The 57,671-nt window shown below is 30.6% G+C and carries 41 protein-coding genes, 2 other RNA genes and 1 other annotated feature; of the genes, 15 read left to right on the forward strand and 28 right to left on the reverse strand.

All coding sequences use genetic code 11. The annotated features are described in order from the left end of the window. Window positions 1-287: 287 nt before the first annotated feature. The 11 genes from HGI79_RS08940 to HGI79_RS08990 all read right to left on the reverse strand — a co-directional run bounded on the left by HGI79_RS08940 (window position 288) and on the right by HGI79_RS08990 (window position 21,284). The gene (locus HGI79_RS08940; protein WP_185650377.1) at window positions 288-935 is read right to left on the reverse strand and encodes a hypothetical protein; all 648 of its coding nucleotides are present in this window, start codon (window positions 933-935) and stop codon (window positions 288-290) included. Between the two features lie 83 nt (window positions 936-1,018). Beyond that, the gene (locus HGI79_RS08945; RefSeq protein ID WP_185650378.1) at window positions 1,019-2,284 is read right to left on the reverse strand and encodes a VWA domain-containing protein; all 1,266 of its coding nucleotides are present in this window, start codon (window positions 2,282-2,284) and stop codon (window positions 1,019-1,021) included. A 22-nt stretch (window positions 2,285-2,306) separates the two neighbouring features. Continuing rightward, on the reverse strand, window positions 2,307-4,652 hold the full coding sequence (locus HGI79_RS08950; protein ID WP_185650379.1) for a hypothetical protein: 2,346 nt from the start codon (window positions 4,650-4,652) through the stop codon (window positions 2,307-2,309). Between the two features lie 70 nt (window positions 4,653-4,722). After that, the gene (locus tag HGI79_RS08955) at window positions 4,723-8,130 is read right to left on the reverse strand and encodes a tubulin-like doman-containing protein (protein ID WP_185650380.1); all 3,408 of its coding nucleotides are present in this window, start codon (window positions 8,128-8,130) and stop codon (window positions 4,723-4,725) included. A 45-nt stretch (window positions 8,131-8,175) separates the two neighbouring features. After that, window positions 8,176-9,933 (reverse strand): VWA domain-containing protein, encoded by a 1,758-nt coding sequence (locus HGI79_RS08960; protein ID WP_185650381.1) that lies wholly within the window; start codon window positions 9,931-9,933, stop codon window positions 8,176-8,178. Between the two features lie 96 nt (window positions 9,934-10,029). Continuing rightward, the gene (locus HGI79_RS08965; protein ID WP_241428174.1) at window positions 10,030-11,475 is read right to left on the reverse strand and encodes a TRAFAC clade GTPase domain-containing protein; all 1,446 of its coding nucleotides are present in this window, start codon (window positions 11,473-11,475) and stop codon (window positions 10,030-10,032) included. 108 nt (window positions 11,476-11,583) lie between these two features. Beyond that, entirely contained in the window at window positions 11,584-14,256 is a 2,673-nt protein-coding gene (locus HGI79_RS08970) for a hypothetical protein (RefSeq protein WP_185650382.1), read from the reverse strand. 7 nt (window positions 14,257-14,263) lie between these two features. Continuing rightward, window positions 14,264-15,442: a hypothetical protein gene (locus HGI79_RS08975; RefSeq protein WP_185650383.1), complete on the reverse strand. Its 1,179-nt coding sequence runs from the start codon at window positions 15,440-15,442 to the stop codon at window positions 14,264-14,266. Window positions 15,443-15,474: 32 nt separating this feature from the next. Further along, window positions 15,475-16,653 (reverse strand): hypothetical protein, encoded by a 1,179-nt coding sequence (locus HGI79_RS08980; protein WP_185650384.1) that lies wholly within the window; start codon window positions 16,651-16,653, stop codon window positions 15,475-15,477. Between the two features lie 460 nt (window positions 16,654-17,113). Further along, on the reverse strand, window positions 17,114-17,923 hold the full coding sequence (locus tag HGI79_RS08985; RefSeq protein WP_185650385.1) for a hypothetical protein: 810 nt from the start codon (window positions 17,921-17,923) through the stop codon (window positions 17,114-17,116). Between the two features lie 112 nt (window positions 17,924-18,035). After that, a complete protein-coding gene (locus tag HGI79_RS08990) occupies window positions 18,036-21,284 on the reverse strand; it encodes a DEAD/DEAH box helicase (protein WP_185650434.1) in 3,249 nt (1,082 codons plus the stop codon). A 949-nt stretch (window positions 21,285-22,233) separates the two neighbouring features. On the opposite strand from HGI79_RS08990, the gene queD reads away from it, so the two are divergent. After that, window positions 22,234-22,665, forward strand: coding sequence for a 6-carboxytetrahydropterin synthase QueD (gene queD / locus HGI79_RS08995; RefSeq protein WP_185650386.1), 432 nt, complete (start codon window positions 22,234-22,236; stop codon window positions 22,663-22,665). 1 nt (window position 22,666) lies between these two features. After that, window positions 22,667-23,332, forward strand: coding sequence for a putative 7-carboxy-7-deazaguanine synthase QueE (gene queE / locus HGI79_RS09000; RefSeq protein ID WP_185650387.1), 666 nt, complete (start codon window positions 22,667-22,669; stop codon window positions 23,330-23,332). Window positions 23,333-23,935: 603 nt separating this feature from the next. Here the strand turns inward: queE and HGI79_RS09005 are convergent. After that, window positions 23,936-25,021 (reverse strand): permease, encoded by a 1,086-nt coding sequence (locus HGI79_RS09005; protein WP_313885194.1) that lies wholly within the window; start codon window positions 25,019-25,021, stop codon window positions 23,936-23,938. Between the two features lie 381 nt (window positions 25,022-25,402). On the opposite strand from HGI79_RS09005, the gene ffs reads away from it, so the two are divergent. Together ffs and ssrS are read left to right on the forward strand one after the other, a co-directional pair. Next, window positions 25,403-25,668, forward strand: an RNA gene (gene ffs, locus HGI79_RS09010) — signal recognition particle sRNA large type. Window positions 25,669-25,808: 140 nt separating this feature from the next. Further along, a non-coding RNA gene (gene ssrS, locus HGI79_RS09015) (6S RNA) lies at window positions 25,809-26,000 on the forward strand. A gap of 91 nt (window positions 26,001-26,091) precedes the next feature. On the opposite strand, the gene argB is transcribed toward ssrS, so the two are convergent. After that, window positions 26,092-26,985 carry an acetylglutamate kinase gene (gene argB / locus HGI79_RS09020; protein ID WP_185650389.1) on the reverse strand — a complete coding sequence of 298 codons (894 nt, stop codon included), beginning with the start codon at window positions 26,983-26,985 and terminating at the stop codon, window positions 26,092-26,094. Between the two features lie 347 nt (window positions 26,986-27,332). Further along, window positions 27,333-27,535: a sequence feature (16S ribosomal RNA rRNA prediction is too short), on the reverse strand. Window positions 27,536-27,616: 81 nt separating this feature from the next. On the opposite strand from argB, the gene HGI79_RS23215 reads away from it, so the two are divergent. Further along, window positions 27,617-27,751 (forward strand): hypothetical protein, encoded by a 135-nt coding sequence (locus HGI79_RS23215; RefSeq protein WP_278046697.1) that lies wholly within the window; start codon window positions 27,617-27,619, stop codon window positions 27,749-27,751. A gap of 219 nt (window positions 27,752-27,970) precedes the next feature. On the opposite strand, the gene HGI79_RS09025 is transcribed toward HGI79_RS23215, so the two are convergent. Further along, window positions 27,971-28,429 (reverse strand): hypothetical protein, encoded by a 459-nt coding sequence (locus tag HGI79_RS09025; protein WP_185650390.1) that lies wholly within the window; start codon window positions 28,427-28,429, stop codon window positions 27,971-27,973. 61 nt (window positions 28,430-28,490) lie between these two features. Here HGI79_RS09025 and HGI79_RS09030 point away from each other — a divergent pair, with 61 nt between their 5' ends. After that, window positions 28,491-28,787, forward strand: a complete 297-nt coding sequence (locus HGI79_RS09030) for a hypothetical protein (RefSeq protein WP_185650391.1) — start codon at window positions 28,491-28,493, stop codon at window positions 28,785-28,787. A 68-nt stretch (window positions 28,788-28,855) separates the two neighbouring features. Here HGI79_RS09030 and HGI79_RS09035 read toward each other — a convergent pair whose 3' ends face one another. Both HGI79_RS09035 and HGI79_RS09040 read right to left on the reverse strand, forming a co-directional pair. Continuing rightward, window positions 28,856-29,434, reverse strand: a complete 579-nt coding sequence (locus HGI79_RS09035; protein WP_185650392.1) for a hypothetical protein — start codon at window positions 29,432-29,434, stop codon at window positions 28,856-28,858. A gap of 71 nt (window positions 29,435-29,505) precedes the next feature. Continuing rightward, the gene (locus HGI79_RS09040; RefSeq protein ID WP_185650393.1) at window positions 29,506-29,727 is read right to left on the reverse strand and encodes a YdbC family protein; all 222 of its coding nucleotides are present in this window, start codon (window positions 29,725-29,727) and stop codon (window positions 29,506-29,508) included. Window positions 29,728-29,851: 124 nt separating this feature from the next. On the opposite strand from HGI79_RS09040, the gene HGI79_RS09045 reads away from it, so the two are divergent. Next, entirely contained in the window at window positions 29,852-30,547 is a 696-nt protein-coding gene (locus tag HGI79_RS09045) for an SIMPL domain-containing protein (RefSeq protein WP_185650394.1), read from the forward strand. A gap of 342 nt (window positions 30,548-30,889) precedes the next feature. On the opposite strand, the gene HGI79_RS09050 is transcribed toward HGI79_RS09045, so the two are convergent. Continuing rightward, window positions 30,890-33,121 carry an alpha-galactosidase gene (locus tag HGI79_RS09050; protein WP_185650395.1) on the reverse strand — a complete coding sequence of 744 codons (2,232 nt, stop codon included), beginning with the start codon at window positions 33,119-33,121 and terminating at the stop codon, window positions 30,890-30,892. 409 nt (window positions 33,122-33,530) lie between these two features. Continuing rightward, window positions 33,531-33,698, reverse strand: coding sequence for a hypothetical protein (locus tag HGI79_RS09055; protein WP_185650396.1), 168 nt, complete (start codon window positions 33,696-33,698; stop codon window positions 33,531-33,533). A 347-nt stretch (window positions 33,699-34,045) separates the two neighbouring features. Between HGI79_RS09055 and HGI79_RS09060 the strand changes: the two genes are divergently transcribed. From HGI79_RS09060 to HGI79_RS09070, 3 genes are read left to right on the forward strand one after another with little or no spacing between them, the layout of a single operon-like run. Beyond that, window positions 34,046-35,794, forward strand: coding sequence for a hypothetical protein (locus HGI79_RS09060; RefSeq protein ID WP_185650397.1), 1,749 nt, complete (start codon window positions 34,046-34,048; stop codon window positions 35,792-35,794). A gap of 42 nt (window positions 35,795-35,836) precedes the next feature. Continuing rightward, on the forward strand, window positions 35,837-37,447 hold the full coding sequence (locus HGI79_RS09065; RefSeq protein ID WP_185650398.1) for a response regulator: 1,611 nt from the start codon (window positions 35,837-35,839) through the stop codon (window positions 37,445-37,447). Then, a complete protein-coding gene (locus tag HGI79_RS09070) occupies window positions 37,444-39,267 on the forward strand; it encodes a sensor histidine kinase (protein WP_185650399.1) in 1,824 nt (607 codons plus the stop codon). Before HGI79_RS09065 ends, HGI79_RS09070 begins: the two co-directional genes overlap by 4 nt. Window positions 39,268-39,792: 525 nt before the next feature. On the opposite strand, the gene HGI79_RS09075 is transcribed toward HGI79_RS09070, so the two are convergent. The 4 genes from HGI79_RS09075 to HGI79_RS09090 all read right to left on the reverse strand — a co-directional run bounded on the left by HGI79_RS09075 (window position 39,793) and on the right by HGI79_RS09090 (window position 45,719). Beyond that, window positions 39,793-42,015, reverse strand: coding sequence for an alpha-galactosidase (locus HGI79_RS09075; RefSeq protein WP_185650400.1), 2,223 nt, complete (start codon window positions 42,013-42,015; stop codon window positions 39,793-39,795). A gap of 551 nt (window positions 42,016-42,566) precedes the next feature. Beyond that, on the reverse strand, window positions 42,567-43,394 hold the full coding sequence (locus HGI79_RS09080) for a carbohydrate ABC transporter permease (RefSeq protein WP_185650401.1): 828 nt from the start codon (window positions 43,392-43,394) through the stop codon (window positions 42,567-42,569). 18 nt (window positions 43,395-43,412) lie between these two features. Next, window positions 43,413-44,255, reverse strand: a complete 843-nt coding sequence (locus tag HGI79_RS09085) for a carbohydrate ABC transporter permease (protein ID WP_185650435.1) — start codon at window positions 44,253-44,255, stop codon at window positions 43,413-43,415. A 183-nt stretch (window positions 44,256-44,438) separates the two neighbouring features. Further along, window positions 44,439-45,719, reverse strand: a complete 1,281-nt coding sequence (locus HGI79_RS09090) for a sugar ABC transporter substrate-binding protein (RefSeq protein WP_185650402.1) — start codon at window positions 45,717-45,719, stop codon at window positions 44,439-44,441. 302 nt (window positions 45,720-46,021) lie between these two features. Here HGI79_RS09090 and HGI79_RS09095 point away from each other — a divergent pair, with 302 nt between their 5' ends. From HGI79_RS09095 to HGI79_RS09105, 3 genes are all read left to right on the forward strand, one after another. Then, window positions 46,022-46,969, forward strand: a complete 948-nt coding sequence (locus tag HGI79_RS09095; protein WP_185650403.1) for an alpha/beta hydrolase — start codon at window positions 46,022-46,024, stop codon at window positions 46,967-46,969. A 123-nt stretch (window positions 46,970-47,092) separates the two neighbouring features. Further along, entirely contained in the window at window positions 47,093-47,473 is a 381-nt protein-coding gene (locus HGI79_RS09100) for a GtrA family protein (RefSeq protein WP_185650404.1), read from the forward strand. Window positions 47,474-47,607: 134 nt separating this feature from the next. Beyond that, window positions 47,608-48,000, forward strand: a complete 393-nt coding sequence (locus HGI79_RS09105; RefSeq protein WP_185650405.1) for a bacteriohemerythrin — start codon at window positions 47,608-47,610, stop codon at window positions 47,998-48,000. Window positions 48,001-48,120: 120 nt separating this feature from the next. Here the strand turns inward: HGI79_RS09105 and HGI79_RS09110 are convergent, their stop codons facing one another. From HGI79_RS09110 to cooS, 4 genes are all read right to left on the reverse strand, one after another. Next, a complete protein-coding gene (locus HGI79_RS09110; RefSeq protein ID WP_241428176.1) occupies window positions 48,121-48,471 on the reverse strand; it encodes an SHOCT domain-containing protein in 351 nt (116 codons plus the stop codon). Between the two features lie 309 nt (window positions 48,472-48,780). Continuing rightward, window positions 48,781-50,010 carry an NAD(P)/FAD-dependent oxidoreductase gene (locus tag HGI79_RS09115; RefSeq protein WP_185650406.1) on the reverse strand — a complete coding sequence of 410 codons (1,230 nt, stop codon included), beginning with the start codon at window positions 50,008-50,010 and terminating at the stop codon, window positions 48,781-48,783. Beyond that, a complete protein-coding gene (locus HGI79_RS09120; RefSeq protein WP_185650407.1) occupies window positions 50,010-50,459 on the reverse strand; it encodes a 4Fe-4S dicluster domain-containing protein in 450 nt (149 codons plus the stop codon). The genes HGI79_RS09115 and HGI79_RS09120 overlap by 1 nt, the downstream gene beginning before the upstream one ends. A 19-nt stretch (window positions 50,460-50,478) precedes the next feature. After that, on the reverse strand, window positions 50,479-52,365 hold the full coding sequence (gene cooS / locus HGI79_RS09125; RefSeq protein WP_185650408.1) for an anaerobic carbon-monoxide dehydrogenase catalytic subunit: 1,887 nt from the start codon (window positions 52,363-52,365) through the stop codon (window positions 50,479-50,481). Between the two features lie 671 nt (window positions 52,366-53,036). Between cooS and HGI79_RS09130 the strand changes: the two genes are divergently transcribed. Continuing rightward, window positions 53,037-53,705: a TrkA C-terminal domain-containing protein gene (locus HGI79_RS09130; RefSeq protein WP_241428177.1), complete on the forward strand. Its 669-nt coding sequence runs from the start codon at window positions 53,037-53,039 to the stop codon at window positions 53,703-53,705. A 138-nt stretch (window positions 53,706-53,843) separates the two neighbouring features. Then, the gene (locus tag HGI79_RS09135) at window positions 53,844-55,013 is read left to right on the forward strand and encodes a peptidoglycan-binding protein (protein ID WP_185650409.1); all 1,170 of its coding nucleotides are present in this window, start codon (window positions 53,844-53,846) and stop codon (window positions 55,011-55,013) included. Window positions 55,014-55,123: 110 nt separating this feature from the next. Here the strand turns inward: HGI79_RS09135 and deoD are convergent, their stop codons facing one another. Together deoD and HGI79_RS09145 are read right to left on the reverse strand one after the other, a co-directional pair. Beyond that, window positions 55,124-55,831, reverse strand: coding sequence for a purine-nucleoside phosphorylase (gene deoD, locus HGI79_RS09140; protein WP_185650410.1), 708 nt, complete (start codon window positions 55,829-55,831; stop codon window positions 55,124-55,126). A 261-nt stretch (window positions 55,832-56,092) separates the two neighbouring features. After that, window positions 56,093-57,394, reverse strand: coding sequence for a pyrimidine-nucleoside phosphorylase (locus tag HGI79_RS09145; protein ID WP_185650411.1), 1,302 nt, complete (start codon window positions 57,392-57,394; stop codon window positions 56,093-56,095). Window positions 57,395-57,671 lie beyond the last annotated feature (277 nt).

Consider the following 57,671-nt stretch of genomic DNA (forward strand, 5'->3'; position numbering starts at 1 on the left):
TTAAACTATTTAAAGGTGGCACAATCTAGCAATGCGCTATGCTACATAAATTAAATTTAAAAGTTCCAAATCTATATATAGATAGTTAACTCTATAAGTTAACTTATTATAATGTTAATTTGCCACTTCTTTATTCAACATGTATTTAGAATATTAATATTTATTGTTAAGCTGGCAAATTAGATAAGTTCAGTTTTACAATTAACTATCTATAGATAAACACGCCCGGAATTTAACTTAAAATGGTTTTATATAACTATCTCTTCCGTACCATTAAATATTTAAGATTATTCCTGTTTTAGATCATAAACATTACCATACTTATTTACATCTTTTATAAAAATTTTTATATATTCATTTTTATCTACTGTTATTTCTGGCATAACACTTCTGCCAGCTTGAATGTTACTGATAAAATCAAAGCATATGCCATCATCCTTGTTAACCGGATAAGAACCATGCTTTTTTACATAACATAAAACATCTTTGTTTAAAGCTGTTTCTGAATTTATAATAATCTGTATAGTTTTTTCTTTAGAAAAGAAGCTTTTAAAAGATCTCATTTCTTTTATTTCATAAAAAATTTCAGGTTTTCCTGTATTTATTGTTAATTGATTTTTACCATTGTTTTGTTTTAACAGTAGAATATTGCCTTTATCTTCAACAGCTGAGAAAATGTAGTATCTATATTGGTTAACTTCTTTTATAGCTTCACAGTATCCATTAAATTCCTTATATTCTTCTCTAGTATACAACTTAACACTATTTTCATTTATATTATCCAATGAAAAATCATCAAGGCTACTTATCTTTAATATATATACTATATCTATATTTTTAGGCCATCTCCATCTTATAGTAAACCTGTCTGAATCTAGTTCATAATTTAAATCATATATTTCATTATGGCTATCCGAAAGTTCAACTATCTTCATTAATAGCGCCCTCCTCTAGACTGATTAAAAGTATTTATAGTGCACTAGTGTAGCTCAAGTTTTAATCTGTGGTTATCTAATTCTTATCTAAAGGTATTATAAAAACCCTTATTTTCATCTATATTAATAGTTATATTCTTGCTGGTATAAGTATTTTTAGAATAGTCTTTTATATCCACATCTATAGGAATAAGGGTAAACACTACTGCAATAATTATATCTGCTAGTGCTCTATATACTGTACCTAACCACGGAAAATATAAAAACCCTAGTTCAACAATGAGACCTGAAATAATTCCTGAAATAATACCACCTATTAAAAAGCCTTTTAGTAAGTTTTTGTTATCAAATACAAGGCTTATGCCTATAGTTATTAAACATCCTAATAGCGTAATTAATACTACTCTAAGTATCATATAAAATATATAAGATTCAAAAATTCCGTTTCTCTTGTCCATGAGAAATCTTTGCTGTGTATCTTTATATATTTTATTGAATATACCTTTTAAATCCTTAACCTCTTTTACACTATAATAGTTTCCGCTACTTGCTCTTGATATTTTCTTAAGCATATAAAAGTTATTTTCATTAGACATTCCAACGGTATATATAGGTGTACCTGTATTTTTAAAGGGTTTAATTGTTTCCTCAAACTTCTTGTCTAAACCATAGGTATCTCCGCCATCTGATAACAAAATTACCATTGCATTTCTACCTGGCTTTTCTGCTGTCTTTATTTCATCATAAGCTTTAGATAGTGCATCTCCCATATTTGTATTCCCTCTAGGGCTTTCGTATAGTTTTAACTTATCAACCATGTCTTTTTTCATTTTATCCGTAACTTCAGTCATAGGCAGTATTTGTTCAGCAGCATGGTCAAATCTATAAAAAGAAACTCTATTTTCTTTATTCATACTATCTAATAAATCTAAAGCTGCTGAAAACCTTTCATTTTGCGGATCGGTTTTACTCATACTTGCGGAGGTATCTATAATTACTACAACATCATTAATTTTTTTAACTTTTCCTGTACTTATTTCATATAAGAACTGAAAAAGCGATCCGAATATAAAAAGCAAAACTAAAGTACAAGGAATTAAAAACTTAAATGAGGTTTTTAAATAATTATTTTTCCAGCTTAAACCGTTAAGTCTTGGATTTATCATCTCTGCTATAACACACATAAGTCCTATACATAACGCCAGAATTCCAAAGTACAAACCCATAAGAATACTGTGAGGTATTATGTATTGATACACACTTATCAATATTTCTCCAATAACAAACCCTGCTACCCCACCTACTAAACTCATAATGGTCATAGTCAAATTTATTCTTTTCTCTACCAAGTAAATACACCCCCATTTTCAATTAGCTTATTTCGGGCAGCAGTTCCACATCAATTCCATGAAGTGAATATCCATTTTCTAAACAATAATTATAGAATTCAATTGCAGTTCTTATATATATAATATCCTTTGCTCCAAATCCCCCCATTAGATTTAATTTTTCAATACCGCTGCTCCTTATCTCATGTATATATCCTATCTTATAGCTTCTAGTTTTTCTATCAAAGTCAAAAGCATATTTTATAAAGCTGCTGCTGTAATCTCCAAAGAAGTATTTTTCTTGATACCCTTTTACATCATAGTTCATTAAGTAACTCTTAAGTGCTGAGTTACTGTCAAGTATATTATAAAGTTTACGATAAAGCTCTTCTTTAGAAAGAACTTTACCATCCCAATCCGACAGATTAACATTAGCCCTTTCCTTAAGCTCTTCTTCAAAGGATTTGTTAAATTCTTCTTGTGTTAAGATATGTTTACTACAAAATAGTGTTATTCTTTCAAGTACTTTTTCTTTTCCGTTTTCTATATTCTCTGACAGGCTTCCTATATATTTATCTTGTAAATAAAAGGCCTCACCATATTCTCTTTCAAGTTTATCAACAATATCATTCACTACATTTGTGTAATAAATTTTTACATTTTGTGCTGTATACTCATTCTGATGTTTTATTATTTCATGTTCATATGTATTAATTGTTTTCTCAATGTGATTAAGCTGTTCTATTTCAAAAGAAACCTCCTCATGAATTTCTAATAAAATAAACTCATACTGCTGAATAATTTTTTTTGACAGATGTAATTTTAAAACTTGTAATTTTCTATCATATATGTCAGCAAATATTTTTTTTCTTACTTCTTGTATACTTTTGTTTTTACTAAAAAGGTTTTTAAGACTAAAGCTTTCCACAAATCTTGATTCATATATATCATGTATTTCATTATTTATATTGTCTATAAGCATAGTCATTGATTTAATTTTTTCTCTTAAGTATTTTACTGCATCCCCTTCTTCAGAAGTCCATTTAAAAGCACAGTATAAACCTAGTTTAGGATTGTTTAATATACATTCCCGCACCAAACCTCTCAGTTCCTTTTCTATATTCATATTTGGTAGATTATTTTCTGAAACCTTTATAAAGTTTTCTACAAAGAAACTCTGGCACCTATCTCCATATAAGCTTTCTTCTACTTGTCTTAAAGTAAGCTTTGAAAGTCTTTTTTCCACAGCTGAAGCGTTACACATCATAATTCCGTTCATATCCATTATGCTTATACCTTCACATAACATAGACTCTAACTTTGAAGCTACACTTTTTTCATCTATTTTTAAAACTTCAACTATAGATTGCTTTTCTTTTATTGAAAATTCATTTAGTTTTCTTATAACTCTTTCATAAAAAGACTTTAAAACGGTGACAGCAATAGCTCCATTAGGTCTTTTAACCTTGGAAAGTCCAGCTGTAATATATCTATTTATAGAGTTTTCCCTGGTTATGTTTGCCTTGAATCTGCTGTTATCATAATACTGATTTTCTGTATCAGAATAAGCTTCTCCGCTTATGTTTCTATTCTTTATGAGATTAATATAGTATATTATCTCATAGTTGTTATCCATAGATGCAGCCGGTATTATTCCTCTTTCATTTTTTTCTTCTAGAACATAGATCATATAAAATACAGGTCCAGTCCAAGTTGCAGGCAGCTCCCTGTCCTGTCCATAAACGGCTATCTTTTCATTAAACTTAAAACTATCCTTCTGTATATATTCTATTTCTCTGAAAAAACTTACTGAAACTGCCTTAGAAAAAAATTCATCTTCTACATTTTTTTCTTTTATGAGAATATAAAGATCAGCTGAACCAGTTTTAAATACCTCAAGCATCTTTTTCCTTATAAGTATAGTTATCTCTGGAATTATTATATTTAAAGGATCATCTGATGTAGTAATAACAGAAATATTTATGTTTTCAAAGGAATTAAACAAGTTTCCACTGGATAATATTTTATCTCTAGCCATTGTTATTTTCTTGTTGAAATTCTCTAGATTTTTTTTATCACTATAAAACTTTTCTTTAATATTCCTTCTCAATTTCTTGTTATCTTTAAAATCACAGCTAAATTGAAAATTAAAGCAGTTATCTTTATCATCTATGTTATCTGTTATAATATTGATAAAAGCTATGCCTCCTCCATTGTCCCATTTTTCCTTTATACTGCTGCTAATATGTTCATATGCCGCCTTAACACTATCACCTATGAACACGAAAAGTATAGGATTGTTAGCACTTCTTTGGGCATCGCCGTTATAAATTCTTCTATCTACCTTTAAATCATATTCTTCTGCAAATCTTTTTAACACCTGTTCCATAAATATTCCTCCGTAATATAATACAATAAGGAAATGGAAGGCAAGGTTTAAACCCTTACCTTCAAAGCCATTATTCTAGTTGCTTTCTTACCTCTTGCACTCTTAAAAGTATGTCACTATAAAAAGCAAAAAGTTCATCTCCATTTATCAACTGATATCTTCTAGTATCTAACTCTTCAACTAACCCCTTAACATTGTCTAAAAGAGTATTTATATTTGAAATAAGAGTTGTCACTCCATCTTCCATAGAAAGCTGCTCAAGCTTTTTATCAGAGGTTTTGTCTACAATCATTCTTTCTCTTTCATCTAGTGCAACATATTTACGGAATATTGCTTCATGATGATATTCTTTTTGTTTTAGAGCATTTACGAAGGGTTCTATATTTACTTTACTATCTTCCCCGTCATTGTAAACATAGAATACACCTTTCTTTACTATAGTATCTGTATATAATGCTCTTAAGAAATTATCTATATCCGCTTCAGCCTTACTTAAATCCTTTATTATATTTTCAAGTTCATTCTTTTTAGCTATAACTTTTTCGTATTTCTCAACTTCGTCTATTACAAGCTTTGTAAGTTCAGGAGTTCTTATGAGATTGTTTTTTGCCTTTTCCTCATTACTGCCTTCAAAAATATAATATTTCTGCATATCATGGTTTTCTATAGGAGTGAGACCTGTGTCTAAAAGCTTTTTAATGTCTGCTATTGCTCTTTTTGTTTCCCCTATATTGGGTATGCCCTCTTCTATATTAGTTTTATAGTTTTTCATAAAGTTCTCAATACAGAACTGCTCAGTAACAATGCATTTATATCTTTCATTACTGCTCTTTTCTGTATCTACTATACATCTAAGTTCTACAGCCCTATCAAATAGGTTCCTTACCTCTATATTATATTTCTTTATTCTTTCGTTAAAATAAGTTGTGCCCCAGGATTGCTCTGGAATTGGTGAAGGCAGATATACCCAGTTTCTGTCTCCATTTTGATATAAATGTCTTCCTATTCCATCACGTTCAAGCAAGGTTTTCTCATAAATTTCTTCATAATGTTTTATAGGTGCATAAGAATAAAGTGGAACTCCATTCTTAGTATTTAACCAGAATATTCTATTTGTCACCATACTTTCCTTAATATTGATAGAATCTCCCTTGTGAGAATTTTTCTTGTACTCTTTAATTCCTTCAAGAATCTTCTTTGCATTTCTAGGAACTGAAACCATACTCCATGTAGGAAAGTTTAGTGCCTCCATATTGCTTATATGAAAAATCGGAACTGCATCCTTATCAAGTTTTGGTCCAATTTCATCCTTAATTATACTTATTATAGACTTATCTTCTCCATATTCAAGTGCTAAGAAATCCTCCATGGATTGCGTTATTACATCTCCATATTCCTCAGAAACAAAATTTGAAATTGAACCCACTACATCTATACGAACCTCATCAAGCCACTTTTGGGATTCCTCTAAAAGCTTATAGGAGAATCTTCTTACAAGCTCATCCGCAGTCTCTTTGTTTACAATTCTTTCAATGTAGTCTGTTAAATCTGGCACTTTTACTACTGTCCAGGAATAAGTTCTTCCAAGGGCACCTTCTATTTCTTCACCTTTAGCAAGTATGTCTCCATCTTCTTTAAATACTTTATTTAATTCATTAAGTATCTCAGTATATACTCTATAAATCTTACTGTTTAATTCACTTAAGTCCTGAATTACCCTACTGTAGAACTCCATCATTCTCATAATTCTTTCTTCTTCAGACCTTAGCATATACTCTTCACTTTTTGCCTCTATGTAGTCATTTTTCTTACCTTCTTTAGTAAACAAAATTGCTTTTCTTGCCTCTATAAATTTATCTTCAGATAACTCCTTCTTAAATTTTATTTCTCTAGATATATTTGTTAGCCTTTCTTGTAGAGATGTAATTTGTACTTCTAGTGTCTTCACCACACAGAAGCTGTGAGAAAGCAACATTCTAGATGCATAGAAAGGCCCTTTCTTAGGATCTTTAAAAATTCCATCTACCATTTCTCTGGCAGTACTTTGAACTTGTCCTGGGTACTGAGTTTTTACTTTATTATACTCATTTGTGCAATCCCTTAAATATTCCTTCATCTCATCATCTATATCTACTGATTGCTTCTTTATGACGTTATCATAATTATATCTTTCTCTACTCTTGTAGCCTGTGAGAGGCTTTCTGTTCTGAAGCTGCTCCTCAAATCTTTCAATTACAGAGTCCTCATCTAACTTAAGCTGTCGTATAAACTGGTCTACTTCTTGTTCTGTAGGTACATTATCAAACATATACTGCATTTTTTCAAAAAGTTTATATGCAAGATACGTGGTTATTTCCTCAAGAGGTAATACGGCAGAAGAAGCACCTATTATTACATATCTGTAATTTGACATATAAGGTTTTGCCATATTGTCTGTATTTTGCTTTAAATTACTTATGTAGTCTTGTATTGCAAATACTCCACCGGACTCTCTTACTTCATTAGACATAAAGTTTACAATATTTTCTGCAGTAACATTCATACAATAGTCGTAAGCATTGCTCATAGGTCTTCCATCTACATTGGTAGCAGAAATCAAATGACAAAGATTAAATGGAGGCATTGGGGAATCAACAGTAAGTCTATTTCTATATTTTTGTGTAAATCTCTCATGTCTGTCCCCTATACCCATAAGATAATCCAATTCCTTAAGTGCTGCAAAACCATTCTTTATTATGTAGGATTGTGCAGATTGATTATCAGAGGTCCTTGATAAGTTAACATCAGGAGTGAATAAATACCCCATTATGTTTACCTTGTCGTCACCCTTTGAACCATAAATACTGTTCATTATACCCCTTACTATGTAGGGTATATCTATAAAGGTACCGCTTCCTGTTCCTCCTGAAAGTCCTGATAGTATAAATACATGAAGTGTTTCTTCTGTATCTTCTTGTAATAATCTTATCTTCTTTTCAATACAGTCAACAATCTCATTAATCTTTGTAAAGAGTAAAAGTCTTCCAACTTGTCTAATTCCACCTGCACCGTCAGTACCACTTTCTGATGATAGCTCTGGAGCTAGCCATTCCTTTATACAATCATCTAATATTTTTCTATCATTTAAAATAGACCTTAACTCTGCATTTGACAGCATAACTAGTTCGCTTTGAGGATCAAGTCCTACCCCTCCGTTCATTGGATATCTTTTGTTTTTTTCTCCCTGATTAGTTTCAAAACCTAAAAACTCTACTTTCTTAGGCTTATCCTTTCTTGTGTTTGAAATAGTATCTTCATCAAGAACAAATCTTTTATTTATCTGATATTTTAGCCTAAGCATTGCATCTATACCAGTTCCTCCAAGACCTATTACAAGTACAGGATTAGATATAGTTTCTATACGTATTTTATCACTTATAATACCTCCACCCTTGCTTACTTCAAGATCCTGAAGATGTTCTCTAACTCTACTGTTCATATTGCTCCTCCATTCCTATAAGTTTCCACTATAAAACCATATATTCTATTTAGCATGAAATTCTATTATTATACATTTTGGTACTTTATTTAAAAATACTGTTATCTTATTTCCATTATAAAGTCTTACTTTTGAATCACTTCCAAGCCTTTTTCCAGATCTTTGCAAAGCACAGTCTGATTTATTAATCAATTCTATACTATCATCATTTCCAAATATAAATCTTATAGCTTCAGTCTCTGCATACTCTTCTTTTAAACCTAATACATCAAATAGAGTAAAGCTTCCTGTATAACCATCTAAATTTCTAAATTGTGGAGGCAAAACTTCACCTGTATTTTCATCTTTAATATGCAACTCTACTCTACCAAAACCCTGAATACGCTTTTTCCTTATTAGAGCTATGATCAAATAAGCTAAAACAGCTGCTAATATAGTTCCAACTATAGCTAACACTATTGGATTTTTAAGTATAGTATTTTTAGAAGCTGTGTTTGCAGAAGGCTTTGAAGCTGCTTTACCCGCCTCGTCTCCTATAACTACAGCATTGCTTTCTCTGTAAAAGCTATTTCCATCAACTCTTACTTTAAGCTCATACTTTCCGTCTCCTAAATAAGAATATTCTCCTTTAAATACACCTTCTCCAACACTTAAAGGTATTTCTTTAACTGAATTGTCTTTTAAGCTTTTAACAAGAAGCTTTGCCTTCATGTTATTATACAGTTCTTTATCCGTAATCTTCTGGGCATTACTGCTGAAATAGGCTTCAACCTTTATTTTATCTCCCTTTTTAGGGTTTTGTGGATTAAAATTTGCCTCTATCTGGAGGTCATAATTAAATATATAACTTACTTTTATATTACTTCCGCTTACACCCTTTACTTTCACTGTCCACTGACCTTGCTGAGGCTTGACAATCTTAAGCATTGAGTATTTTTTTGATGAAGTAAAAATTGCATTTTGAGATGGTATTGCTACCGTTTTGCCTGATGGATCTAGAAGCTTTAATTCTACAGGTTTATCAGAAAGCATAGATATATTTGCTTCTAGTACATTTGAATTTGGTATATGAACCTTTAACTCTTGAAAGTCACCATTAGCTGTTATAGTTCCTCCATCTTGAACTTTTAGCTTTGAGTTATCAGCATATATATCTGTAAGAATACTAGGAAGGTCTGCTGATGTATTAGTTATGTAACTTTTCCCTTTAGTTGAATTAGATATATCATTAAGTTGTGTTTTATCAACAGTGCTATCATAATTTAAGCCTATAGTATATACTGGGTATCCTTTATCTTTACATATATCTATTGCACTATTTAAATCATTTAAGGATTCCTGTAAGCTTCTTTGTGGATCGTTTTTTCCATCAGATAACAAAATTATAACTGGCTGATGACTCTTATCATGACCACTATCTAGTAATTTTGCTGCCTCTAGAAGTGCGAATCCGGTGTCAGTTTTTTGGCCAAAAGGAATATTTGAAGCCATATTCTTTATTCTATCCTTATCTTCAGAGGAGCTTATACTATCTAAATTGTGTTCCCTCACTATACTATCTGAATAAGCCACAAGACCTACCTTGTTACCCTGAATCTGTGCCATATCAAGAAACATTTTTATAGCTTCTGTTCTTATTTCTTCTGGATCACTGTCATTCATAGAACCACTGGAGTCCAATACAAAAATTACATCCATATTTGAGGAAGCCTGACTAGCCCCAACCTTTGAAAAAGGTATAAAAACTATCTGAAGTACATATATTAAAACTACAGCTAAAGTCCATTTAATTTTACTTTTCAAAATTATAACACTCCTTATATCACTCTCATGCTCCTGCTTTTGTATTTTATCTCATGACTATCCGCTCTAATACTCCTATCTGATTCAAGTTTTACTTTATTTAAGTTCATTATTAGCTTGGCTCAAAATCCAATTTATAGGCTCCGCCACTTCTTTTGCCTTATAAGTTTCTTCGTTATCTGTATTTTCTAACACACTACATGAAAAAAACTCATAATTAGCAAAGTTATGTTCAAATTTTCTTATTACTTTATCTTCTCCCATTTCTCTGAGAAAGTCTATCACATTGCCATTATAGTTAAATAAGTCCATTTTATTTACTATAACTGCAACGGGTACATCAATAAGCTTATTAAGTTTAATTTGTTTAATTTCTCTTAACCCTAGTATAAAACGATCTATCAAATCATCTACATTGGTATCACTGGAATTACTATTTTTGTATTGGTCCTTTACTTTAATATCTTTTTCTCCACAAGCAATGGACAAAGGGTCAATAATAAAAATTAATCCATGGATATATTTGTAATAATTTTGCCTTCTAATGTTGGTTCTCAAGTCAAAATACTCTCCTGCAATATCATACATATATAAAAGTTTTTCACTTGAAAATTTGTCTGAATTTATAAAAACATTATAGACGTCCATATCTGTTTTACTTGTTTTTTCTGGAGGAATACCTTTTTTAAATAAGACTAGATGTTTTTCCATTTCCTCCTCCAATTTTTGATTTAAAAATCTTATATTCCACTTTTTTTCCTTTGAAATATCCTCAATTAGAGCATTTATAGTAGAATACATAAAGGAGGTTTTCCCTACAAATTTTCCTCCAACAATTGGTATGCATATTGGCGATGACTCTCTACTCTCAATATCCTTAGAACATACAGGACATATAGCCTTAAGCCTAAACCTTCCTGTTGAATTAGTACATGGTAGTACTTTCCCACACTTGCATTTTCTTTTAATTATACCATATGGTCCTGGAATTAGCATTTTATGAATTTCACCACAACTTGGACATATATAATAAGGTATATTAAATTTACTATGGCAATGAGAGCATACCCCTGCTATTTTACCTTTTATAAATCTTATCCTCTCAACAGATATTACTATAGAATAATATAAGTAAATAGGAATGCTTATAACAGTTATTATTAAAAAATGTATAGAAAAACACATTATATTCACTAAAGTTCCAACTATCTGTATTGCTACTTGTGCAGTTTTTACTCTGCTTAAAGTAAAGTATGAGTCTTCCGTTAACTGCTGCTTTAATACTAAAATATAGCCGATATTAATAGACTTTGCACTTCTATAGGTATTTAATAAATCCTCATATTGCTTATAGAAAAAGTATTTTTCCACTGAAGGCTCGTCTAATTCTGCTTTAGTTTTCAATGAATATTTTTTATTAAAACTATAACTGAACCCCTTAAAATAACTTAAAATACATTTAAAAAGCCCCTGAGCAATTCCTGCAATAACGCCTACTAGACCAAGAACTACTAATGACACAAGCCTAAGTATATCTTCCAAAAAATCACCTCCTACTACTGCAAACACAACTTTATTTGTTATAGATAACCATGTCCGAAATTTAAGTTGTAGGTATCTATAAAAACATACATTAATCAAACTTTCAAATTACTTTTTAAAAAAATTAAGTAAACTTTTCTTTTGCCCCTTTTGTTTTAGCTTTCTTGTAATTTCTCCCCACTGTATCATTATCTCTATCTTATCTTTTAAGTTATTACTTTTACCTCTGAGATAAGCTTCATATTCCTTTAGCTTCTTTTCAGAAACCTTTGTTAATATATTTATAATTCTTTCATCTACAATTTTTTCTGTTTCTTCACCTAAATCTTCTATATCTTTAAATACCAGTATAATAAAGTCCATAAATATTTCATAACCTTCTTTATCATAAGACTTTAATATATCCTTATATTTTTTCGTAAGTACAATATCCTCCAGGGTATCCATATATATTTTGTAAAAAATACTTGAGTATTCCATACAAAATAAAGCCTTCTTAACTTTACTATGATCCCTAGAATCTTTAAGGTATACACATATATTTGATAAAAACCACTTTAAATATTTTTCGTATTTATCTGCGCTCATATTAAAAAATTCAACTTTAAGGTCCTGCAGCAGTGCAGCTCTATTTACTATTCCAGTGCTTTGAATTCTTCTGCCCGTATGTATTAGTTCTGTAATACTACAAGGTGTTTTTATATTGTTATCAGCTTTCAACTGAAATATCTTTTCTATAATATAAACCTCTCCTGGTACACTTTCTATATTAATTTTTTCTTCAAAATTTGTAAAAAGCTTTCTAAGTACAGGTTTATCAATAATCTCTATTATGGAGCTTTTAGTTACAAAATCTATTATTCTGCTGTATTCTTCTAAAGACGTATCCTCACTGTCAGAGATTCCTAAATATAATTTAAGAGCATCCGAAAACTTCTTATCTCTGTAATCATGAAAAAACTTAAAAACTTCGTTGCAGTAATTTATAAAAAAATCTTTTTTATCACTGTTCTTCATTAATTCAAAACTATATATTGAAAATAAAAAATCACTTGTATCAGTTAGATTATTTATTTGTGAGTATGTTTTTCTTTTCCACTGATTATTTTTATTTCCTTCATCTATTATAAAATTCATTAATAACTCTTCAATTCTGCTATCTTTATATGAACAATTATTAATATAATAAGCCGTAAGAATTATTTTAGGAAAATACTCATAGTCATTTTTAAAATAGTTAAAAGTATCTAAGATATCATGTGAAGATGTTATTAATATTTTTAAACACAGGTTTAATAATATGGTTATGTTTTTATATTCCTTTGATTCTGTGCTAAATAGTACTTTTCTGTTGTCAATACCACATTTATTATTAAAGGCAATTATATCTGATACTATAGTTTCAAAATAAAACTTTGCATGCCTAACTTTGCCGCCTTCAAGGTAAGTTTGTATATCTTTTATTCTAGTTGTACCTAAAGATACTTCAACAAATCCCCTAATAGAAACCTCTTCAATGTTTCTTATTCTATTATATAAATCTATTATATCTTCTAATATAATCTCTTCAACATCTACTACAAGATAATGAATAGAATTAAAAAAGAATTCATAAGCTTTTCCTATATGTTCGCTATTTCCTACTTCTATGGCAGCTTTAAACAAAAACTTTGTTATGATTTCTGCAAGCTCTATGTCTACCTGAGTGCTGATTTTTTCAAGCTTAGAATCAAGTTGGTAAAAAATCTGCTTATAAGCATCTATAGATTTATAATTAATTGCAAAACTTAGAGCCTTTTTAACATTTTCTATATCTGATTTTTCTATTCCCTTTTTCACCATATTATATAAGCTTATACAATGATCTATATTCTCATCCAGAATATTATATTCAAACTGATCAAGGAAACTTATAAAAGGCAAAAATACTTCTTTAGAAACTGTATATCCTACTTCTGCTCTCTTTACAAAACTGCTGTTACATACTACTTCATCATTATATCCATCAATAAAATTAAAAACATTATATTTATATAGTTTCTGGTTATCCCTAAAATTAAATTTACTTCCTTTGTTATCAATTGCACAGAGGATATAATTTAAATCCTCTGGATTATAGCAATAAGTAGTAAAGCTAAATTGTTGTGCTAGTTTTTTAGGCAGCGACATTTGCACTGCAGCAATCCAAAATGGAATAACATCTTTATCATCAGAAAATATTATTCTTTTTTTATCCTTGCTATAACCTATAACTGATTTCATAAGCTGTATGAAGTCTTTTCGTTTTTTATCCATTAAGCTCTCTTTAAAAAAGTTGCTTATGGTATGAAAATTAATTACATTATCTAGAGGTATTTCTTCAAGCTCTGGAAGATAACCTATCTCTAGTATGTTTTCTTCTTCAAAATTTAATTGACTTCTAAAAACAGAAGAACCATAGAGTTCTATAGGATAGAAATTCCAAGGCTTATCTGATATAAGTACATGACAAAAATAGTTTCCATACCTGCCGGAATAGTCTTTACCTGTATATTGAGCACGACAAATACAATACTTACCGCTTTCCGTCCTAAAAGAGGAAAAAGATATTGGGAATAATTTAACTATTTCTTCAGGGGAAGGCTGAGTTGGAAGGTTATCTGGTGGTATGTATACACAATAACTTTCTATCTCTTTTCTCTCTTCATTGGTAATACCCTTTGACATAGAATATGTTTGAAATCCCATGCCTGAGGATAGTCCTTTTTTACATGAAGTATAAAAAAGCTGCTTAATTGCCATACTCTCATCACTTCCTTTTTTCCGCCTTTATCAATTTATGTTTATACAGAAGCCATAAAAAAGGATCTTCTACTCTATGAGGTCTTAGTTTTGTAATTTTATCACTTTCAGGATTACAACCTAATGCAGTTATCCCAAAATAACCATATTCTTTGAAATTTGAGCTTAACTGATTTGCGAAGTTTTCCCCTCCCCAGCTTCTAACTAAGGATTCCATAGTTCCATTCATATCTTGGAAATCTGATAAATCAAAACATGCCTTGTTTATATGGTTGCTGGAATAATGTATACAGCTAGATGAATCTACTAGTGGCTCCACTGCATCTATCTTTGAAAAGGCCACAGCTACAGGTATATCTATAAGTTTGTCCATTTTTATGCCATTTGCTTTTCTAATAAGATTTGCAGTTCTTGAAAGTAAATCTTCTATTTCTGTGTTTTGCTCTGGCAGTGAAGTTCCTGGTGGAAGCATTTCTCTTACATTTTCTAGCTGAAGAGGATCAAGGAGGAATATTATACCTGAAGAATTATATATATATCTATTTACAGTCTTCATTGTATCTTCTGAATCCAAATCTTCACCTGCTGTGTCAAAGAAAGCAATTGTAACCACATTACTTATTCTTTTACTTTTAAAAAAGCTTCCAAGTATCCCCTGATCTTTAAATGTAAGATTATAAATAAGAGGTTGTTTTACAGAGGAATCTGATTTAGCTGAACGAGTTACTCTTATCAGTTCACTTCTTTTAAAAACAGGATTATAAAAGTCATTTCTATACCTATTTATTGTTCCATCATTTACTGCAGTAAGACTACAGTTAAAGGCCGATCCTATTTGATTCATTATTTTATCAATTAAAACGGCAATATAATGACTTTTTCCAGCTTCCTTCGCTCCAATTACCGCAAATACTAAGTCGTCGTATTGTCCAATAGCAAATGGCAGTTCCGCTTGACAGGTTGGACATATTTTTATATGGGTTTTATCACCACATTCAGTACAAAATACAGAATCCGGCATTTCATTTTTATTTTCTGTATTTTTGGGCTTAAGTATAGTTGCTTCTCTCGCATTCTTGCATATTTCCGGATCATTTTTACATATGAAACCTACATCACTTAAACTATGCTTTGAAAAACAATATGGACATATGTAGTAGTCTTTCTTTTTAAAATTAAACTTCATTGTAAAACCTCCTCATTGCTGTGTGTTTATAATTACTTAAAGTATAAGCTCTCTTTTGCTGGCGATATTATTCTGTATACCTTACTGTTACTATCATCTAAAAAGAATAATTTTACATAGGTATTCTTTCCTATATTTTCAATTGGTAAATTAAAAGATATTGTTTTATCCTTTGTAAGAGTTTGATAATCAGTGCTAAACAAACTTTCTCCATCTGATTTTTGAAGAGGCATATTTCCGATCCTACCAATCAGAACAAGTTGAGGCAAGTTTATTTCTTTACTACTTGTAGATAAAGTTAGTTCTAATACTTTCAATTTACCTAAAAGGTTCCTTTTTCTTTTTACTTCATAGAATATCTCCTCAGGTACCTTGTTTACTACAAGCCTTCTTTGACCTTCAGAGAATAGTATTTTCCCCTGATACTCTACTAAGGTATAAATACAAAAATAATAATTTCCTTCTATTACCTTATTAACTGTATAATCCCCAATCTCAAGTCCATTTTCTCTTTTTATTAAAATTTGTGAAGCACATGAGTCTGTAGATCCAACGGGAAACCGATCCATTCTATAGCATAGCAGAATCTTATTTATACCAGCTGGCCATCCCCATTCCAAAGAAAGCTGACCGTACTTTAGTTCTGCCTTTACAAAAGAAACTTCTGGAATATTGTCTTTGTCAAAGGTTATAACTTCTATATTTTGTATTTGTTCTAAAGACTCATTAGACTCATGTTCTAGTTCAGCTTGTTCTAAAACTTTCTCAGTAAAATTACTGTTATGTACTTGTGAATGTTCTATTTTTGCAGCTTCCCTTATTTTGTCACTTTCTTTTTGTATATCTTGATCATAATTATTATTTTTATTATCTTTTTCTTCTTTAGATTCTTCTGTTATTAAATGATCTTCATAGTTGTCAGACTTTGGATCATCTCTAGTTTCAGAATTTATATGTTCATTTTTAAAGCTATCCTTAATTCCTATAGTTATATTACTAGTGTCTTCATTAACTTTGTTAATAAATTCTTGCGTATATACATGATCACCCGTTATTTCTTCTATTTTTTCTCTTATATCATACTCTGATAATAAAGAAAACTTATTAACAAAATTATGTATTTCCTCTTGTGAGATATTATCTTTAACAGAAAGTATTATATCTACTTCATCAGTTAATTCTTCCAGTTCACGCTGCTTTTCTTCAATCATTTAATGTATCCTCCTGAGTAAATATATTTACGAACTTAAAACACTAGCGTAACAATCTATAAAATATAACTTTTTTAAAAAAATATATTGCTATAACATAGTATAAATTTATAAAATATTCTTGCACATAAATATTTTACCATACATGCGTAACTTTTAAAGATATACATTAGAATATTTCTTTTTATAAAAGACTCAGCTTATTTAACTCATCTGTAAATTTTTCAAAGTTTATAACTCTAGAAGAATCTAATATGAGTTTTACAACTTGAAGTATTTTTTATCTTCAGTTACTAATATGTATTCTCTGTGTTTTTCACAAATGCTGATTAGTATATAATCACTTTCTGATATTTTGTTTCCATTTACAAAATATACATTATTATATGATAAAATATCATTATAAACAAAAAGACATATGACACTTTTGAAGTTTCATATGTCTTTTTTACATTCAGTTTTAGCTATTAGTACTAGCTGAATTAGTATTGGTGTCAGTTTTAGTTTTATCTTTATTTACCCCTTTTTTATATCCATTACCTGACTTAGTTACTTCAGGCATAGTTTGTTTAATAGAATTAGCCTGATCTTGTGATATAATTCCAGCATTTACAAGTTCACTTAATAAATCAGTTTTTTGTTTTGGGTTGCTAGCAAAGTAAGCTTGACGTTCTGTTTCGCTCATATTCTTTACTTTATCCATTTCAGCTTTTCTCGCATCATTTTTTTGTTTTATATAATCTAATATCTTATTTTCTTGGTCTTGAGAAATAACTGATGAACTAACTAATTTGTCAAACTTAGCTTTAATGGTTTCATTAGATCCTTTAGCACCCTTGTTTCCTGGATGAAGTGCTTTTACCACAGCATTAGCCTGATCCTGTGACACAATTCCAGCACTTACAAGTTCATTTGCTAAATTAGGCTTTTCTTTTGATTTATTAGCAAAATAAGCTTGACGTTCTGCTTCACTTAAATTCTTTATTTTTTCTCTCTCTACTTTTGCTGCTTCACCTTTTTGTTTTATAAAATCTAATATTTTATTTTCTTGATCCTGAGTAATTGTGGATGCACTAACTAATTTATCAAGTTCGGCTTTAATATTCTCTGTGGAGTTCTTAAAATTCTCTTTTAGATGTTGTGTGTGTACTGTTTGTGACTTTGCCTCTTTTGTACTGCTCTGTGCAAATACTAGAGTCCCTGTTGATAAAAGAACACTTCCAGCTACTATTGCAGGGATTACTTTACTCATTAATTTTTCCCTATTCATTTTTATTCTCCTCCATTTTTCCTTTAAATATTTTAATAACTTTATGTATATATGTTATCCTCTATCTGTGTCAACTTAATTACAACTTAATTACTAATTTATGACTATGGTGTTAACAGTTTGTAAACAGCTCCTCTATTTCATTTTCATTCATGTTAGAAAGCAATATTTCTTCTCCCTGGTTTTCGTTGACTACGTTATTAATTATTTCCCTCTTTCTTTCCTGTATCTTATAAATTTTCTCCTCTATGGTTCCTTTAGCAATAAGCCTTATAACTTCTACTGTTTTTTTCTGGCCAATTCTATGTGCTCTATCTGAAGCTTGTTCTTCTACCGCTGGATTCCACCAAGGATCAAAGTGAATAACTATATCTGCTGAAGTTAAATTAAGCCCTGTTCCACCAGCTTTAAGGGATATTAAAAATATAGGGACTTCCCCCTGATTAAATTCTTTAACCATATCACCTCTAGCTTCTGCTTTTACACTTCCATCTAAGTACATATACCTTATTCCTTGACTTTCAAACTTTTGCCCAATATTTTTTAATACGGAAGTAAACTGCGAGAAAAGAAGTATCTTATGTCCTTGATTTATGTTGTTTTCTACTATATCCATTAAAGCTTCAAGTTTTCCGTTATCTCCAGTATAATTTTCTATGAAGGTAGAAGGGTCACAGCATATTTGTCTAAGCCTTGTTAGTATAGATAATATCTTTATTTTGCTTTTATTAAAGCCCTTATCTCTAATTTCATCATTTACTTCTTCCTTAGCTTGCTGAAGATACGCTGCGTATACTTTCTTCTGCTCATCGGTCATGTCTACTATCATGTTGTGCTCAATCTTAGGAGGAAGCTCCTTAATGACATCTTTCTTCAGCCTTCTTAAAATAAAGGGCTTAATATGCTTATTTAATTCCTCAAGAGCTTTCTTATCTCCGTTTTTCACTATTGGAATTTCATATTTTTGAACAAATTTTCTATGGTTTAGAAGGTAACCTGGCATAATATAATCAAAAATTGACCATAGCTCTGTTAATGAATTTTCAATAGGTGTACCTGTTAACGCAAAATACCCCCTTGCCTTTATACTCTTTACACTTTGAGCATTTAAAGAATCTGGATTTTTAATGTTTTGAGCTTCATCTAAAAAGCAGTAATTAAATTTAATATCTTTGTATTCATCTATATCTCTCTTAATAAGTGCATAGGAAGTAATAACAATATCCGCTTCTTCTATTTTCTTCCTCTGCTCTTCTCTTTCATCCTTACTACCTGACACCACTAAACAACTAAGTTCCGGTTGAAACTTTTTTATTTCATCTTCCCAATTATATACTAAAGATGTAGGACATATTACTAAAGATGGGTATTTATCTCCTTCTCTAGATACCTCTGAAGTTATAAATGCTATAGTTTGTAGAGTTTTCCCAAGGCCCATTTCATCTGCAAGTATACCTCCAAATCCACAATTAGCGAGAGTTTTAAACCATTTAAAACCAAACTTTTGATATCCTCTCATTATGTTATCCAAGTTATTAGGTATGGTATAGTCTATATCTCCTATATCCTTTATATTATTTACAAGTTCTCTAAATTTTTTGTTTCTTTCCACAAAGGTTATATTGTTATCCTTTAAACTTGAATCCATATAGGCTGCATTATATTTAGAAAGAATAACTTTATCATTTTCCAAATCAGAAGTTTTTATATTTAGGTAATCCAACATATCTGACATATGCTGTAATTCCTTAGATTGAACAGGTATAAACCCTCCATTTTGAAGTCTATAATACTTTTTCTTCTGTTTTAAGGCATCAAATACATTTTTTAATTCCTGTCTATCTACTCCTTCAATATTAAAGGTAAATTCTAGTAAATCTTCATTATTAAGCTTAATACTAGACTTATAGCTATTTGAAGTATATATTTTTATATTCTTAAAGGAATCTGAGTAATATACTTCAGCTATTTCCTGCAGCTTATCAATACCATTAGCTACAAAATCTAAAATTTCTTCTTCTTCATCTATGATAAAGTTATCTTTACCTTTCTCAAAGTTATAAGATAATAAAGTATTTACTATAGATGCCTCGCCTTCTATATCTCTAATAATAATTTTTTCATCTTCTCTTTCTTTAGTATCTTTTAAAGCATTAATTTCCGTATCACCATATTTAAATATTACCCTAGCTATTACAGCATCGTTATCTTTATCAAAATAAATAAGAGATTTTAAAGGCTCTTCATGAAACTTATTTTTAAGAGTTTTATGTACCTCTACCTTATTACCTATCTTTTTTAGTGCTGGAATTATATATGATGCTAATTCTACACTTTCATCTTCACTAAAGGTAATTTTAGTGTTTTTATTTTTTGAAAAGGTATTAAATAAAGGTATATAGGTTCTGATCTGTTGTGGATTTGGCACATATATACTATTGTTGTAGTAAAAATATTTGCCAGTTTTAGTAAGTGGAATAGGCAATTTTGAAGTCTGCTGCAAAATTATTTGACTTCCGCTGGTATTAAGCTTAAATTCTAGTGGAAGTCTTTCTTTTACAATGTTAACACCTAAAAAGCTGTCGTTATTTATAACTAAATCTATACTTCTATGTCCAAGAGCATTAAAAAATTTTCCCATATTACCTTCTGTGACGTAAGCTTTTTTACCACTAAAAAGCCTTACTGATCTTTCTCCAAACCTTGTTAAGTTTTCTGCTGTTTTTTCAGTTTCATATATATCTCTTAAAATATCTATTATAACTTTATCTTCTTCTCTAAATGTATGAGTAAGTGGATTATATGTAAAGTTTTTACCAAACTGTAGTGTATCTTGATGTTCTACTGCTTCAATAAACTCTCTCATGTTTTTTACTACATAGAGCTTATCTTCTCCTACCTTTAATTCAAGGTATACAGAACTGTCATATCCTATTTCTACCTGAAGCTTATATTCTAAATTTAAAGCTTTTGTTTCTACTTTAGGCGCAGAGGCCAAAAGAGTTCCCTTTAACTGCTGAATTAATTTATTATTTCTTTTTACATTGATACTTTTTTGCATTTGATTTTTTTCTTTAGAGTATTTTATTAGTACCGCTGCTATATGTTTGCATGGACTATTAAAATTATAATGATCTGAGTATGCTTTGCAATTGCAATAAAAACTCATTAATGGACGCTGATCTGTAAAACCAACTCTTACCTCATATTTTTTTAAAAAGTTTGAAGATGATTTTACAATTGCTGAAATCATAGTTTTTTTAACCCCAAGGTCATCTTCTACATTTACATCCATGTAATCTATCTGTTCATTGGTATAGCACTGAAGCCCTCTCTCATAAACCCCTGCAGTACAATTCATTCTTATTATTTTATCATTTACGTCAAACAAGTTCTTTCACTCCTGTTCTTTTACTTAAACTAGTAATATATACTAAGTTCTCTTAAATTTCTAATCTTTATCAATGTACTAGCAGCTTATATGATACCATATAAAATACTTATACTATATAATTATTTTTGACATAATATTACCTCTTAAAACTGCAATATACAAGTTAATAATATATAGCAAATACTTTATTTACCAGCATAATATATGGAATTTTACGTATCCTATGTTTATAAAGGCTATATCATTGGATTCAGATCCTCTAATGATGTTTACTGTTAATAAACAGTGTAAATATTGTTATGACGTTGATACAATTGATATCTTCTTTATGCCAGGGAGATTTTACTCTCTGGTTTTTATCTTTTAGTATCACTCAACATTCTCTTTATATGCAAAGTTACATAAATAAATTGTGTTACTAAAATATGAATATAAGTTTATTTCATTGTTAATAATCATTTTCAAATGAAATAAGTACTAGCATCGCTACTAGTACTTATTTCAAAACATATATATATAATAAGGGGGACTTATTATATTTCTCATTCTTATTTTTTCTTTTCTTTAAACTTTAAATCTTAGTACAATTATTATTATACACAGTAATTGTTACTATAATGTGTCAGAACTATTACATATTTATGTACATTTTAAAAATATTTTATGAATAAAAGAATAAAAATATTAGTTTGACTTACTCCTTAACATATATTAAAATATAAAGGAATTAAAAACATGATAAAGACAGTTCGTGACCATCCTGTCTATAAACAAAACTAGGATATAACTACCCAGTTAGGTAGTTTTTTGTTTAAGGGCAGTCTCTGCCCTTTTTTAATTTTAGAAAATACTATGAATTTTTATAGTATAGGTTTCAAACTGGCACATTACACAAGTAATTTTAGGGGGACATAACATGTATATTTTAAAAGCAGAGCATAGCTTTGATAGTGCTCATTTTCTTGCTGGATATAAAGGTAAATGTGGAAACATCCATGGACATAGATGGAAAGTAGAAATTGAAGTGCAATCTGAAACGCTGATAAAAGACGGTGAGTTTCAGGGTATGGTAATAGATTTTGGTGATTTAAAAAGAGATGTTAAAGATATGGTAGATTACTATGACCACAGCTTAATTATACAAGAAGGTACTATGCGCCCTGAAACATTAAATTGTATACAACAGGATGGATTTAAAGTGATTAAGGTTAATTTTAGACCCACTGCGGAGAACTTTGCAGCCTTCTTCTTTAAAGTAATGAAGGATAAAGGATATAGCGTTAAAAGAGCTACAGTTTATGAAACCCCTTCTAACAGTGCTGTGTATGAAGAAAGTGGGGTAGTTTAAATTGAATTTTAAAGTAGTTGAAAAATTTGTTAGCATAAATGGAGAGGGGCGTCTATGTGGACAACTAGCCGTATTTATAAGATTTGCAGGTTGCAATTTAGACTGCAGCTATTGTGATACCACTTGGGCCAATAAAAAAGATGTGTTTTATGAATTAATGTCATTGAGAGATATATATGATTATATAAAATCTACAAAGGTTAAAAATATCACTTTGACTGGTGGAGAACCACTGCTTCAGGAAGGAATAATAGAACTATTAAAAAGGCTTTGTAAAGATGCAGATCTTCATGTTGAAATAGAAACAAATGGCAGTATCTCATTAAGTAAGTTTTCTAATATAGAAAATCCTCCAAGCTTTACTATGGATTATAAGCTTCCCTCAAGCAACATGGAGCATAACATGGCACTAGATAACTTTAAATATTTAACTTCTAAGGATACAGTTAAATTTGTATGCGGTTGCAATGAGGATTTACAAAAGGCCAAATACATAATAGATAAGCATAATCTTATAGATAAAACTAGTATATATATTAGTCCAGTGTTTGGAAAAATTGATTTGAATAGTATTGTAGAATTTATGAAGACCAATAACATGAATGGAGTAACCTTACAACTGCAGCTTCATAAAGTTATCTGGGATCCAAACAAAAGAGGTGTATAATATAGATACCCATGCCCGAAATTTAACTTATACTCCGGAATATGCTGCCAACTTCGGCACGTTAAAAACTTTTAATCAGTCTAAAGTTTGTGTTTTTGAAAATCTAAGAAGCTTTGATAAACTCGTACCTCAAACATATCAAAGCTCCTAAGATTTTCTAAAAACACTTCACTAAGACTGATAAAAAAGTTTTTAAAAGTGCCATCAGTTTTGGCAACATATTCCTACATATAAGTTAAATTTTAACCACGGAATTCTATAGATAGTTTACTGTAAAAGTAAACTTAGCTAATTTGCCAACTTAACAGAAAATATTAATATTCTAAGTATACGTTATATATTAAGAGTGGAAAATTGAAATCATGATAAATTAAACTTTAGAGTAAACTATCTATAGGTTTCCAAACTTAAAAATTAACTTATTCAAGTTTTTTACTGGTAAAAAGTATTTTATAAACCATTGAAAATTCAACATTGTTAAAAACATAAAGTTGATGAATAAGTTAAGATATGACCTTGTAACCTATACTATGGATAATACAATAATATTAAAAATGATAACATCTAAGCAGTAATGTAATTGGCTTAGATGTTATCATTTTTTTAGAAAATTATCAGAGCTATAAGTCCACTAACTATACCAGTTACAGCCACTGCTACTGGAAGAAACAATAATATACGTTTAGGAAATGCAGGTTTTACTATAAGTAATGACGGAAGACTCACTGCTGGTAAAACCATGAGTAATGCTGCTGCGGGACCTACTCCCATACCAAAAGACATTAAAGTTTGTATTATTGGTATTTCTGCAGCTGTAGGAATAACAAACAAAGTTCCAGTAATAGCTAATAAAATTATTGCTAGAACACTGTTAGACCAGCTTGAGCTAAGTACAGGGAACAGATAAGCTCTAAAAGCTCCTAAGAGTAAAACTACTACTAAGTATGCAGGTATTGTGTCTATAATGAGCTGTCCTAGAGCCTTCATCCATCTTGAAAATATAGTACTTCTGTCTTCAGCATATTCTTTAGGTGATATAAGTGAATCCTCTGCCTCGTCTATATTTACTAAATTATTACTTACAAAGGCTAGTCCAAAAACTAAGATAACACCTATTATTACTCTATATATAGCAAATTTCCATGAAAGAACAAACCCCATAAAAATAATAGTAGCTGGATTTAATACGGGATTACCTAAAAAGAAAGCTACTGAAGCTCCAACAGAAGCTGAACGCTTTCTTAAGCCTACAGTTACTGGTGCAGCACAACAGGAACACATCATACCAGGAAGAGCTGTTACCCCACCAAAAACTATACTACCTAAATTCTTTCTTCCTAGTACCTTCTTTATCCATTGTGTAGGTATTAAAACTTGTACCAGTGAGCCTAACAAAAGTCCTAGTATTACTGCTTTCCATACTGCATTAAAATAACTAACTACATATCCCCAAGCTGCAGACCAAGATGGAACTGGTGCAGCTGCCAACTTACCTGATACTATAGATGCTCCAATTGAATGCTTAGTAGCTGCTACAAATGCTTTATTATAGTACGGATTCCACTTTACATAAAAAAGACCTACAATAGCTATAATAAAAAATAATGCTGCAAAAACTGCATAATTGTTTGATGTGGTTTTAACTATTTCCTTTTCTGCTGAACTACTACTTCCTAAATTTTGAGACACTAACATCTCCTCCTTATAAATATAATTAATATATAAAAGCACTTCTATAACAAATACTTATAGTTATTATAAATATATGTTATATACAACATTCATTATAGTAACATACATAATGAGTGTCAACTAACCATTTCCAGAATCACTTCTTGTGTTTATAACTTTATGCCATGAATTTAATATTATATGAGTATTAAATTTGACCCAAGTACCTTATTAAAAAACTATTATGGTATTTGCTTTTTCTGTTTTCTTATAAGAAAAATAAGCATATTTTTGTATGTTTTTATATAATTTTCTATATAAATAACCCTTGTAGTGTAACTTTAAATGTGTTATCATAATAACATCGAAAGACGATAGTTATTCTTAATGAATATCTTTTCGTGCTAGATGGGGAGTTAGCGGTGCCCTGTAACCTGCAATCCGCTATAGCAGGGTTGAATTCCTCGTATAGGCTTTAGTCTGCTAGGACAGTCTGGTCAAAGTGGTGTTGAGAACTGGGTCCCATGCAGCAGAAATTCATGAAAACCGTCAGGTCTGGAAGGAAGCAGCGGTAAGTGAACACTTCTGTGTGCCGTGGATAAACCTGATTTGAGCTAACTAGACCTATAACGCTGGTAGCCTTATTGTCGACACGGGGTGCACGATATACATAAAGTGAAACTTGAATCAGATGGGGTTTTAACCACATCTGATTCCTAGCTGAACGAATCCATGGACGTAGCGCTCTTTACGACCACTTTGAAAAAGATGGGAGTATTAGAGCGGGTAGTCATCGGGTAAATTATAAGTTCTGAAATATTCGTTAAGCTCTTATTTTGAACCTACATTAAATTTTCGGGAGTTCAATATCTAGATGTGGATATGTACCTTCTTATGAGTCCTTTTACGGCATTGAGGGCGATTGATACATTTGTGAGAACACCCACCTATTGAGAGATAGGTGTCAAAATTAGAGTATCGATATTTTGGATATAAATTTCTTTGTAAATTTGAAGCCAGAGCTTAATATTTTTAGCACTGGCTTTTGAATTTGTTATAAATATAAATTGTATCTGTTTATATATATATTAAGAAATTATTTCTTTATTAATTATCATGGTACCAACACCTTCTTTTGAAAGTACCTCTAAAAGTATAGAATGAGGAAGTCTACCATCGATAATATGTGCACCACCTACGCCGCCACTTACTGCTTCTAGGCAGCAATTTACCTTTGGAATCATACCTCCTTTTATTACTCCTCTTTCCTTAAGATAGTTTATATGATCTGCATCAATTTCTTCTATTAAACTTTCAGGTCTATTAACATCTTCTAAGATCCCTGGAACATCAGTAAGAAGTATTAATTTTTCTGCATTAAGCTTCACACTTATTTTGGCTGCAGCATAATCAGCGTTTATGTTATATACTTGTCCATCGTTTTGGTTCAGCGCCACAGTTGATATTACTGGTATATATCCTCCATTCAAATTATGTTGTATTATATTTTCATTTACGGTACATATTTCTCCTACATATCCTAGGTCTTCCCCATCACATTGAAGTTTTTCTGCTATTAGCAAGTTTCCATCTATTCCTGATAAGCCTATAGCCTTTCCTCCAACTTGATTAATTAGAGCAACTATATCCTTATTTACCTTCCCTGCAAGTACCATCTGTACAATATCAATAGTTTCTCTATCAGTTACCCTAAGTCCGTTGATAAATCTTCCCTCTTTTCCAATTTTATTTAGCATATTATTTATCTCAGGACCTCCACCATGTACTACTACCACGTTTATTCCAACACAATTTAACATAACTATATCTTTAATAACGGAACATTTTAATTCCTCATTTATCATTGCATTTCCACCATATTTAACAACTATAGTTTTACCATAAAATTTTTGAATATATGGTAACGCCTGCAAAAGAGTCTCAGCTCTTTTAATACTTTTTTCTCCAATTCCACTAAACATATTTACACACCCCAGTATTAAATAAATTTTTGACATTTATAATTATACATTAAATACTTATAAAAATAAATGACTTTTTTAAAGTATCTTAATAAAATTTTTTTCGATAAAATGCTTTTATAATCTTTCAGTTTCTGTATCAACCCTGATTATCATACAAAATAAAGGATTTATGATTATATATTCGACTCCCAATTCTTTAAGTTTGTAATAGCATATGCATAATCTTCATATTTAGTTATCATAAATCCATAATGTATTTGTAAATAAATATGCAATAGTTATCTAAAAATATATCTTACTTATAACTTTCTTAAATAAAAAATCAAGAAGAGTTATAAGTATAGTATTAGTGAAACTATATTAAATTTTTACTCTAAGTGTTATCCGTGGCTACCTCCTTTGGTACCGTCATTATGGTCTCAAAAGAAAAAGCTTTACAACCCAAAGGCCTTCATCACTTACGCAACGTTGCTGCATCAGACTTTCGCTCATTGTGCAATATTCCCCACTGCTGATTCAAAAAGATATAATTCCAGATACACTCATATATTTAAATAAGGTTGAAGAAGATACTTATGATATTATTAGAGAAACAAATAAACTAATAGAAAAAAAGGTTTATGATTTAATGAGTAGCGAAGGTGAACTTATAAAAAGTATTAACAAAGCTGGTGATGCTATTGAAGATACAAATAACAAATTGATTAGTATATCTTCAGCTGTTCAAAAGTTTGACAATAATATTGTAGAAAAGAAAGCATAGACTAAAAAATTATTTTATAAGGACCGATTTATACATAATCTATACATATATATCAGGGACTGTAAATAGATTTGAATTTGCACAAATCTACTTACAGTCTTTGACAGGTCTATTTATTACATAACTTGTATTTTGCCAAGTTTTCTATACATAGTTAAAGACATTCCTGTTACAATATGTTACCATTCCCATACAATGTTTAAAATATTCTAGCCTGCCTCATAAGACCCTTAATTGTATCTTTATTAAATGTGCATCTTTTCTTATAACTACTACACTATAGGAATAGTTATTAATTATATACTTTACTACATCACTGTATTCTTCATTAATTGCATATAATAAATCTTCATTTTTATTAACTAACACATACAAACCATTAATATTTTTAATAAACAGATTGTCCCACTCTTTAATATTAAAATTATTATTAGGTATTGTAAACAATATACCTCGAGATTTTAATATTTTTATCAATGAGCTATAGGTTGCATCATATCTGTCATTTTCCTTTTTAAGTGTTTCTTTCATTTCTGAGAGTTTGTTAAACTTGATTATTTCCTCTTTTAGTTTACTTTCAATATTTATCTTCTTTTTATCTAGGGCAGCTATCTGCTTCTTTTTAAACTCATTATAAGCTTTTATATACTTGGATAAGAATTTGTCTTTATTTTTCATAGTTTTCTCCTTGTATCTATACCTAAACCTAGTATAAAATAACATTATGGAGGATGTCAAAATGAATAAGATATACTTAGCAATAATAAAATTTTTAAAAATACTAAAAAGACTAATGTTATCTATGATAAAATACTGTGATTTCTTTATTGAACGTAAAAAAACTATAGATAGCATGTATATTACAATAAAACAGGAAAAAATTAAGGAATTTCAAGTCTTAAATATAGAATTAAAAGATATTCAGAGTAAAAACTCTAACTTAGAAAAGGAAGTTATAGATTTGAAAGCTTCCATAGGTAAAAAAAGAAAGTTAATTGGAAATCTTCAAGATTTGATTACAAGAAGGTCAGACTGATAAAACTTATAGTTACCAGTCTGGATCTATTTACTATGACTATTTTAAAAATGGTTTAAAGTGTATTTTTATTTTTCTACAGAGTTTTTTGGTACATATATTTTCACCTTACTGCCTATAAAGACTGCTTTACTTTGTTCCAGATTTATATTAGCATACATATCATTAACATTTCTTGTAATTATGTTATCACTTTTTAATTCATTAATTTTATATTGAGCTACTAACATATATTCAGGATCCTTTATTGAATCTGACTCTATTATCTCTGCTGAATTACTATCAAGATATACTAAGTTATTAGACATATTAATAGTATAACTTTTCTTATTATCTGTAGAGGATTCCTTCACGTATATTTTCTTATCAGATGTGGAAATAGGATCAATATCTTTAACTTGTAATATTTTGTCTTCAACCATCAATTCCTTTGTGCCTAAAGTCCATATTAAAAAAGGTGAAACAAACACTATTATAACTATTAATATACCTGCAATTATGGCATCAAATACTATAAACTTTAACATAATCTTCAATGTGTATTTGTCACTAAGGTTTTTTTTAATTAACTTATTACTCTGCAAACTAAACAAAAAAATAACCAATGGAAATGATATTATACAAGATAGATATAAAAAGAAAGTCATATATGCATCTCCTCCCCCTATACTACACATGCATAGATTATTAAAATTATTAATAATTTCTTTCAAAAATTCTATAGTTCTATGCTATTTAAAATATCTCTTAGTTCTTTTAATTCTTCCTTAGTAAGTGTAACGCCCTTACCCATTTTGTCGTGTTCAGGAGCCCAGTCTCTTATGTCATACTTTGGCTCCTTGTCATTCCAGCTTATAAGGTTTAATTCCTTCTTCCAACCTTTTGGTGATTCTGATAAATTACCCAAGTTTTCTCTTATTTCATATCTTATATCTGCCATTTTTATACCTCCATAAGTTTTATCATAAAAATTTCCTTTATAAATCATCCTAACATACACTAAATACTATATCAACTAACAATCTGTATTTATTTTGTTAAAGCCTTCATATAAATATATTATTATGAAGGCTTTAGGAAAGGATATAAATTTTATGATGAATTACCCTTATTTTAATTCCAACACAGTTAACATTTACAATGCACAAAAAGGTATAATTAAGATAAATGGTACAGGAATCATAAAGGCAGAACCTAATATAGCTATTGTTAATATAGGAATTATAACAGAAAATAAAAGCTTGGAAACTGCTCAATCAGAAAATACTACTATATCACTAAATGTTATAAATGAGTTATATAGAATGAATGTGACTAGAAATCAAATAAGTACAGCATCCTATAGCATTGAACCTCAATATGATTATATAGAAGGTAGACAAGTATTTAGGGCATATAGAGTTACAAATACTTTGAATGTGAAAATAACAGACTTAAAAACAATAGGACAAATAATTGATAGCTCTGTAGCTAAGGGAGCAAATAACGTAGGCAATATAAGATTTACCGTAGAAAACCCTTCCTTCTATTATAACAAAGCATTAAATTCAGCAATAAAAGAAGCTGTAGTAAAAAGCAGAAATATTGGAAACACTTTAGGTGTAAATCTTTATGAAACTCCTTATAAAATTATTGAACAAAGCTTAATTCCAACCTCTGAAGACTCATCAATGATAAAAGTTTTTTCAGCTTCTACTCCTATATTACCTGGAGAAATTACTTTTGTAGCTAGAGTTGACGCCTATTTTAAATACTTTTAATTTCAAATCGTTATAGATAAGCATGCCCGAAATTTAACTTATACTCCAGGACATATTACCATGTTTCGTCACGTTAAATATTTTTAATTAGTCTAAAGCTTAAATTTGATAAAAATCTAAGAACTTTGATAAACTCGCTATGCTCAAACATATCTAAAGTTCTAAGATTTTTTATCAAATTTTCGCTAAGACTAATAAAAAATATTTAAATGTGACTTCAACATTGGTAATATGTCCCTACGTATAAGTTAAATTTAAGTTATAGGTATATATAAAAACACTATCAGTTTATTGAATTTTAATAAACTGATAGTGTTTATCTTTTACTAATTTTCAAGCTTACTATTCTACTTCTTTAAGAACAAAGATTCTCGAATAAAAGTCTCCGCTTTCCATATTAAATATGTCAACTATGCAACCTGTAAAGTTATCATTTAGAAGTACTCCTATATTCATTAACTCATCACCATAGTATAGTCCATCTTCTGAATTAATTCTATATTGCTTCTCAGAATCTAAGCCAGTAAGTTTAATTCGATCAAATCCTGGATTAGGTCTTTTTAACACATTATAGTATCCTGCTATTGCTTCTTTCCTATCTTCTGAAACCACAATCCATGAAGTTGTATTTCCATCCTTTTCAAATGGACTTACAAGTCTATAGAATATACCTTTTTGTATAAGTTCTCTATGTTTTTTAAAGAATTCAACCTGATTTTTTACTTTTAGCCTATCAATTTCTGTAAGCTTATTTAAATCCAACTCAAATCCAAAGGTACCAAAATAAGCCACATTTGCACGAGTCTCAATAGGAGTGATACGCTTAACCTGATGATTTGGAACTGCGGATACATGAGAACCTATGGAGCTTATTGGATAAACCATTGAGGTTCCATATTGTATCTTTAATCTTTCCACCGCATCCGTATCATCACTTGTCCAAGTTTGAGGTGCATAATAAAGCATTCCTGGATCAAATCTAGCTCCACCACTAGAACATGATTCAAAAAGAATATATGGGAATTCAAGGATTAATCTTTCATATAAGCTATAGACACCTAAAATATACCTGTGGAAAAATTCTCCTTGTCTCTCTGCAGTTAGTTTAGCCGAAAAAGCTTCAGTTATATATCTATTCATATCCCACTTTATATATGAGATTGGTGCTTCTCTTAATATTTTAGCCATGAGCTCATAAATATAATCTACTACTTCCGGATGTGAATAATCTAAAACATATTGGTTTCTTCCATGAGAAACTCTTCTATTTGGAGTACTTATAATCCAATCTGGATGATTCTTATACAATTCACTGATTTTATTTACCATCTCTGGCTCAAACCAAAGTCCAAATTTTAATTCCAAGGCATCTATCTTTTTTGCCAACCCTGTTATACCATTTGGCAGCTTGCTTTTATCTGGAAACCAGTCCCCTAGCGAAGATTTATCATCATCTCTCTTTCCAAACCATCCATCATCAAGTACAAATAACTCTATTCCTAATTCTTTAGCAGTCTCAGCAATATCAAGAATTTTTTCTTCGTTAAAATCAAAGTAAGTTGCTTCCCAGTTATTAATAAGTATAGGTCTCACTTTATCTCTCCATTGTCCTCTTGCAAGTCTTGTTCTATATAATTTATGATAAGTTTGGCTCATATAATTTAAGCCTTTATCTGAATATACAATAACAGCTTCAGGTGTTTGGAACTCTTCTTTACTATAAAGTACCCATTGAAACCCAAAAGGATTAATTCCAAGAGTTACTCTTGTTAGATTATGTGCATCTACTTCTGCTTGTGCAAGAAAATTACCACTGTATACTAAACTAAACCCAAGAACCTCTCCTTGATTTTCAGTAGCTTCTGGACGCTTTAAAGCTATAAATGGATTATGATTGGCACTGCTTGCCCCTCTTGCACTATATACAGATTGAAGACCCGGCTGTAGTGCTCTAGTTTTAATATGTCTTTCCCTAGCCCAGGCACCAGATAGTTGAAGCATTTCATACTGATCATCAGGAAAATCTATGCTGGCACTCATAGCATTGGTAAGTACTATTTTTTCCTCACCATGATTTATAAATCTTGCACTTCTTGCTATTGCAGCATAGTGTTCAAATACAGTGTAGCTTAATACTAACTCAGCATTAATAACAGAATCATACAGCGTTACTTCAAGGGTTGTAGCTTCATCATCACTTTCTGTATAAGTTGCTGGAAGACCCTTTAGCTGCTTCTTACCTTTAAATATTTCATGTGATTTGTATTCAAAATTTGTAATTTTGCTGCCATTGTCCTGATAAATCTGATAGGCAGGTTGTCTAAAATCAGTGCTGCCATAAGAAGGATATTCCTGCTTAATATGATCAAGAGAAAAATGATCTCCTTCAAAAACGCAAGCTGTTAAAGCACGGGGTTCAGTTTGAAATAAATGTTCAAAAGAATCCCTGTGTTTTACCTTTTTTCCAAAATACAAATTACCTAACTGGTTGTTTTTCATAACAGTAAAGATATAACTAATTTCACCATTGTATAAATGAAATTCCTTTGTTTTATCATTAAAAATTATTGGCACAGCTAATCCCCACTTTCAATATAAATATATTTTTATAATTTACTAAAGCTTATTAAATCAAGAAAACGTTTTATACTTCAATGTTAGTTTAGCAAAATTTTAGTAAATATTCAATAGTGCAACTAGTAAAATTTTAGTAAATGAAGTAAAACTTGAATCAGATGGGGTTTGTCTTACGACTCCGGGGCAGTTTCTTATAGATGATTACCATGAGCAAACTGCCCGTTAAATGCCATTTAGGCATTTAACCCCCACCTGATTCTTATAAAGATGGGAGTATTAGAGCGGGTAGTCATCGGATAAATTATAATAACAAACTTATTATAACTATTCTTACAGCTAATAAAACTATGAAATTAGCATATTAATTTATTTCAATAAACTGTATAGCCTTTTTTATATACCAATCTCATTGATTTTCTTTTGTAAAGTTTGATCTATCTGCATTTTCAACTAATTCGGAAAGAAACATGTAAAGCAGCCCCTGTAATCGAAGTTCACTGGACCATTTTAGATTACTAGACTGAATCATTTCATAGCCATCTCTTCTGCTGGTCATAAACTCGGAAGTAACCATGTTTCTCCTCCTATATTATAAACACATCAATTATTAAGCTTATTTTAACATCTAATGTTGTACCATATTTGTACCATATTTATCCAATATCTACCCACATAATTTAAATATAAGCCAATGATAGCTTTTATATTAAAGATTAAGCTATCATTGGCTTAAAATTGTTTTACAAACACTACTTGATGCATTAATAAAATTCAGTTAATATAATAAATGACAACTTACTTAATTTAGTAAACTTAAATGTAATTTTACTAAAATTAAGTTTCATTTTATATTGGTGTGATTATATACTAATTTCTTTATTCTTCTATAATAAAAACGCATAAGTGAAAGGAGCAATAAATATGTATAAGAATTCTCGTAAACGTTTAATCTTAATCTTTTCTATTGCGTTAACTGTGGTTATCCTTACTTTCTACAAAATTAATATGAAACCCTCTCATAACCTATCAAAATCAAGTCCACCAATACTAAAGTATTCAGTATATTTTGGTCTATCTACTGCACCCAAATATGCTGTAGACAATCCTAATGATTTTGTAACTAAATACATAGAAAATAAATTTAATATAAAGGTGAAGGAAATTGTTTCACCTAGTTTTGGAGCATCAACAAAAGATAGACTAAATATGTTCATAGCAGCAAACGATATTCCCGATGTTCTTGTAGCTGGAGAAGATGTGGCAGATTACGCTGTTTCTACTGGAAAATTTGCTGATCTTACAGAATACATAGGAGATATGAAAAATCTAAACAAATACTTTCCACAGGACATGTGGTATAGATATATGAATAACGGAAAAAAATATCAAATACCACAAATTAAAATCACTCCTCTCGATTCTAAATATAAGGATGATCCACTTAATTTACCTTATATGCATGCATTATGGGTTAGAGAAGATGTGCTTTCAAAGCTTGGTTATAAGTTTACTCCTTTAGATGATATTGCCAAACAGTATATGGATATAGGAAAGAAAGCACCTCTTGATGCATACAACATTGATCCAGCTATAGACACTCCAGATAAATTTCTTAATTTTCTAAGGAAAGTTAAGTCTCTCAGTATAGAAAAAGGAGATACAAATTCCATTCCTTTTTCCAGTACGGCTTGGAGTACCTTCCATTTAGGATCTATGTTTGATTATAGTCAATGGCGTATTGATCCTTCTGGTAACGTATCTGGCTTTCTTGGTACTCAGGAGGCAAAGCAATGGATGCATATGCTGTGGACAATGTACCAAGAAGGACTTATTGATAAGTCATTTCTTTTACAGAATGATGAACAACTACAACAAAAAATTGCTAGTGGACAAGTAAAGGTGGGTATATCCATTCCAGATATTAATGGTGCTGTAAATTCCATGCACAAAATAAATTCTAATTATAAAATAAGATTTATACCCTTACCAAAAAAGAATGCTAACTTAGGATTTTATGATACCTTTCAACCTGGTTTCTATAGGTGGCTTATTAGAAAGGATTTTCCTGATATTAAGAGACTTACCCAATACTTTGATTGGTTTTATTCTGATGAAGGTATAGATCTCCTTACCTGGGGACCAGAAAGTTCGGACCTCTGGGAGATACATGAAGGAAATAAAGTTTTTAAAGATCCTCAAATTGCAGATTCTCTTATAAATGGAACAAAAGCTGGAAAAAAAGGTCCTGAAACCTACGGTTTGTGGTGTCCATCGGTAAATTCTTCTGAACTTACCTTTTTTACTGCTAAGGCAGCTGTATGTGCTCCTGTAATGGCTGACTTCAATCCTTATGACAGCAGAAAGAGTTACCCTATAAAACTTGATAAATACATGGCAAACAGACAGGTAGCCATCAATGGATATGATACTAAGGGTATAGTTTCTTATGGTGACGGTAATATAAATACTTCTACTACCTCCATATATTTCTGGAACGAATTTCAAAGCAATGGAATTGCTAAAATCCTTAGCGCAAAAAATGAAGCTGAATTTGAAAACTCTTGGAACCAACAGTATGATCTATTTATTAAATATGGAAAATATAACGAAGCAAAATCAGACATGGAAAAGTGGTTTGCAAAATATGCTTCATATAGACATTTAAACTAGCATAACAAAATTTAGTCTAAACTTTTATTTAGGGGTGAAAAAATGTTTAATTTGTTAATTGTAGATGATTTTGAAGTGGATAGAAAAAATCTTAGGGATTTGCTTGATTCTTTCGAAGACATTGATATTAATATAGTTGGTGAATGTGAAAACGGTGTAGAGGCAGTGGAGTTTATTACTGAAAACAAAGTTGATATAATACTTAGTGATATTGAAATGCCTTTCATGAATGGACTTGAATTAGCTAAAAACATCAATGTAAAATTTCCTAATACAAAAATTATTTTCTGTTCATTGTATGATGAGTTTGAGTATGCCAGAAAAGCTCTCTATTTAAATACCTATGGATATATATTAAAACCCTTAGATAAAGATGAGCTGCTAAAATGTCTGAAAGAAACCATGAAAGACATTACTAATGAGACAGGGTTAAAAAAAGAGTATGATGAATTAAAGAAACTCCTTGAAAATAGCAAACCCCAACTCATAGATAACTTTATTAAAGATATACTCTATGGTTCAGTTATGGATGAAGAAAATATATGGGACAAAAAAGAATATTTAGGAGTTAAACTTCAGCAGGGCTTCTTTAAACTAGTTTATATAGAAATTGATGATTATGAAAGAATTACGAAAAACAAAACAGTAGAACAAAAACAGCTCTTTACAATTAAAGTCTACGAAAAACTTAAAGAAATTTCTACTGAGCTTGAAGGATTCCCTTTTACAAGACTGGATGATTCACATTTTGTATATACTGTTAGCGGTGATACTTATGATAAAGTATATGAAAAATCTAAAAAGTTTGCAAATATGGTGATTAATGAATTCAAACTATCAGATATCAGTATTACCATATCTATTAGTAATGAGTGCAACACTGTAACAGAAGTTAAAACTCTTTTTCAACAATGTACATATATAATGAGACACAAATTTATTCTAGGAAATGGAAAGATATTAAATGTGGAAGACATTCCAAGCGCCTTACAAAGCAAAGATATAGATCTAAATACCATGCAAAAGGATATAAAATTTTTACTTAATTCCGGAACTGATAAAGATATAAAAAAATATATTGATGATCTACTTAGAGCCAACTCCCATGTACTAGATGAAATTCACCTTAGAAATCTCTGCTTTTCTATAGTGGTATGTGTAATCTTTGTACATAGTGAAAATAATGAAAGCTTAAACATTATTTTTGAAGATGAAAATTTAGTATGGGAAAGGTTATCTAAATTTGAAACTCTAGCTGACGCACACAATTGGATAGAAAACCTACTTATATCCGTAAACAATAGTTTATTAAGTAAAGTAAACAATAAAAATACCCTAATTGCAGAAGAAATAAAAAAATTTATTGAAAAGAATTATATGAAAGGTATAAGTATAGATACCATTGCTGCTGAACTTCATTATAGCCCAAACTATTTAAGTTATGTTTTTAAACAAACCTCAAGAGAAACTATTGCCGATTATATGACTAAGCTGAAAATAGAGAAAGCCAAGGAAATGCTTTTGGATATACGTAATAAAATATATACCATATCTGAAGCTTTAGGCTTTAGTACCACTGCATACTTTTGTAATGTATTTAAAAAATTTACCTCCTTGACTCCTAAGGAATATAGAGAAAGGCATACATCATGAAGCTAAGATTACTGAAAGATATTCTAATAAAGCATTTTAATAATATAACTTTACGAAATAAGCTCATAGTATCTTTTTCTTTTCTAATAATTTTAGCTGTATTATTTGTGGGCATAATGTCCGCTTATTTTTCAAGGAAATATCTTATTGACAGTGAAGAGGCTTATATTACCCAAAGTATGGATCAATTAAATCGAGCACTTGATTCTTTCTTTGAGATATACATGGACAGAACAAACCTTGTTTTTATGAGTGATGAAATGCAAAAAATAATGGATACTGAAGTTACTACTATAGGAGAGGCTGCTGATGTAGATAAAAAAATAAAACTGTTGTGTGGGTATATTGAAAATGATAATAAATATCCTGAAATGAAAAATTCATATTATTATGGAGGCAACATTAAATACAGACTATATCTAGATAATAATATCTCTGATATGTTCGGCGGACAAACGAAGCCTCTCAGCATTGTTGAAAAAGAAAGTTGGTATAAGCAATTTTCCTCTGAAACAAGAACTTTTAAGTGGCAATCTGTAGAGACTATTGATGGCGTACCATATATTTCTTTAAGTAGACGACTTGTACATTTTCAAGATTCAAAAATAAAAGGTCTCCTTCAGGTTTATATTCCTGTTCAAAGAATTGAAGATGTAATAAATCTAAATATTCGTAACAAACTAGATACTGTTTTCTATATGGATCATAACTACAATAGCATAGTAAAAGTAGGTAGCGGCAGTACTTATCTTAATGATTTAAAAAAGCTAAAGTTATCTGATGGTACTAACAGAGTTTCTATAAACAATAAAAATTTTTTAGTTGGCCGCTTTAAATCTAGCACTACGGGCTGGGAGATACTGTACTTAGTACCAATCGAGCAAATAACTAACAAAACAAAATTGCTGACTTTCATAACTACAGCCTCTGCAGTAATAGCACTTATATTATGTGTTATTATTGCATATAAAGTAGCTTCTATCATAACTAAAAGAATTAAAATACTTGTAACGAAAGCAAATATGATTGATGAACATAACTTAAAAACTAATCTAACGCTTCAAGGAAATGATGAATTAGGACAACTAGATAGACGCTTTGATAAAATGGTAGGAAGAATTAATAAATTAATTCAAGATAAATATGAGTCTGAATTAATAATTAACAAAGTAAAGCTAGAGCTGCTTCAACAGCAGATAAACCCTCACCTACTTTATAATACGCTGGCTATGGTTAGCTACACAGCTAAAAAGGAAGGAAATTATGAGATAAGGTCAGTTTCTGATAACCTTTCAAGCTTCTACAAAGGAATTTTGAGTAAAGGAAAAACTATATGCACCTTTAAAGAAGAGGTAGACATGGCAAGAACATATGTGGATTTAATGAGATATGTGTACTCTATTGATATTGATATTATATTTGATATTGATGAAGCCATATATGATTTATATACACTTAAGCTTCTTTTGCAGCCAGTTATAGAAAACTCTATCATACACGGCATAAAACCGAAAAAAAGAGGGACTCTAGTAGTAAGTGCTTATATAGAAGATAACATAGTAGAAGTTTTAGTCTCTGACGACGGAATGGGAATGAATAAAGATATTGTTGATGAGCTAAGTAGTCTTACTTCTTATAAGGATGTTACCAAGGGTTATGGAGTAAGTAATATAATAAAAAGAATAAAACTATTTTTCGATGATGATTATGGAGTGAAGGTTAAAAGTGTACCTGGGGAAGGAACAAATTTTATTATACGATTGCCTGTTATTGAGAAGAAGGACTTAGATCCATTAATGAAGAAAAACATGCTTAATTGATTTATGGTACTTATAAGGAACAGCTTGCAGATTATAGTCACTCATGCCCGAAATTTAACTTATACTCCGGAATATGCTGCCAAACTTCGGCACGTTAAAAACTTTTAATCAGTCTAAAGTTCGTGTTTTAAGCAGAGAGCCAAAATCTGTGATTTTGTGCGAATCGCTTACTACTCTGACGAAAGGAAGAGTAGTTTCATAATAAATTTATAAGAAACTTTGATAAACTCGTACCTCAGTCCGGACCAACTTATCAATTACCATTGATAAGTCGCTCGGTGAAAGCCATTTAGGCTTTCACCCATATCAAAGCTCCTAAGATTTTCTAAAAACACTTCACTAAGACTGATAAAAAGTTTTTAAATGTGCCTTCAGTTTTGGCAGCATATCCCTACGTATAAATTAAATTTAATATATGTGTACCTATAGGTATGGAACTCTTAACTTTAGTTAACAATATATGATAGAAACCTAGCAATAATTCAATTGCTAGGTTTCTGTATACTATTTTCTAGATTTTATATATCAAACTTCCTCTGCCTTAAGACTTAAAACAACACTTTGGAAATCGCCTTTAAGAATTGGGACATTGATTCCTACGTACATCAATTCGTCTCCTGCGAAGCATTTATCATTATTTATCTTATATGTTAAGTTTGGATTAAGACCTTTTAGTTTTAAAATCTTTAATATCTCATTAGGTTCTGCAAGTACTTTAAAGTAAAATACTTGTGCTTCTTTTTTATCTTGTGAAACAAACATCCATGCTGTATCATCCCCATCAAAAGGACTTAAAAGTCTATAAAAATCACCGTATTGTATAATATCTCTAATTTCTTTATACATTTTAACTTGATCTTTTATAGTATCTTTTTCCTCCTGTGACAATTTACTTAAATCTAATTCGTAACCAAAGTTACCGGACATAGCTACATGTCCTCTGGTTTCTAGAGGAGTATAGCGGTGAACTTGATGATTAGGTACTGCTGATACATGGGATCCCATGGAACTAATTGGGTATACAAGGCTTGTTCCATACTGTATTTTTAATCTGGATACAGCGTCTGTGTTATCGCTAGTCCAAGTTTGAGGCATATAATATAACATTCCTGCATCAAACCTTCCACCTCCACCAGAGCAGCTTTCAAATAGTATATCTGGAAAGGATGATGTAATCTTTTCTAAAACACTATAAAGCCCAAGCATATATCTATGTGCAGTCTCCCTCTGACGCTCTGCAGGAAGTAATGCTGATCCTATCTCAGTCATATGTCTATTCATATCCCATTTAACATATGAAATTGGAGCACTTGATAAAATATCTGAAACCATTTTAGTAACTACATTACATACATCTTCTCTAGAAAAATCAATTACTAATTGGTTTCTGCCTTCTGATTTATTTCTATTTGGTACATGCAGACACCAATCTGGATGTTGTCTATAAAGATCACTATTCACTGAAATCATTTCCGGCTCAAACCACAATCCAAATTTCATACCAAAATTATTTACTCTGTTAGCTAAATCTTCTAGACCATTAGGAAGTTTATTTTTGTCAACAAACCAATCTCCTAGTGAACTTGTGTCATCATCCCTTTTACCAAACCAACCATCATCCAATACAAAAAGCTCTATACCCAAATCTCTACCAGTACTAGCGATTTTCTCTAGTTTTTCAGCATTAAAATCAAAATAAGTAGCTTCCCAGTTATTAATTAAAATTGGTCTGGATTCATGTTTATATTTACCACGACATAATCTTGTTCTGTATAAGTTATGGAAGGTTCTTGACATATCTCCAATGCCCTCGTTTGAATATACCAACACTACTTCTGGACTTTGGAAAGACTCCCCAGATTCTAAGAGCCAAGAAAAATTAAAAGGATTAATTCCTAAAGATACCCTTGTATTCTTAAACTGATTAACTTCAGCTTGTGCTATGAAATTACCGCTATATACTAAATTAAAAGCATACACCTCACCAAAGTCCTCATTGGCATCTTTTCTTAAAAGAGCAATAAATGGATTTTGCTGATGACTGCTGGCACCTCTTCTACTTTCTATTGATTGTGTACCAACAATTAAAGGACTTCTTTCAATGTGCCTCTCTCTTCCCCAGGCTCCATGAAGATGAAGAAAATCAAAATCTGCATCTCTAAAATCAACATTTAGGCTTAAAGCTCTAAGTATTTTTAACTTTTCAGTCCCACAATTTATAAATTTTACTGATCTAGTTATAACATTGAAATCTCTATAAACAGAATAAGATAAAATAGCCTTAAGCCCAATTACCTTATCTTCCAATTCAATTTCTAATGTTTCTGCTTCCTCGTCGCTTTCCACATAAGTTGCAGGCAATCCTTCAAGTTTAGACTTACCATTAACTATTTTATGTGACTTATATCTCAAATCAGTTATAGTTGATCCATTTTCTAATTGAATTTCATAGGCAGGAGAACGAAAATCAGTGTTACCATAAGCAGGATATTCTTGTGGTAATGTATCAAGTGAAAATGTTCTGTCTGAAGGATTAGGGTTAGGTGAAAATGCCCTATCCAAAAATCGAACTTCATTTGAAGCATTATAACTTCCTATTCTTTTTCCCCAGTAAAGATGGACTAAATAGCCACCATCCATTATTTGCATTATATAGCTTGTATCCTTAGCATTAAGATGAAATATTTGCTTATCCTTATCAAATAGGATTGAACCTTTCTTATTTAAACCTAATACTCTATTACTCATTTTACTCCTCCTCATTATATGTTATCCATACCGCTAACTATATCTTGTATAAGTTAACAGCAGGATATTTTAAAACCACTTATTATTATCAATTAATATTACTTTATTTGTTATTTTACAATAAAAACTTCATTTATAACTTTGCTATATAAATCTGGAACTTTTAAATTTAATTTATGTAACATAGCACATAACTAGATTGTGCCACCTTTAAATAGTTTATTAGAAAGTATTAGTCTCAAATTAGTAGGAAAGCTTAGTACTTTGATACTGTTTGAGCGTAAGCGAGTTTATCAAAGTCCTTTTATATTATTATGAAACTCCTCTTCCTTAGGTCAGAGGAGTGCTCAAAGAGTAAGCGACCATATCAAAATCACAGATTTTGTATGTCTGCTTAACCGATTCGCACAAAATCTCAGATTTTGGCTCTCTGCTTAATTTGAGGCTTAGACTTCTTTAAACTATTTATCAGTGGCATAATCTAGTAATGTGCTAATGTGGAATAAATTAAATTTAAAAGTTCTGTACCTATACAATGAAGTTACTTAATACTAATTTTTTGATCCAGTAGTAGCAATACCAGCAATAAATTGTTTCTGGAATATGATGAATAGTAAAAGCATTGGCCAAATAGCTATCATTGAACCCGCCATAAGTTGAGGGAAATTAGTTCCAAATTGCCCTTGCAGTGATGCTAGTCCTGAAGCTAAAGGCATTTTATCCAATGACACATTTACTATTAACGGCCACATTAAGTCCTTCCAAGCAAATAATGCAGTAAATATTCCTAGAGCAATTGATCCTGATTTAGCTAAAGGCATCATTATCTTCCAAAATATTTGCCATCTATTACATCCATCTAATATAGCAGCTTCTTCTAATTCTACAGGTAATCCCATAAAGAACTGTCTAAGTAGGAATGTACCAAAGGCACTTATAAATCCAGGTAATACTAAAGCTGGAATAGTATTTAGCCAACCCAACTTTGTAACTATAAGGTACTGAGGAATAATGAATAGTTGTCCTGGCACCATCATCTGAATAAGTACTATCATGAAGAAAAAGTTTTTCCCTGGAAATTCTATTCTAGCAAAAGCATATGCTGCCATAGCACTAAAGAAAACTGCAAAAATAATTCTAAATAATATCATTAATATTGTATTTAAGTAAAACTTTCCAAAGGGCAATAAATCCCATACCTCTTTGTAATTACTCCACTTAAAATTCTTAGGAATTATAGTAGGTGGTACCATAGTGGATTCTGTAAGACTCTTTAAAGAAGTTAGTATCATCCATATAAATGGAAGAAGCATAGCCACAGCACCTATTATAAGTATGGTATGAATAACAATATTACTTGATTTAGTGTTTTCATTCATAAATTACACCTCCTAAAACTATTGATAGTGAACCCATTTTTTCTGAAGCTTAAGTTGAATTACTGTGATTAATAAGATTATTGCTAATAAAAGCATTATTATAGCTGAACCATAGCCTTTATCATTCATAATAAATGAATACTTATAGAATAGGTACACTAATGATTGTGTTGATTCCATAGCAACATTTGTTTTATCAATCATCATGAATATAAGGTCAAATACCTGTAATGATCCTATCATTGTGGTAATAACAACGAAGAACATAGTTGGTGATACCAATGGAAGTGTTATAGAAAAAAACCTACGAACAGGGCCTGCACCATCAATTTCAGCTGCCTCATAAAAAGTTGTTGGTATTTCCTGAAGACCTGCAAGTAAAATTACCATATTATAACCTAGAGAACTCCATATTCCTACTATTATTATGGAAAGAAGAGCAAACTTAGGATCTGTAAGCCATTTTGGCCCATGTATACCTACTAGAGAAAGTAAATAGTTAAATAGTCCGTAATCTGCACTATAGAGCCATCTCCAAACCATTGCTACAGCCGCTGGAGCCGAAACCATTGGCAGAAAATAAATTGTACGATATATGGATTTACCCTTAATATTTGCATTAAGTAATACTGCAATAAACAAAGATAGAAGTACTCCTACTGGAACAGAAATTATAGTAAATTTTAATGTGTTTATAGTAGCATGTATTACTGCTGGATCCTTAAATAGATGCTTATAGTTATCTAAGCCCACCCATTGAGTATTTCCAAAAGCCCCAGCTTTATTAAAACTTAAATAGAAGGTTTGAATTATTGGCCATATATTTAATATGATAAGACCTATTATTGTAGGGGCAATCATTAAGTAAGCCCAACTATACTCTTCAAGATTCTTCTTGTTTATTTTTATTTTTTTATCTGAAACTGTAGATACATTTTTATCAATAACTGTCTTCACTTTTGACCCTCCTTTTATTAAAACTATCAACCTTTAATCAGTTATGATAGCAATTAGCTACTTTATAGCTAATTGCTATCAGTTTAATTAATATTTTTCCGTAGCTAGAAGATCATTCATTTGTTTAGCAAGTTGATTACATCCCTCTTCTACTGTTAACTGTTTAGCCCATACCTTAGTTAATATTTCCATTTCAATTTGGACCCATTTTGGCCTTGTTTCTGAGTTTGGATATATTACAGAGTATTTTAACATTTCTGGATATACCTTTACATTAAATTCCTTATTAGCGTCTACATATCCCTGTTCAGTGCCTTTATATGCAGGAATTACCCCAGCTTTTTGTGCTTGAATTTCATTAGCTTCCTTTGTACCCATAAACTCTAAGAATTTCCATGCTTCTTCTGGATGCTTAGTTTTTGCTGAAGCAGCATTTCCTAATCCATTATATATAGTTGCCTTTGTCTTTCCATGAGGAATAACAGCTACATTACAATTTTGTCTTACATAGTCATTTGCTTTAAATTCACTTACCATCCATGATCCAAATATAGCCATTGCCGCTTTTCCTGATGTGAAGAATTGAGTATAGTTTGTGTCAGCTAGCTGTTGTACAGTTGGAGATACCTTATATTTTTGGCTTAAATCCACAAACCACTGAATAGTTTCTTTTGTTGCTGGCTGATCGTATCCTGATTTCTTCTTATCAGGTGAAAGTATGTATCCACCGTTCTGATAAACATAGGGATAGAAGCCTTGTTGACCATCTTCAGGTGCTACATAACCATATACTCCCTTTGAAGAATCAGTTAATTTTTGAGCAACATCTACTAGCTTATTCCAATCCCAAGTTTCATCTGGATAAGGAATACCTTTTTCATCAAACATTTTCTTATTATACCAAAGACCTATTGTATCGTAATCCTTTGGAATTGAATAATTTTTTCCTTGAACAGAGTATAAATCTACAAGGCCTTTTGGGAAGTTGTCCATTTGTACATCTTTACTACCCTTTATTTTATCAGTTATATCCAAAAGTGCTCCATTAGTAGCATACTTTAAGAAATTCTGTGAATGCATCCAGAAAACATCTGGAAGTGTTCCACTGGAAGCAGCTGCATCTAATTTAGTCCAGTACTGATCCCAAGGTGTAACTTCAACTTTAACAGTTATATTAGGATTCTTTTCATGAAACTTATCTGCTATAGCCTGCATTCCAGGTAGTTGGTTTTTATCCCAGATTGCATAGGTAAGGTTTACATTGCCTGACGAAGAACTTGTAGAACTACTACCACAGGCTGTAAACATTGAAAGTGTAGTAACAACACTAACTGCAATAGCAACTAACTTTTTTAAATTTTCTTTCATTATTAATCCCCCTTCACATTTAGAAAACATTTTCACTTCCCTTTATAATTCCCTATCGCTTGGTTTTGTTTACGATTACATTATATCAACGTATAAATTATATTTATATAATAAATTCCTATGAAAAATTATGATTTTCTACGAAGTATACATTTTTATATTATAATTTTTTGCAATGTATACGGTTTTATAAATTCCCAATTTGAAGCTGTTGATTATATTCTGTACGTAAATTTAACTTTACCTAACTGCTAATGTTATATTAAAATAAAGAAGAGTAATCTTTAGAAGAGGGATAAACATTGTATAACGAAACTATAATAATAAGCCAAATAATACAACATTTAAACATACATCAAATAACAAGGTTAACTTTAATTTTCATACTATTTGTTGCTTTTATATTTGAAATCATTGCAATCTATATTGTCTTAAAATTTGGTCACCCAAAGAGTAGCCCATATATATCAAATCCTTTGGATTACGATATAAATAACTATGAAGAAGTAAGCTTTAAAAGTAGAAAAGATAGCTTAAGTCTGAGTGGTTATTTTATGAAGAGTCTAAGCAGTAATAAATCTATTATAATATGTCACGGTTATGGAAATAACAGATTTAAGGCTGGTGAAAATGTTGACCAACTAAAGTTATCTAAACTATTTTTAGATTATGGATATAATGTATTTATATTTGATTTTAGAGGGCATGGTGAGTATGCTGGAAAAAACGGTGTAACTATAGGTTATAATGAACAGCAGGATCTGCTTGGAGCTATAGACTTTATAAAATCTAAGAATCCCTATGGAGAAATTGGATTAGTAGGCTTTTCTATGGGTGCAGCTACTATCTTAAGTGTTTTAGATAAAACTAAAGATATAAGCTTTGCTATTGCAGATTCGCCTTTTAGCGATTTAAAAGAATATTTAAACTCAAATATGGCCTTTTGGACCGGATTGCCTAACTTTCCATTTTCACCATTAGTTTTAGCTAATTTTAAATTAATTTATGGAGTAGATTTTAACAAAGTAAGTCCTGTAATCAGTGTAGCTAAAACTAACGTACCTATATTAATAATACATAGTAAAAAAGATAAGGCTATTCCTTATAAAGAAAGTGTAAAGATAGCTAGTAATTTTAAGAATCAGGAAAGCAAGCTGGTATCATTTCCTGGTTCCCCTCATATAGGTTCTTATAAGCTCTATGAGAAGCAATATGTGAATATGCTTAAAGAATTCTTAAAGAATAAGTAATTTACATAGGGTTCCGCATATGAATAATATTCAGGGTTTGTGGAAATATAGTGAAGAAAGTTATATACACATTTTGGTTAAAATACAGTATTAATAAATAATATAAAATATTGAGGTATCATAATGAAACTAATAAAATTTTGTATTGTTGGAGGCACTAACACTCTTATAACACTATTATTTTTTTATATTCTCAATAAAGTGCTACATATCAATTACTTAACAAGCTCTTTAATTAGCTATATCTGCGGTATGATAAACAGTTACATTCTCAATAAGAAATGGACTTTTCATGATAAGGATAAAAGAGTTATTTTGCAATTTGCAAAATTTATTGTTGTGAATTGTATATCACTAGGAATAAACTTATTAGTTATATACATGTTAGTTAACAAATTTTATATAGACAGCATGCTATCTCAAGTATTTGCTACAGGGTTTTCTACAATTTCAAACTATGTTGGAAACAGACTTCTAGTGTTTCCTCATTTAGAACAACATTAGCATATAACTGCCATAAGCTTTAAAATAACAGTATGGAATATTATTTTGTTAGATATTTATTTTTTATAGCAAAATATGTCACTTATTAGTATAATATTAATTAACTATTAAAAATATTATATGGAGGTGCCTTTATGATAAAATGGAAAGAACACTATGAACTTGGAGTAGAACATATCGATGCAGAACACAGAAAACTATTTGAAATAGCTAACAGAGTTTATGCTCTTTTAGAAAATAAATTCTATACTGATAAATATGACAAAATTATTGAAATACTTGGAGAGCTAAAGGATTATACAGCATTTCATTTTAAATCTGAGGAAGAATATATGATGAGCATATTCTATAAAAAGTTTTTATCACATAAAGTTGAGCATGATGATTTCATAAATAAAATCAATGATGTAGATTTGAATAAAATTGACTTGAATCAAGATAAATATATAATGGAAATATTAGAATTTGTAGTAAATTGGATAGACAAGCATATTCTGGAGCAGGATAAGCTTATAACAATGAATTAATAATTTTACCCATGAATCTCTCCATGGGTAAAATTCGGCTATTACTACGTTTTTATCATACAGTATACCTTAAGCACTATGACCATTGCAAGTGAAGAAGCATCCACGTAACATCTTAAATTACCACTTTTCGTTTATGATTTTGTTTCTTTTATTTTGAAATTCTTCTTCAGTTATAATTCCATCTTCCCTAAGTTTTTTTATCTTTCTTAGCTTTGTATCAAAATCTTCTTCTAAGTCATTAACTTCTTTATCCGTTTCTATATTCAACTCCCAGGATGCAATTCTCCTATCATTGAAAAAATTATAAGCTTGGGACGCTGTAATTATAATGGCAATTAAAGTCCAGCAAAGACCGAATAGTCCAAAATTAGGCATAATCCCCAAAATACCTATTAACACAAAAACACAACCAGCTAACATTCCAACAAATGATGAAGATTTACTTGGTTTGACACTAAGCTTTTTCAATGTATTTCTCCCCCTTTTTCCATTAATAAATATCTTCTTAGATTTGTTCTAAGTTTTTCAGTTAACCTTTAACCCACAAGTAACTCTAAATGCGGAATATTGAATAATAAGTGCATTTTCAATGTTTTGTATAAACCCCATAATAAATTACTATTTTATAGTACTACTGTATATTTTAGCATAATTTCCATGTGTCTCAAAGTTAAATAACTCTTAACAAAAGCTTCTATATTTAACATTGAAAACTATTGATTTTATTATTTATATATTAAAAAGCTGCCTATACCTTAAAGGTATAAGCAGCTTTTTTTACACAGCTTGGTATTTATATTGACCATCTTCTTTTATGCTAAAAAAGTCAGAGTAATCTATTTTAAATATGTTCTTATTAATACTAGAAATATCTATTTTATTCTTTATAAGCTGCTGAAATACTCCACAGTAAGATATATCTCCTACAAAAATTGCTCCATACACTATACCATGTTTGTGAATTATTTTTTTATAAATATCTTTTGTTTTAATAATATCTACCACATAACTATTGTCTGGAGCTTCTATAGTTCCTAAGGATACACATTCAAGTCCTAAGAAGTTCATGGAGTTTCTTAGTGCAAAGGTATCATCTAAATATTTCTCATGTCCAGTCATGTTATAGGCAGCCACAATACCCTGTTTTACAGCAATTGGCCAAATTGGAGCAGTAAAGGTTACATCTCCTGCAGCATAAACATCTTTAGCTGAAGTACTGCATGTATCATCTACTACAATACCCTTTTCAATTTTTATGCTTTCATTTTTTATAAAGCCTACATTTGGTCTAACTCCAGCAGCTACCACTATCATGTCACATTCTATTTCAGTTCCATCTGAAAGCTTTACCTTATCTACAAATCCATCTTCTTTTAATATTACTTCTTCTAGCTTTACTGAAGTATATATTTCCACATTTTTATCCTTTAAAAGCTTTTGATATCTATTAGCTGCTTCTTTATCTAATTGAAGAGGAAGTATTCTATCCCCCATTTCTACAATGGATAGTTTTATTCCTCTTTCCATAAGACCTATAGCTGCATCTATACCTACAAGACCAGCTCCCAGTATCACTGCTTTCTTCGAGGTTTTTATTCCTTCTTCTATATTTAATACATCCTCGTAATTTCTTAAGGAATAAACCTTTTTAGCTTCTCTTAAATTTTTAACTGGTGGAATAAAGGAGGAAGCTCCTGAAGCTATCAAAAGCTTATCATATTTTTCCACAATATTATCTTCTAAAATAACTTCTTTTTTATTTACATCAAGTTCTACAATACTTTTGCCTTTTATCCATTTTATATCATATTTAAAGAATAAGTCTTTATCTACAAAAGCAATTTTCTCTAAATCTCTACTGCCGCTAATTACATGATGAAGCATACATCTTGAGTATATGTCAGTATCTTTTGATATAACTGTAATTTCACTGGAGCTATCTAATTCTCTTAAAGCTTTTGCAGCATTAACTCCTGCAGCACTAGCACCTATTATTAAATAGTTCATTATGCATTCACCTCCTGAAGATATATTGCACCAGTTGGGCAATTTTCCACACACCTCGGAGTTTCTCTACCATTACACATGTCGCATTTTACTACTACTTTTTTAGTTTTTGTATCCGGTTTTAATACTCCATAAGGGCAGGACATTACACACATAAAGCAGGATGCACACTGTTCTTTATTACAAGAAACTACACCAGTATTTCTATCTTTAGTCATAGCACCGCTCATGCAGGTATTGACACATTCAGGTTCGTCACAGTGGCGACAGAATATTGGTACTGGTTTGCCTTCACTATCTAGAGCTATATGGTTTCTTCCTTCATTTTTAATATCTTCAAGATCTACATCAAGCATGGATTTACTATTTTCATTATGCTCTGCTACACAGGCAACATAGCAATTTAAACATGAGCTGCATAAATCCTTATCTATAATAATTCTATTCATAAAAGCATCCTCCACTATATTATTCAAGACCTAATCCATTTCTTTTACTAAGTACAATTTGTTCAAGTTTGTCAGCAGCTTTTATTACATCATCCTCAAGTATAAGCTTTCCACCTGTAAGTGTTTCAAGATCTTCTGTAAGCACTTTTGTTACTACCTTACTTCCTGTTATAAAAGGAGGTATTGCAAGGTGAAGTGGAAGTCCAAGAGCTAGTCCAAAAGCTCCGTCAGCTAAAGCTTGCTCTTCTAACCACTGTGGTGCAGACAGTACAAGTGGAAGCTGTGGAATATCTATTCCTAAATACTCAGCAAGCTCTGTTGCAACTAGTTCTAATCTTCCTATAGCAAGACATGGTCCAAAATTTAATACAGGAGGAATTCCTAAACTCTTACATACTTCTTTTAAGTTATCTCCCGCAAGCTCTGCAGCAGCTGGTGACATTAAACCTACATTTTCAAGTCCCCCACTGGAACAGCCAGCAGAAAGAACAATTATGTCTCTCTTTATAAGTTCTTTAGTAAGTTCAACAGTAAACACATCATGACCTTTAGCAGTAAGATTTGAGCAACCAACTACTCCAGCTACGCCTTTAATTTTTCCTGATGCAATTAAGTCCACAAGAGGCTTCCAAGTGCCTCCAAGGAAAGCTTTAAGAGATTGTTCACTAACTCCGGTTATTACATCATCATGTCCATGATCCATTGGAACATTTAGTGTAACGTTGCCTCTTCTAGCGCTATAGCTCTTTATAGCTTCATCTATAACATAATCACTTATCTTTTCTCTATTTTCAAAGGAATACTCCACATATTCAGCATTTGCTTTCTTTGCTACGTCATCTAGACATATCATTTTAACCATGAATTCATCAACAATAGGTTCAATACCTGGAAGTGTGCAATTAAATTCTGAAACTATTATATCTACTCCACCAGTTGCTATTAATGCTTCACTAGTAAAGTTATTTCCTGCATGTCCTGAGAATACTTCTTGATAATGTTCCCCTCTTAGCTGTAAATCTTGTCCTACGCAGGTACAACCAACAAGTTTAAAGCCCTTTGCACCAACTTTTTTAGCTTTTTCAACTACCTTTTCATCTGTTAAAATATCTTGAAGATGTGCTATTGTAGAATGTTGGTGTCCTGTGATCATTATGTTTATATAGTCAGTATCTACAACCTTAAAGCCTACCTTAGCTGCTCTTATAACTGGTTCTCCAAGCATAACATCATTAAGTAGATTTGTAAGTGTAAGTCCATAAAGTCCTGTAGATATTCCAAGATTTAAGCAGTGTAATAGCATGTCTACTGGATCACTGCTTAGATTTGTAGATGTTTTAACTATAGCATCAAACACTTCTGCTTTTGCGCCACCAGGCATTATATTTAACTTTTTCCAATTTTCTACTCTAGGTTTGTAAGCCATTTTTTCTACAAGCTCCATCTTTTTATATCTAGGCTTATATATATCACTAAGAACTTTTTCAGCTACTAAAACTGCTTTTTTGTGTATATCCTCTTCTTCTATATTAAAAATTTCAGCTACTCTATTTAAAGCGTTAACGCCCTTTATGGTTCCCTTAGTTTCACCTATAGATTTTAGGTTTAATGCTGTATTCTCAATAACATGAAGATAACAAGCAGCTCCTGATGATACAGCTCTTAAAAAGTTTCTCGCAACTATAGTATCTGCATTTGCTCCACATACTCCTCTTGGTGATTTAGGAGTTATTCTACAAGGTCCATTAGCGCATAGTCTACAACATACCCCTTGTTGTCCAAATCCACATTTTATCTTTTGATTTTCCACCCTGTGATGAGATGTTTCCATATCCATAGAACCTATAAATCCTTCTAGCACCTTATCTGCTGATTGACACGTTGTACAATTTCCACACATTGACATAGTAAATCCTCCTTAATAATATACCTTTTTGGTATAGTTTTATTTTTAAAATTATGGGCTTATCAAGCCCGTTAAAATTAATAATTATGTTCACTGGTTAATGTATACAAAATTAGTATACATTTAATATAAACCTTTATTATAAATTTGTCAATAATATTATGAATATTTTTAGAAATTATTTAGATACATATGTACTATATTATAAAAAATGAAATTCTAATATTGAATTTTATTAGTTACCAAATTCACCATTCACCACATAATTCTTAGCCAATCTCATATTATTTTCTTACTTACTTTCTTATACGTTACCTATTAATAAACATATGCTTATCAAATTAAAGCATTTTTAACTAAAAACAATTATACAAGAGAATTAGTTTTATAATTCTTTTTATTAAAGAATTCATCATTAATCTAATTTGCCAATTTCCATATAAATGTTAATATTTTAAATATATAATTAGATACAAAAGATAATAAATTAACATTATGATAAATTAAATTTAAAAGTTCCTGTTCTTCAGAATAATTGCAGTATACTATGAATATTAATTATACAAAAAATATAAAAAAATTTCTAATAATAAGCTTTCGAATCAATTTAGTAAACTATTAATAGAGCTTAATCAAGTATTCAAGAATCATGTAGAAAGGTAGGAATATTAATGATTTTGTACTTTCTATTATCTATAGTAATATTTGTTATAATAGTAGAGGTTATAACTGTATTATTTAAGTTAACAGGTTTATCTGAAGAAAAAGCTAGATTTCAAGTTATATCCTTACTAACAGGTGCGGGATTTACTACCAAGGAATCTGAGCTTATAACCCAGCATCCCTCCAGAAGAAGGTTAGCTCAAATTCTTATGATTACTGGTTATATTGGATTTTTAACTGGGATTTCATTTTTAGTAGATATTATAAAAAAATCTCTTTCTTTTGAAAATTTAATTGTACTTATAATATTTTTTTTACTTATTCTCATGTTTTTTAGAAATAAGTTTCTTTTATCTTACTTTGATAGTATTATAGAAAAGTTTATTTTAAAGAGACATTTTAAAACTAAGAATCCAGCTAAAATATACAAGCTAATAACCAGAGCTAAGGGATACGGAGTTTTCAATATATTAATAGACGAAAAGTCTAAATTAGTCGGCGTCGCTCTAAAAGATTCAAATTTAAAACCTCATAATATAATTATTTTAAATATAGATAAGGGTAATCAATTCATAGGATTCCCTACCAGAGATTATGTTATAGAAAAAGAAGATAACATACTTTTATATGGCAAGGTAGAAGAAATCATGAAGACCTTCAATATAGGTTCTAAATAAAAAATTATATGTAAAATATAGTCTTATTTCAATTTACTGATTTTTGTACAGTTATCTTCCCATACTCCCACTAATTAAATTTTTATAAAAATTTAGTATAATTATAATGTAAATAAAATTAGTTAGGAGAGGAATATTTTGAATAAGAAACTATTTGCAACTATCACTGCAGCACTTTTACTGATACCTTTTACTAAAACTCATGCCCAAATAACTCAACCCTTATATTATAATAGTATAGGAAGTCAAGTATCAGAACTTCAAACTGATTTAAAAACCCTAGGCTATTATAATGGAAATATAGATGGAAAATATGGTTATTTAACATATACATCAGTAAAGAATTTTCAAACTAATAAGGGACTTACTGCTGATGGTGGTTTAAATCTAACTACTTTAAATAGTTTAATTAAAGCTCTTTCTAAGGAACCAACTTTACTATACTATGGAATTACCCATGATAGAGTATCAGAGCTTCAAACCTATTTAAAAGCCTTAAACTATCTTTATGTAAATCCAACAGGTTTCTATGGAACATTAACTCAAGAGGCAGTTTCTAAATTTCAAAAAGATAATAATCTTACTGTAACTGGAACTGCAGATTCAAACTTATTTTCTAAAATTGCACAAGTTATTGATGCTAAATACATACCTACTACTTCCTATATTAATTATGTAGTTGTATCTGGTGATAACCCTTGGACTATTGCTCGAAAGTTTGGGATTACTCAAGAATCTTTGTTAAAAGCAAATAATCTTACTGATAGTTCTATGATAAACATTGAACAAATTTTAAAGATTCCTAAAATAAGTGTTCCTGTAAAGCCTACTTATGGTAAATACGGTGAAGACTTAGCTTGGTTCACTGAAGCCCAATATGTGTTCCCTATTGGAGCCACAGCTACTCTTACAGATTTCTTCAGTGGAGCAAAGTTCAATATAAAAAGAACCATAGGAGCTGGACATGCTGACTGTGAAACTCTTACAACTGAGGATACGGCTACTATGAAGCAAATATTTGGAGGAACTTGGACTTGGAATGCACGTCCAATGATTCTTGAAACTAACGGCAGAAAAATAGCTGTTTCTGTTGCAGGCATGCCTCATGCGGGACTAGATGCTTATGCTGCAGATGCTATAGTTTCCAATAGAACTGGAAACTATGGTACTGGTCCTAATATGGATTATATAAAAGGCAATGGCATGGATGGACACTTTGATGTTCACTTCCTTGGAAGTCTGCGTCATAAGGATTGGCAGGTTGACCCTATTCATCAAGCTATGATTAATATTGCAGCAAATAGATAATGTTTTTATAATAAATAGATACTTATTATTGGTATATTGTAACTCTCAATATAAATAAATTAAAAGACCTAGTACTTATAATTAAGTAATAGGTCTTTTAATAATCAAATTTATAGCGAATGTACAGTATCAAGTGCAACTTCAATCATGCTGGTGAAGGTTTTTTGTCTTTCCTCTGCGGTGGTAGCCTCACCAGTTACAATATGATCACTTACTGTAAGTATAGCAAGTGCATCAACGTTATACTTAGCAGCTAATGTATAAAGTCCAGCAGCTTCCATCTCCACAGCTAAACATCCAAACTTAGCCCATTGTTTCCAATCATCTGGGTTATCATGATAAAAGGTATCTGAACTAAAGATGTTGCCCACCTTTGGATCTAAGCCTTTTTCAACTGAAAAATCATAAGCTTTCTTTAATAATTTAAAGCTTGCTGTTGGTGCAAAATCTCTTCCATCAAATCTTATCTTATTTATATTAGAATCAGTTGAGGCTGCCATACCAATAACTATATCTCTAATCCTAACTGACTCTTGGAAAGAACCACAAGTTCCAACTCTTATAAGATTCTTAACACCATAACTTTGAATTAGTTCATTAACATATATTGATATTGATGGTATACCCATTCCTGTGCCTTGAACTGAAACTTTTTTCCCTTTATATATTCCTGTAAACCCATACATACCTCTTACTTCATTATAGCATATAACATCTTCAAGAAAGTTTTCAGCTATAAACTTAGCTCTTAGTGGATCTCCTGGCAGTAATATGCTTTCAGCTATTTGATTTTCTTTTGCATTTATATGTATACTCATTTTCACTACCTCCCAAATTTTGCAGTTATAAATTACTTTATTACAATGCTTTTTTATTTATTAAATATTTTATGTACTCATAGTATTTTTTATTTAAGTCACCTAAAACAAAATGACAAATAAAGATGGTGGAATAACTTTGTGCAAGACAAGGCACCAAGTGATTTATACCCTTACAATATTAACTTAAGTTTCACACCTAAAAACAATAGTTTACCAGTTAAAAAGTAGTGAAGAATCTTTGCATGGTCTATTTTTATTTTACTCTATAATATCGTAAATATATTGGATCTTTAGTGGTTCATTATCACTTACAGAGAAAGCATCCAAAGCTATTTTCTCTGCTTCCCTGCAGTCATCTATATTACTGTGTAGAATACAAAGTGTATCACCCATCTCAACCTTATCTCCCACCTTCTTAACCATTGTGATTCCAGCAGAGAAATCAATTGTATCTTCTTTAGTCTTTCTACCAGCCCCTAGCAACATTGCTGAGATTCCTATGGATTCTGCTTCAATTCCCGACACATAGCCATTCTTAGTAGCCTTTACCATTATGTGATTTTGTGCTTGTGGGAGCAATTCTGGGTTATCGATTACTGAAGGATTACCTCCTTGTATTCTAACCAACTCTTTCAATTTCTCTATTGCCTTACCTGATTTAATTATCTCCTCTAAAGCTTTGTATGCTGTGTCCACATCCTTAAAGGCTCCACCTAACACTGTCATATAAGAAGCTATAGTAAGTGCCACAGCAGTTTCATCCTCTGATCCGTTACCCTTCAGCACTTCTATTGCTTCTTTGACCTCATTAGCATTTCCTACTTCATGTCCTAATGGCTGATTCATATCTGTAACCACTGCTACGGTTCTTATATTAAGTGATTTTCCTATGTCAACCATAGTCCTTGCTAAATCTCTAGCTTCTTCTACAGATTTCATAAATGCACCAGAGCCTACTTTTACATCTAATACTATGGCATCTGCTCCAGAAGCTATTTTCTTGCTCATAATTGAACTTGCTATTAATGGAATACTATCTACTGTTGATGTAACATCTCTTAATGCATATATCTTCTTATCCGCAGGAGTTAAGTTCCCAGACTGTCCTGCAATAGCCATGTTATATGTATTTACATTATTAATAAAGTCCTTGTTGCTTAGTTCTGTTTTAAAGCCCTCTATGGATTCTAATTTATCTATAGTGCCACCAGTATGACCTAACCCTCTGCCACTCATCTTAGCCACTGGAACACCCATAGAAGCTACTAATGGAATTACTATTAAACTAATTTTATCTCCTACACCACCTGAGGAATGTTTATCAACCTTTATTCCTTCAACATCTGATAGGTCAACCTTATCTCCAGAATTCACAAAGGATAGAGTCATATTTGCAATCTCCTCTTTAGTCATTCCTTTGAAATAAACAGCCATTAAGAAAGCTGACATCTGATAATCAGGTATTTGTCCTTTAACATAACCCTGTACCATTTGGTCTATTTCTTCTGCTGTTAAACTGTTACCATGTTTTTTCTTTTGGATTATATCTGTCATTCTCATAATAAACTCCTCCTTAATAGCCCAGCTTTATTCCGCATAATTATTATACAACAAATTCACAGTAATTTACATATTATTATTAAAAGCCAATGCTTATTCATATAGATAACCATGCCCGAAATTTAACTTATACTCCAGAATATTCTACCAAACTTCGGCACGTTAAAAACTTTTAATCAGTCTAAAGTTCGTGTTTATGAAAATCTAAGAAGCTTTGATAAACTCGTACCTCAAACATATCAAAGCTCCTAAGATTTTCAAAAACACTTCACTGAGA

This window comes from Clostridium sp. DJ247 (assembly GCF_014231265.1).

What these genes read in the sequence shown, in the direction of transcription:
- HGI79_RS09035 (WP_185650392.1), bottom strand. Translation starts at nt 29,434, where the DNA reads ATGACTTTCTTTTTATATCTATCTTGTATAATATCATTTCCATTGGTT.
- HGI79_RS09100 (WP_185650404.1), top strand. Translation starts at nt 47,093, where the DNA reads ATGAAACTAATAAAATTTTGTATTGTTGGAGGCACTAACACTCTTATA.
- HGI79_RS08940 (WP_185650377.1), bottom strand. Translation starts at nt 935, where the DNA reads ATGAAGATAGTTGAACTTTCGGATAGCCATAATGAAATATATGATTTA.
- argB (WP_185650389.1), bottom strand. Translation starts at nt 26,985, where the DNA reads ATGTTTAGTGGAATTGGAGAAAAAAGTATTAAAAGAGCTGAGACTCTT.
- HGI79_RS08990 (WP_185650434.1), bottom strand. Translation starts at nt 21,284, where the DNA reads ATGAATTGTACTGCAGGGGTTTATGAGAGAGGGCTTCAGTGCTATACC.
- HGI79_RS09065 (WP_185650398.1), top strand. Translation starts at nt 35,837, where the DNA reads ATGTTTAATTTGTTAATTGTAGATGATTTTGAAGTGGATAGAAAAAAT.
- HGI79_RS09090 (WP_185650402.1), bottom strand. Translation starts at nt 45,719, where the DNA reads ATGAAAGAAAATTTAAAAAAGTTAGTTGCTATTGCAGTTAGTGTTGTT.
- HGI79_RS09120 (WP_185650407.1), bottom strand. Translation starts at nt 50,459, where the DNA reads ATGAATAGAATTATTATAGATAAGGATTTATGCAGCTCATGTTTAAAT.
- HGI79_RS09130 (WP_241428177.1), top strand. Translation starts at nt 53,037, where the DNA reads ATGATTTTGTACTTTCTATTATCTATAGTAATATTTGTTATAATAGTA.
- HGI79_RS09075 (WP_185650400.1), bottom strand. Translation starts at nt 42,015, where the DNA reads ATGAGTAATAGAGTATTAGGTTTAAATAAGAAAGGTTCAATCCTATTT.
- HGI79_RS09030 (WP_185650391.1), top strand. Translation starts at nt 28,491, where the DNA reads ATGAATAAGATATACTTAGCAATAATAAAATTTTTAAAAATACTAAAA.
- HGI79_RS08975 (WP_185650383.1), bottom strand. Translation starts at nt 15,442, where the DNA reads ATGAAGTTTAATTTTAAAAAGAAAGACTACTACATATGTCCATATTGT.
- cooS (WP_185650408.1), bottom strand. Translation starts at nt 52,365, where the DNA reads ATGTCAATGTGTGGAAATTGTACAACGTGTCAATCAGCAGATAAGGTG.
- HGI79_RS08950 (WP_185650379.1), bottom strand. Translation starts at nt 4,652, where the DNA reads ATGGAACAGGTGTTAAAAAGATTTGCAGAAGAATATGATTTAAAGGTA.
- HGI79_RS09055 (WP_185650396.1), bottom strand. Translation starts at nt 33,698, where the DNA reads ATGGTTACTTCCGAGTTTATGACCAGCAGAAGAGATGGCTATGAAATG.
- HGI79_RS08955 (WP_185650380.1), bottom strand. Translation starts at nt 8,130, where the DNA reads ATGAACAGTAGAGTTAGAGAACATCTTCAGGATCTTGAAGTAAGCAAG.
- HGI79_RS09085 (WP_185650435.1), bottom strand. Translation starts at nt 44,255, where the DNA reads ATGATTGCCCCTACAATAATAGGTCTTATCATATTAAATATATGGCCA.
- HGI79_RS08985 (WP_185650385.1), bottom strand. Translation starts at nt 17,923, where the DNA reads ATGAATAGGGAAAAATTAATGAGTAAAGTAATCCCTGCAATAGTAGCT.
- HGI79_RS08980 (WP_185650384.1), bottom strand. Translation starts at nt 16,653, where the DNA reads ATGATTGAAGAAAAGCAGCGTGAACTGGAAGAATTAACTGATGAAGTA.
- HGI79_RS09025 (WP_185650390.1), bottom strand. Translation starts at nt 28,429, where the DNA reads ATGAAAAATAAAGACAAATTCTTATCCAAGTATATAAAAGCTTATAAT.
- deoD (WP_185650410.1), bottom strand. Translation starts at nt 55,831, where the DNA reads ATGAGTATACATATAAATGCAAAAGAAAATCAAATAGCTGAAAGCATA.
- HGI79_RS09105 (WP_185650405.1), top strand. Translation starts at nt 47,608, where the DNA reads ATGATAAAATGGAAAGAACACTATGAACTTGGAGTAGAACATATCGAT.
- HGI79_RS09070 (WP_185650399.1), top strand. Translation starts at nt 37,444, where the DNA reads ATGAAGCTAAGATTACTGAAAGATATTCTAATAAAGCATTTTAATAAT.
- HGI79_RS23215 (WP_278046697.1), top strand. Translation starts at nt 27,617, where the DNA reads ATGAGTAGCGAAGGTGAACTTATAAAAAGTATTAACAAAGCTGGTGAT.
- HGI79_RS09040 (WP_185650393.1), bottom strand. Translation starts at nt 29,727, where the DNA reads ATGGCAGATATAAGATATGAAATAAGAGAAAACTTGGGTAATTTATCA.
- HGI79_RS09080 (WP_185650401.1), bottom strand. Translation starts at nt 43,394, where the DNA reads ATGAATGAAAACACTAAATCAAGTAATATTGTTATTCATACCATACTT.
- HGI79_RS09045 (WP_185650394.1), top strand. Translation starts at nt 29,852, where the DNA reads ATGAAGGCTTTAGGAAAGGATATAAATTTTATGATGAATTACCCTTAT.
- HGI79_RS08970 (WP_185650382.1), bottom strand. Translation starts at nt 14,256, where the DNA reads ATGGCAATTAAGCAGCTTTTTTATACTTCATGTAAAAAAGGACTATCC.
- HGI79_RS09145 (WP_185650411.1), bottom strand. Translation starts at nt 57,394, where the DNA reads ATGAGAATGACAGATATAATCCAAAAGAAAAAACATGGTAACAGTTTA.
- HGI79_RS09115 (WP_185650406.1), bottom strand. Translation starts at nt 50,010, where the DNA reads ATGAACTATTTAATAATAGGTGCTAGTGCTGCAGGAGTTAATGCTGCA.
- queD (WP_185650386.1), top strand. Translation starts at nt 22,234, where the DNA reads ATGTATATTTTAAAAGCAGAGCATAGCTTTGATAGTGCTCATTTTCTT.
- HGI79_RS09060 (WP_185650397.1), top strand. Translation starts at nt 34,046, where the DNA reads ATGTATAAGAATTCTCGTAAACGTTTAATCTTAATCTTTTCTATTGCG.